Consider the following 57,671-nt stretch of genomic DNA (forward strand, 5'->3'; position numbering starts at 1 on the left):
CCTTTTTCTGCTACAAGGCGGTCATAAATACGTTTTGCAGTATGCTTTTGTTTTGGCACCTGCATGAGTCTGTCTTCTTCAAGACAGGCTCTGATAAAATCTCTGACATCATCTGTGATGACGCCAGACTCCCGAGTATATGCTTTTCGAAGATCGGGGTAGGTATTGCCTTCGCAATACTTCTTGACAGTCTGTCGCGAGATACCAAGTCTGCGGGAAATAGACCGTATGGATTCGCCCTCATTGTAGAGGGTTCGGATTCTGTAATATAAATCCACTTCAACAATCACACCTTTCATCTCCTTGTAAGAATTTTTGATACTTGTAAATCTTACAGGATATTTATTTCAAGGTGGTAAACTAATTCGCTAGCGAATCGGTTGAAAGTGGTCAACTATTATAATAGCATTTACATCCTTAAAATCAGTAAAAATATAACCAGATTTTTATAAAGGTTTTCATAGATAATTAACTAAAAAAAGACCTCACACCGCCATATGAAGCCTTTTTCAAATTAGAAAGTTAAATTGCAGCGCTTTATAGTCTATTTAATATTTCAATAGTTTTATTTTTTAATCTTATTAATCCATCCCTTTCCATTCTGGAGAATTCCCTTGACACGGAGGTTCGTTGTACTCCAAATCTATTAGCAAGCTCTGTTTTTGAAATAGGTAAAGTAATGATAGATGAACCCTGAAATAAACTTTGTGAATACAAATATTCCATAATATTATTCCTTAATGACTTTCGCTTGGCAAGCCTGATTTTACCGCCCAGACTTATCGCACGATCGGAAATAAGAATCAAAAACTGTTTAAGTACATTGGGCCTTTTTATAAAAAGGTCAAACAAAAATAACTTATTAACTTGCAATAAGGTCCCTTTTGTTTCAGAAAAAAAGGACAAGGGATACTTTGGTAAAGTTCCAAACAGGATATTACCGGCAATTATTTCATAGTTTTCAAAAGTATTTATAACTAATTCTGTCCCATATTCATCAATTTGCATGCTAGCAATACTGCCAACCAGCAAAATTTCCAGACTAAGACATTTCTCACCCTCCAAATGTAAAAATTGCCCTTTATCAAAATGCTTAATTATCAAATCAGAATTCTTGCGAGCCATCCTTATTTCATCATCTGTCAATTGACAGCCAATAAAAGTATTTTTTATCAAATCTACATATTTCATCAAAATTCGCCTCAAAATCGTAGCATGTGACACGGTGGGTTATCTAATTATATGCTAAAATTAATTAACTGTAAAGTATCGTTATTAGCAATTAAACCACAAAACAGGAGGTTTCCACAATAAAAATAAGCATCTTAACTGATAAATATAAAGAATAATTAACTGATTCGTTATGTACCTTAGGCCATGTCCTAATTCTGTATCCATTCCTCACCTGGAAACATTGTTAAATGTTATGCCTTTTATAATATTACAAATCGATCAATGAGGCTTTAATCAAAGAAGGGATTTCATACATGAAAAAAATCCATAGAAAAATTGCTAAAGAATATGGTGTTACAGTATCAGAATTAAAAAAGAAAATGTAAAAGGCCATTGATCATGCCTGCAGAGGCTCTGCCGAATTCTTTGAAGAAAAAGAAAAATAATAAAGTATTCCTTGCAAGGAAAAACACCTGCCAGCAAAGAATTAATAAGTTGCATTATTCAAGATTTAAAAATCAAAACAATTAAAATCAATAAATATTACCGGGAGGTTAAGACGATGAAATCAATTAAATACAAGCTTTTACTGATATTTACAGCAATTATTCTTATCTTAAATATAGGCATAGGGACCTTTACAACAACTGCCATTACCAACCAACTTGTCCGGGATGCCCATGACCATTTAATGGATATGGCAAAGCAAGAGGCAAGGTATGTACAGGCAAGAATTGACGGGCAACTGGCATATATCAGTTCTCTTGCCCAAAATCCTATTTTATTAGATGAAAATCTGACGTTTGATGAAAAGGTTGCCTTTTTTGAAGAAGAAGCCAAAAGATCTGGTTATCTTGCTTTCGCCTTTGCTGATAAGGAAGGAAACGCAACCGTTTTCAACTCTAAACATGAAACCACTAATGTGGCTTCCCGCGAGTACTTTCAAACTGCTCTAAGTGGCCAGGCGTCGGTATCAGACTTGATTATCAGCAGTGCTACCGGTGAACTTGTTACCATTTTTTCCGCACCTGTTTATGATCAGGGCGAGCTTGTAGGTGTCATCTATGGAAGAAGGGATGGCAATACACTAAGTGAAATTGTAAGCAGCGTAAGTTATAAGCAAACAGGCTACGCTTATATGATTAACAATCAAGGCGTAACAGTGGGACACAAAAATACAGATTTGGTTTTTGCTCAAGATAATGACATCGAAAATATGAAAACTGATGAATCTTTACGAGAACTGGGAGAGCTTACCCAAAAAATGACTTCTCGTGAAATTGACAGCGGGGAATATACATATCATGGCGTTACTAAAATCGCAGGCTACGCACCAATTCAGGATACTCCCTGGATTATCATATTCGGGGTTGAAAAAAATGATATTTTATCCAGTATTAACTTGCTGGTAAAAACCCTTGCGTTTATATCTATTGCAGCAATCCTCATAGGTGCATTAATAACGTATTTTGTCAGCAGCAGTATATCTATGCCTATTAAAACGGTCACTATTGCAGCACAGGAAATCGCTCAAGGCAAATTTGATGTTATGCTCTCTATAAAGTCCAAAGACGAAGTTGGCCAGCTTGCTGATGCGTTTAACCTTACCATTAAGCAGCTGGTAAATTATCAGGGATATATAGATGAAATATGCGATGCTTTACAAGATATGTCACATGGTGATTTAAAGATTGAGCTTCATAAGGAATATGCCGGCCAATTTAAAAAACTTAAAGATAATATGCAGGCACTACTTGAAAATTTAAATTCTACATTACTGCAAATTAATCAATCTGCAGAACAAGTTAATAGTGGCGCAGAGCAAGTTGCAAACAGTGCACAAGCCCTCTCCCAGGGAGCAACCGAACAAGCCAGCTCTATTGAGGAATTATCCGCTTCACTTGCAGAATTAACTGAACAAATTAGAAAAAGCGCTGAAAATGCAAAATCAGCACATGAGAAATCAGGATTTGCAGAAAAGGAATTACATGGCAGCATTGACCAAATGAAGGATATGATAACCGCAATGAATCAGATCACCTTAAAATCATCTGAAATATCTAAGATCATTAAAATTATTGATGACATTGCGTTCCAAACAAATATTCTCGCATTGAACGCTGCAGTTGAGGCCGCCCGTGCAGGTTCAGCCGGAAAGGGCTTTGCTGTTGTTGCAGATGAAGTCAGAAATCTTGCCGGGAAGTCAGCTGAGGCAGCAAAGAATACAACTGTTTTAATCGGTGAAACAATCAAAGCGGTTGAAAATGGATCCCGAATTTCCAGCAATACAGCAGCTTCTCTAGAGAAAAACGTAGAAGTGACAATGGAGGCAGTTGCATTAATAGACGAGATTGCACAAACTTCTCAAGAACAAGCTATGGCAATAGTTCAAATAAATCAGGGAATTGATCAAATTTCTTCAGTGGTTCAGACAAACGCTGCTACCGCGGAAGAAAGTGCCGCAGCAAGTGAAGAACTATCTGGTCAATCTAATGTTCTAAAGGAGCTTATTTCTAAATTCAGCCTTACTGAAACCAATTATTTGTTATATTCAAAGAATGATAATGTGGACTCTGATGATTCCTTTTTGCTTAATAACAACATTGTAAGCGTTACTGATGGAAAGTATTGAAATAAACATTAATAAGATTTAATTATTGTTATCTCTGAGATAACAAGTACAGAAGATATATTTACAAGAGAGGTGCTATCCATTGCTGGAAGACACCTCTCACTTACTTTTTCTATATCAGTTTGCGTATGGGTATGGTTCATTAAGTTTCCCTGTTAAAATACTATGTAATCATATTTTAAATCTATTAGTACTGGCCATTTGCACTACGTCTTGTATAACATACATTTTTTAACATTAAATAATCCTCATTTGTCATAAATTTTTTTACTAACATATTTGTAATTTCTTGTGATTTAACAATATTTATTTCTTTGCTTAGGCTTATGAATGTATAACCAAATTTGTCTAGATTCTCTCTATTTACTTCTATTAAAGTTTCTTCATCGATATATTTTATAAAATCCTGAGTTTGATTGCCATTTAAATAAACAATAATAGGATTTACAGAAACACCTTTTATATACTTCCTTCGTTCCTCAAGCCAAACAATTGTTTCATTAATCGTTTTATTTGTTTCACCAACATAAAGCAATAAATTAACTTTACTCCATATACCTAATTCATACATTTTATGCAGCAACTTATCTGCTCTAGCAAGATATTTTTTTGGATTTTTACTTTTTCCCATTCTTTCTATTTGATGAACTGAAGCTGATTCCAACCCTAAATCAATGACCTTTAGGCCCGCTTCAACTAATATTTCTAATGATTCTAAGCTAATAGTATCTACTCTCGTTTCAAATCTCCAGTGAAACTTCATATTATACTTTTTATATAAATCCAAAAATTCTTTTGACCATGTTACTGATGGATTAAATATAGATGCTTGAAAATAAAAATTCAAATCGTCTGTTCCATAAATTTCGGAGATAGACTTAGCCTCTAAAATAACTTCTTCTGCAGATTTTATTATACTTACTGGATAATGCTTTTCTAAACAAAATTCACATCCTCGCCCACATCCCCGGCATATTTCAATTACTGGCTGATATTCCTTAAAGTTATTCAAAATATTAAAGTAAAATCTTGAAAACGGTTTTTTAGAGATTTGCACTGATTGATAACGGCTCCAATTATTTGGTTCTAATAACATATCAATAATCTCATCACTACATCCTAAACTAAAAAAATTAACATTTGTAAATATTTCTTTACACCAGTCTAAATTTTGGTCTAGAACCCATCTACCTCCTAAAATTATTTTAATATTGGGGCTTTTAGATTTTATTTCATTTATGAATTCTATCGCCCATGAAATTGCAAAAAAACTTGGAACGGAAATGAACACCGGATATTTTATTTTTTTAATATCAACTTCTGTAGAAGCTATTTCATCGAACATCTCCTGAATTGTTTTACTATCGCCCTGAAACATTTTAACTTTTGTATACCCTTTATCATAAAGTATAGATCCAAGTCCTAATAAACCATAATTTAGATAAATATTTTCAACACTATTTTTTATAAATGGTTTTTTACTCTTTTTCATGCCTGATGCTATCATCAAAATTGTTTCATTATCCAATTTAATGCCCCCGTATAATATCTTATCTTATATCACAATTACTGCTATCTCACGATTCCATATAAACATAGTGAGCACTTACAAGTGGATACAATGCTTCTTACTCATAATGTGTAATTTAATTGTGATTAAGCAGCCAAGTATTGAATTCCTCATAACTTTTTACTTCTGTGCATATTCCCATAATTAAATAAATTTCTTTTGCTCGTTGCATAAGATATTTGTCCGCCGTAACAAAATACTTGCATTTACTTGCATAGCATAAATGTTCTATATCATAAACACTACTTCGAATAGTACGTTCCTTTTTATCGCTATAAAATCCTAGAGTATCTAACATCTCATATAATGAACGTATTCCAGTGCATATAAAATTACGATCATTCAGTTTATAGTCTGAATTTCTAAGTTCGTCAATACTATAAGGACATGCTATAACGCCTTTAAGAATTTCGTTTAGCTCTCCCTCATTTAAGTCTGCTATGTGCAAATTATTTATTTGCTTTTTATGAGAATCCTTTAAATATTGAATATGAAAGGCCTGCTTGTCACCAGAATGCGCTAATTTCAAGTTTTCTGCACCCTCATTAAGTTCCATGTTTTTCTTCGCCCTCTTCAGCGCCTCTATTATATCTTCATAACAAAATAAAATTTCATCATCATAATAAAGCACCTCTTTATTATTCGTAATATGTTGTAAACTCTCAATCCGTTTCGATTCAAACGATTCACTATTCATTCTACAAACCTCATCTAAATGAACTGAGCCATATACAAACCATAGACTTGTATCTTGAACGCACTTACTCAGTAATCTCTGAAAATCTATGTTTTCCTCATATTTTTGATAAATATTAAAGTCTAGATATATGGTACAAATATTCTCATTGGGTCGAATTATTTCTACTGTTTTAAATTCACTTGGAGGGGTTTTGCTGGCAGCAGAAAAAATCTTATCATGAGCGCGAGAAAGTTCCCAAAACTGCAATGCTTGTTTTAATTGTGAAATATTTTCATTTTCAAGGTAAGTACAAGCTATTTTTATACTCATCTCATGTTCGAGCCCACTGTCACAATTTGACCAATTAGAGCATGGTTCAAATATTAGTTCCATGTCATATGCCATTTTTAAAAAATATAGTAATCTAGTATTTTCATAATTAGTTCCAGTACATATTTCTTCTAAACAATCAAATATGTTAAAATATAGCCTAGAACATACATCACATCGCTCCACTGTAAGCCCCCATTCCAACGTCTATTTATCAAAGACGAATTTCCCCTTATTGCTATTTTGCATAGAACTTAATTATATATTCAAATGCTCTACTAATGAGTAATTATATACTATATACCAGGATATGGAAATATCTCTTTATAATTAAAAAGACCCCACACTCTCATGTGAAGTCTTTCCATATTACGAAACTCTCTTCCCAGCTAAAAACCAACCGGAAAAATCATCCCGATTTGAGTAAATTTTGAGTAAAAATCCTTTACCCTACTGGCAACCCCTTATAAAATAAGGAATTAATCCATAGTGTAAGGCATAAGAGCGATATGTCTTGCTCTCTTAATTGCAACTGTAAGCGCTCTCTGATGCTTCGCACAGTTACCAGTGATACGTCTTGGAAGGATTTTTCCTCTTTCAGATACATATCTTTTTAATTTATTAACATCTTTGTAATCAATAACGCCGTTCTTCTCACCGCAGAATACGCATACCTTTTTTCTTCTGCGCATGCCGCCTCTTTTGAACTTAGCGCCATCAGCTTTATCATTCTTATTATATGCCATTGGTACTACCTCCTGTTAGATTTAGTTGAATGGAAGTCCTTCGTCTTCGACTCCATCCGGAATATTCATAAATCCATCGCCGATCGCACTGGTGGGTGCCGGCCTGGAGACTGGCTGATAACCGCCGCCTTCTCCGGACGCTCCGCCCTTGCTGTCAGCGAATTCCTGATCTTCTACAACGATATCAGTTGTATAAACCTTTACGCCTTCTTTATTCGTATAACTTCCAGTCTGGATCCTTCCGGAAATCAGTACTCTCATGCCCTGACGGAAATACTTCTCCGCAAATTCTCCTGCTCTGTCAAATGCAACGCAATTGATAAAATCAGCAGTCTGCTCATTGCCGTCCTGATTTCTGCGGCTTCTGCGGTCAACCGCAAGGGTATACCTTGCAACCGCCATAGCACGCTCTCCCTGGGAATATCTTACTTCTGGATCACGGGTCAATCTGCCCATAAGGATTACTTTGTTCATACGATCACGCTTTCTTTATCTATTATGCCTCTTGTCTTACGCATAAGTATCTGATGACAGGCTCCATAATACGAATGTGTGCTTCCAACTCGTTGGGAGTTGTGGAATTGCCATCAAATTTGATGAAGTAGTAGAATCCTTCTTTCATTTTCTGAATCTCGTAAGCTAATCTCTTCTTACCCCATTCATCAACGTTGGTTACAGCGCCGCCGAAACGAGTAATATAACCCGTAACTTTTTCCATGGCTGCTGCTCTCTCTTCATCCTCGAGCTTTACGTTAAGAACAACGGCTAACTCATATTTGTTCATGCTTCTTTACCTCCTTGTGGTCTCTGGCCCCTGCTTTCAGTTTCAGGAGCAAGGAATCTATATGTCACGGATTAATATTATACAGGAAACATTTGATAAAAGCAAGTCCTTTTCCCATTTTTCCGAACCTTTTCCTTTGTTTTTCGCCATTTTAAGCCTTAGGCTGGCCATCTTGTCCCTTTAATCCCCTGGTGTTCTTTTCCACCAGCTTCCTTGGCACCATGACCTGATGGCCGCAGCCCATACATTTTAAGCGAAAATCCGCGCCGACCCTTAAAATTTCCCACTCCTGGCTTCCGCAGGGATGCTGCTTTTTGAGTTTTACAATATCTCCGACCTGGTAATTCATATCATTCGCCTGCCCTTCTGTCCATGACAAACTTCCCTTGTTTCCCACTTATTTTAAAATAGAATCGATCTTTTCCAATTCTTCCTGGGTAAATTTCAGATTATCAAGGCAGGCCGTACTGTCCTCCAACTGCTTTACGCTGCTGGCTCCGATGAGAACGGAAGTCACAGCCTTTTCCCGAAGCACCCAGGAAAGAGCCATTCGGGCAAGTGTCTGCCCCCGCTCCAGAGCCAGTTCATTTAGCTGCCTGATCTGATCCAGCTTTTCCTCTGATAAGTAGCGGCCGCCCACGGTGGTTCCCTGCCTTGCTGCTCTGGATCCCTGTGGAATGCCCTTTAAATACTTATCAGTCAGAGCTCCCTGGGCCAGAGGGCTGTAGCAGATGCAGCCCACACCGTTTTCAAGGAGGGTGTCAAACAGCCCTTCTTCCGCCCCTCTCTCAAACATGTTATATCTTGGCTGCTCGATCAGGCAGGGGACTCCCATATTTTTTAACATGAGAACCGCTTCCTTTGCCTCATGATCCCCGTAATTAGAGATTCCCACATAAAGGGCCTTCCCCTGTCTCACGATGTCAGCCAAGGCCCCCATGGTTTCCTCTAAAGGAGTCTCCGGGTCCGGCCTGTGGTGATAGAAGATATCCACATATTCCAGCCCCATCCGTTTTAAGCTTTGCTCTAGACTGGCCATTAAGTACTTTCTGGATCCCCAGTTCCCATAAGGCCCGGGCCACATATCAAATCCGGCCTTGGTGGAAATGATCAGCTCATCCCGGTATTTTTCCAGATCACTTTTTAAAATCTTTCCGAAATTCTCCTCTGCTTTCCCCACTGCCGGGGAACCGTAGTTGTTTGCCAGGTCAAAATGAGTGATCCCCATATCCAATGCCCTTAAAAGAATCTCCCTCTGCTCCGGCAAAGGCTTTTCCAGGCCAAAATTCTGCCACAAGCCTAAGGATACCATGGGGAGCAAAACTCCGCTCCTTCCGCAGCGCCTGTATTCCATCTTCTCATATCTGTTTTCTGCCGCCTGATACATACTGTTTCTCTCCTTTTCTTCCTTCTTTCATGAATCGCCGGACAGCAGTTTCTGCAGCCGGCATTTTCCAGACTAAGAAAAACACGTTTTGTGAGTTTTTCTTAGTTGCTGCGGCATTTGCCGAAGGAATATGCAAGAATATTCCTTCGACTCATTGCTCGCTCAAAACATAAAGCGGATTCAAACGAACCCGCTAAAGCTTCTATGTTTCATTTCCTTCCAGTAAAATCACCTAAGTGATCTCGTCAAAGAACACTCCCTTTAAAGGCCGGATCCGTTCCACCAGGGACCTTCTGTCCTCAGGCACGGTTGGAATCCCGTATCCAAAGAGCCAGGAAGTCATTTCGCTGATCCCCAGAGACAAATGGGGCTTGATCCCTTCCCCGTCCTTTACAGGAACAAGAGAGGAACCTTCCTGCCCCAGCCGCCACCGGAACACTCCGTCATTCTGGCGGATGAAATCATCCTTTATCTCAATGAGCAATTCCATCTCGCTGACCGGGCATTCCTCTTTTAAGCGTATCACGGAAACGAACTGCTCCAGGTGAATGATCCTGCCCATGACAGCCGGTTTTAAGGGGCCTGTTTCCTTTACATAATCAGGCAGGCAGACAAGTTCCCGCTGATTTGCCGCCGTCTCTCCGTAATAAGCCCATACCCCGGCCAGTTTTTCTCTTTCATCCTGGGTGAAAAGAAGGATTAAGTCTCCTCTGTCACTTCTGACTTCCCTGCTTAAGTTCTGATAATACTCTTCATCTCTGAGCGCATAGACCTCATACCTTTTTTCCAACTGCCTTCCAACAAATCTGGCAGCTTCCCTGCATTCATCCGACCGCTCCACAAAAGCCCGGCGGCTTAAGTGTAAGCGTCCCTTCTCGTTCAGCCCCATTTCCGGCAAGTCGCAGATATAGGTGAAATCAAAGGGAAAATAAATTGCCGGATCAGCAGGCACCAGAAAGCAAAAGCCCATCCGCTCCATATACATATCGGAAAAACAGCGGCTTAAAAGCCGCCTCATGTGTCCCTGATGGCGGTAATCCGGGTCCGTAGCAACTCCGGCAATATAATCCACCTTCCACAGGCGGTCCTTGACCACTACCTCATAAGGATTGCGGTGGAGCATGGCTACCACATGATCTTCCTTCCAGGCGGTGAGAATCTTATTTTTCCGTACCCTGTCCGAATAATAATACTCTATAAAGCTCTGGGAATCCTCAGAGAAAACCTTCTCCCACAGCGCCCGGCTCTCGCCTTTTTCTTCCTGCTTCAAATACCGTATCATAATTATAAGCCCTTCTGAGCTACTCCGTATTTTCTTGCAAAGTCAATGGGGTAATAAGACATTTTGGCCTTTCGAAGGCCTTCCATTCCCACATCATCCTCCCGGTTGACAAGCACCGGTTTTTCCGGGAATGCGTGAATCAGAAACTGCTGGTTGATAAACTGGTAAAGTCCCTTCACATTTGGGTCAGCCTTTTCAATATGAATGACCGCCATGTTTTCAAGGGCATTGTAGGTGCCGATGGTAAATGCCTTTAAATCGTCGTCAATAAAAACTCCTGCCATCCGCACGTTAAGAAGGGAGCAGTTCTTCAATATATCGTGGATCCCCATCACCTCATAATCAAGCTGACGGACGAATTCTGCAGCTTCCACCTTATTTTCCCACCATTCATCCAGAAATCCCAGCACATGATCCCTGTCTGAACAGCAAAGGGTACGGTATTCATATCTGCCCTCGTATTCCCTTAAAAATGAGTTTAAATGGTTTTTCTTCTTGTGAAGCTTTTTCCCAGCCAGCGTCCTCATGGCTTCCCCATCGTAAAGATAATCCTTTAAGTCCTCTTCTTCCCTGACTTCAAACTTCTCCGGATCCAGCTTTAAGTAATTAATCGCCGCCTCATCCGCAAGGAAAATGCGAAAAGGCTTTTTTAAAACCTGGTTGAAATAATCCACCATTTCCTGAAAATAATGGGGAAGATCCTCCTCTTTGCACATAGGCATGGCGGAAAAAGGCTCTCCATCCTTTTCCATTAAAAACTGCAAGGCCTTCCCGTCGCTTATGGCGTATTTCACATGGTAATAATTTCTCCAGATAAAACTGTCTAAATATACACTGTCACATGTCTTGTTGGGCCGTAAGGCATAAAAAGGAGCTATTTTGCTAATGTCCTCTGCCTCGACCGGCTTAAATTGTAAATTCATAATCGTTCCCTTCTATAATTACTGCTAACTTTTTTTAATAAAATCAGTGCCGCATTGGGGGCAATGGATGCTGATCTTTCCTTTTCCCCTGGGGATCCTGATCTTCTGCCCGCAGCCTGGGCATTTATAAATATGGAATTTCCTGCTTTGCTGAAGTTTAAAACGCCACTTCCGAAATGCTTCCGTGATACGAAACCAGATGCGCTCAAATTTCTGATTTTCTTCGAAACGCTTTCCGATATTCTTAGAAAACATGCGGAAATAGCACAAAATCAGGAGAACCAGCCCTACCGTGTCCAGAAGCCTGCTCCGGCTGAAAAAACCGGCTGCAATAAAAACAAGCGCAACCACATTTAAAAACTGCCCCAACCTGTCCATGCCGTATCTTCCGATCATAAAACGGGCAAAACGTTCCCTAAATCCATTCATCCCATGTGTGCCGTCCCTTCTTCATTTTGCCTTAACTATAATAACCTGCGGGACGAAAGTCAATCTTCCTGGGAAATATTTCATAATCTTTTCAGAATTAGTCCTTTGACTTATCCCTGTACTGCTTAGGCGTCATCCCATACCGTTCCTTAAACAGCCGGTGAAAATAGCTGCTGTTTTCATAGCCGATCTCCGCAATGATCTCTTCCACCGGCTTTGATGTGGAGGCAAGAAAATTTGCCGCCCTGATCATTCGGATGAGCTGCAGGCATTCCGTAAACGTCACTTGAAAATGCCGTTTAAATAAACGGCTGATATAATAAGACGGCTGCATGGACAGAGTCGAAAACTCTTCCAGCGTTGCGGTGGAATAATTGTTCTCTAAGTACTGATATGCGGTCATTGCGATTTTCTCCTCATATTGAGCCAGGTCATGCAATTCTGCCTTATCCCCATTGTGAAGCAGCTCCATAATCAGTATTCCCATGGTAGCCTGATTAATTTCCTGCCTGCCCTTTTTATCTTTGGTCATGGACCAGATCATATTCTCCAACAGGTTCCTTGCTGGCAGCATATCCTGTAAATGAAAGTGAAGGTAATCCGCTACGGAATGTCTCCCTGAGGCCGGCCCGGTGATAAAATGGCGGAGAACGATTCCATCCTCTGCCATCAGCTCCGGATGGAAAAAAAATTCCGGCATTAAGAAGAAATGGACTGCAATATCCTCTCCGACTGCCGGTTCAGCTCCATGAATGGTCCCCTGCCTTATAAGCAAAAGATCGTTGGTTTCCAACTGCAGGCTCCTGCTGCCATTAATCACATGGACCGCAGACCCGCTGTACATATAAACCAGCTCCACATAATTGTGGCTGTGATCCGGAATAGGAACCTTGTGGGGCTGGCAGCACATATTCATCAGCTTTCCCCGTCCCATTGCATTATCCCTGTTAACCCCGCTGTTTTCCGGTCCCTCTCCGCAGTGGCACAGAACGGAAGCTTCCTCATTCAAAATACCGTTTTTCCCTTCCGATGCATTCCTTAAATATTCCAGAAGTTCTTTTTTCATGCTTCCCTCCAAACGGCAGATTTCCCTACCTTTCCCCAACTATTATATCACCATCTCCTCATTATTTGCAAGAAAAGACGGTTTTTATACAAATTTAGACATGCTTATTTATCATAAAGTATCATATAATCAGTTGGGAAATCCATCCCAATACAACCATCTTTACTAACGAGGTGAGACATATGAAAAAATATCCCATCCGCTTAAACAGCATAGACGAAGTGACCGCATTCGTCAAGGCGGTCAACCAGTATGACTGTGACATGGATTTATGCAAAGGAAGCGCTGTTATTGATGCCAAGTCCTTTCTCGGCATTCTGACTATTTGTCCGGATAATGATCTGGAGCTTATCATCCATGACAATGACCATAAAGAGATCCTGGATTCCTTATCCAGCTTTCTCCATGATCAGAAAACGGCATGACCAATACATTCAAAATCAAGAGATGCCCGGTAAACCAATGATTTACCGGGCATCTCTTTTTATTTATAATCCATCAATGAAATCTAAATTCGTTTACCAGATCCTTTAACATCTCTGCCTGGTCGGAAAGCTCTTCGCTGGCGGCAGCCCCTTCTTCCGCAGTGGCCGAATTGGTCTGAACCACGCCTGATATCTGATCAATTCCAACGGAAACCTGCCGGATCGCCTCAGACTGCTGAATCGAAGCCTCTGATACCCTTCCTATCATTTCAGAAACAGAACGTGTGCTGTTTACAGCATTTGTCAGAGACTCAGCCGCTTCATCCGCAAGCCTGGAGCCGTTTGCTACAGCCTGAATGGATCCTTCAATAAGATGGGTGGTGCTTTTAGCCGCCTCTGAGCTTTTGGAAGCTAAATTCCTCACCTCATCGGCAACCACTGCAAAGCCCTTTCCGGCCTCTCCCGCACGGGCAGCCTCCACCGCTGCATTTAAAGCCAGTATGTTGGTCTGGAAAGCAATGTCCTCAATGGTCTTAATGATCTTTCCGATCTCACTGGAGCTTACATTGATCTCCGCCATAGCTGAAACCAGCTCATTCATGTGGTGGTTACTGGTTCCCAGTTCCTTAGAAGCAAGAACCGCCTGTTCCGTGGCTCCGGTGGAATCCTTTGCGTTCTGCTGGATCTTATGGGAAATCTCACTAATGGTAGCCGCCAGTTCTTCCACGGAGCTGGCCTGTTCTGTCGCCCCCTGTGCCAGAGCCTGGGAACTGGCCGAAATGCTTTGGGCGCCGTATGCCACCTGGTCAGAGGTCACGGTGATCCGCTCCATGGTAGTGGTAAGGGTGCTTCTGATCTTCAGCAGGGATTCTTTGATTTTTGCAAAATCACCTTTATAATCGTACTGAAGCTGGAAAACCAGATCTTTTTCCGCAACCTGGTTTAACACTGCGGCAATTTCGTCTATGTAATTCACATAGTTCTTTAACTGGCTCACCGTATTTCCAAGGGACGATGCCACCATGCCGATCTCGTCATTGCCGGATACATCCACCTGAAGGTCAAGCTCTCCCTCTGCGATCCGCTCTGCAATGACAGCCAGCTTTCTAAGGGGCTTGGATATCCCCCTGGCCATTACGAATATTATCAGGATGAGGATAAAAGAGCCAAGGATAAAGATGGTAGTTACAATGCTGACTATCGCCTTTTTGGAGGAAAGCACCTCTGACTGGTGGATGCTTGACAATACAAGCCATCCAGAATCGCCTACCCGGTTGATGGAGCCGAAATACGGCACCTTTTCCATGGTATAATCGTAGTTTCCAACCGCCTGTCCGGCAAATGCATCCTTGATATTCTGGGAAATATCGATCTCCGGAATGGTCTTCTGGATCAGGTCGTTATTGGGGTGATACACGATCTGGCCGCCTTCCGTGGCCAGGATCACGGAGCCGGTCCTGCCGATCTTATAATTGCCTAAGACCGTAACCAACTGGGATAATTGAATATCAACTCCCGCCACACCAAGGGGCTCCCCTGTTTTCTCACTGAACACTCCGCAGACAGCGCTTACAATGATCTGCCCCGTGCTGGCGTCCACATAAGGCTCTGTCAGGATGGGGTGATCCAGCTCCATGGCCCTGTACCAGGGTCTTTTGGAAATATCCCAGCCATCATCCGATGTAAAGTTATCCGACTGGGTCACCTGGCTGACATCAAGATCTGCCACCCATGCCGCAAGGATATTTTCCTGATCCGTTGCCTGCAGCTTATCCAGGGTCTTTTTCACCTCTGGGTAGCCCTCACTGTCTGGCAGCCTTACCTTCCCGGTGGCATTGGTAAGAAAAGTTTCTATCTGGCTGCTGGCAGCAGCGCTCTTTACTTCGGCCAAATAAAAAGTCAGGAATGAATTCACCTGGTTGGCCGCAGCAAGGGAAGCCGAGTCCAACGTCTGTATTGACTGGGCCTGCATGCTCTTTCCCGCCTGTGTTGAGATGAAAACTCCTGACAGAACAAAAATGAATACAACTGGAATGGAGATACCGAATAGCAACTTCGTAAAAATGTGGGTTTTTCTTTTGTGCTTCATAGACATCCGTCCTCCTTTGTTTAGTTACACTAAATATAGCATGGCAGCGGTCGGTTCGCAACCAAAATGAAAATTATTTTCAGAGGCAATTAAGGGCCACAATCCTATAGATGTGGGAAATAAGATTTCATAACCTTTTTTAGGGTTTCTTTATCTTTATCCTGCATACAGGTCAGGGGGAGCCTGTAGCTTTCTTCACACAGATCAAGGGCGGAAAGGGCCGCCTTGACCGGCACTGGATTCACATCCATAAACATGGCGTTCATGATGTCAAGCAGCTCTAACTGCAGGTTCCTGCTCTTTTCTATTTCGCCTTCAAAAAAGTACTGGCATATCATATGCATTTCAAAGGGCATGATATTGGCTAAAACAGAGATCACTCCCTTGCCTCCCAGGGAAAGAATGGGGACCGTCTGATCATCATTTCCCGAGTAAAGATCAAGCTTGTCGCCGCAAAGGGCCGCAACTTTTGCAATATGGGAAATATTCCCTCCCGCCTCCTTAACAGCTTTAATATTGGGATGTTCCGAAAGCTTTGCATAAGTTTCCGGATTAATGTTCACCCCGGTGCGTGTGGGTACATTATAGAGGATGATAGGAATATCCACGCTGTCTGCCACTGCCGTAAAATGCTCCACCAACCCATGCTGGGAGGTCTTGTTATAGTATGGGGTCACCTGCAGCAGAGCGGAGGCCCCTAAGGACTGGGCCTTACGGGACAGGCGCACGGCATGGGACGTACAGTTGCTTCCGGTCCCCATGATCACCGGGACGCGATGGTTTACATAATGCACCACAAATTCGATCAGTTCCAGTTTTTCCTTTTCTTCCAATGTGGCGGATTCCCCTGTGGTCCCGTTGACCACAATGGCATCCGTACCGTTTTCCAACTGAAATTTCAGTAATTTTTCCATTGCCTTAAAATCCAGGTTTCCATGGCTCTCCATGGGCGTAACGATGGCTACCGCGGAGCCTTTAAATATCGCATCTTTCATAGGCACTCATTCCCAAAATTAGAGGTTCATACTAACAAAAGTATGACAAACATCCCTTGTTGGTACCATACACAAATCATTTTTTTTATCATATAAACCATTATAAGGAGTGATGACCGTATGCATAATTTTCTTCTTTTAGGCGGCGATTCAAGGCAGCTTTATTTAAACCAAATGTTGAACAAAAACGGCTTTCAAACAACCCTTCACCATAGCAGCGGGGATTCCTCGTTTTCCATGGAGGAAGCCATAAAAAACAGTGATGTTATCCTTTGCCCAATCCCCTTTACCAGAGACAAAATCAACCTGTTTTCCGTCAATGGCATGAATGACTTAGGGATAGGGAATCTTTTAAGCCTTCTGACATCTGACCACACCCTTTTTGGCGGAAGCATTCCTGCCTATGTAAAGGAATATGCCAAAGAAAACGGCATTGCATGTTTTGACTACATGGACATGGAGGATGTCACCGTAAAAAATACAATCGCCACCGCAGAGGGCACAATCGCAGAGGCGATCCGTTTAAGCCCCGGCTGTCTTCACAAAAGCAGGTGTCTGGTAACCGGCTTTGGCCGATGTGCAAAAACTCTGGCACTGAAACTAAAAGGCCTGGATGCAGACGTGACCATTGCAGGCCGGAATGAAACACAGCTTGTTGTGGCAGCTTCCATGGGATTTCATACCAGATCCTTTGGTGAGCTGTCTTCGGATATGGGGGACTATCAGTTTATCTTTAATACCATACCCGCCCTCATCCTGGAAAAAGATCTGATCAGTTCCATGGATCCGGACGTAACCATCATTGATATCGCATCCGCTCCCGGCGGCGTTGATTTTGATTTCTGCAAACAGCAGAATATCCGCGCCAGACTTTGTCCGGGACTGCCCGGGATCTATGCCCCCCAGTCATCAGCGGAAATTTTATTTGAAGCAATTGTGAAATACCTGTCGTAAAGGAGTGTCTTATGAAGCTGGAAGGAATAAAAGTAGGCCTGGCGATCACCGGGTCCTTTTGTACTTTTGATAAAATGGAAAAGGAAATAAAGGTTCTGGTGGATAAGGGAGCCATTATCTATCCCATCTTCTCCACCAATGTGCAGACAACGGATTCCCGTTTTGGTGATACCGGGGAATATATGAAGCGGATCTCCTCCATGACAGGCAATAAGCCCATACTGAGCCTGGAAGAAGCAGAGCCCATCGGGCCCAAAGGTTATCTGGATGTCCTGCTCATTGCCCCCTGTACCGGCAACACCCTGGCAAAGCTGGCCAACGGCATTACCGATACTCCGGTGCTCATGGCGGCCAAAGCCCATTTAAGAAATTCCAAGCCCCTGGTGATCTCTCTTTCCACCAATGATGCCCTTGGAATCAATTTTAAAAATGTGGGGGAATTATTTAATACAAAGAATATTTATTTCGTCCCCTTTGGCCAGGATGACCCGGTGAAAAAGCCTAATTCCATGATCGCCCATACGGACCGTATTGCCGATACCCTGGAATTTGCTTTAGACGGGAAACAGATTCAGCCTGTCATTTTTTAGTCCTTGAACACAAAAGCCTCAAAAACCTGGGAACGCCGGTTTTTGAGGCCTTTTTGCAGTCATATTATCATCAGGATTCTGCTTTCCCGCCATAGGAAAATAAGTTATAATACAAAAAGAATCATACATTGAAAGGAGCCTGTCTATGAATCAAACGTCAGTAGGGATCACCCTTAACAGCATTAAAAATATTCTTCCCCACACCCACAGCGGCCTGGAATGCCTGCTGCTGCTTAAGGGGAAACTGCAAGTAGAAATCAATGGTGAAACCTACCATATGTCTCCGGATGACATTGTGCTGATCAATTGCAGGGAGATCCACTCCTACTCTGCCCAGTATGATAATCTGGCCATTATGCTGATCATAGAAGAGGCTTTCTTAAAGAGTGAGTGCGAAGAAGTATTAAACAGCACCTTTCAGTGTAATTCCATTCTGCAAACAGATTCGGACAAGCTCTATGAAATCAAGCGTCTTCTCACCCGCATGCTCCTTGTCCATATGAAAAAGGAAGAAGGGTCTGACCTGGAATTCCGGGCTCTTTTGTTCCGATTCCTTGTTACCCTGATGCAGCGCTTTAAAATCGCGGACAATTCCTCTTATGGACAGCAAAAGCGTAACACGGCTTCTCTCAGCCATGTGGTAGATTATATCCACCGCAACTACACTTCTTCCATCACACTGTCGGATACAGCCAAACAGCTATACTTATCCCCCCAATATTTCTCCAAATATTTTAAAAGCAAAATGGGGACAGGCTTTTTGCAGTATTTAAACCAGGTCCGTCTGGAACATGCTGTAGTGAGTTTGCTGGGAACCAGCCAGCCTATTATTAAAATTGCCATGGATCATGGATTTGCCAATGCCAAAGCCTTTTCAGCCGCCTTCCGCAAGCAATACGGGAAGTCTCCGGGAGAATACAGGAAATTATATGCAAGGCCCATGAAAAAGAAGACCAGCAGTCTGGAGGTGATCACCTCGGGTATACAGGATAACCTGCTGGAACTGGTCAAATATATGAAACGCCATGATATGCATCATGATACGGCCCTGTATTCTCCGGATGCAATCAGGCTGGACATGACCCGGGCCACCTCCCTACTCCCTAAAAAACCGAAAAAAATGGTCCAGATCGGCCGCTTAACAGACATTCTTAAGGAAGAACTCATGGAGCAGCTAAGGGAGCTTCAGCGGCTGGATTTTGACTACATCTACTTTGAATCCTTTGACTTAGATGAGATCAGGTTAAAGGATGACTCTTTTTACTCCAATTATATCTACAATCAGTGCATTCATCAAATTGGGGAGCTTAAGCTGACCCCATACGTACAAATTGATGTGTCCCGTCAATTGGAGCGCTGCCAGGGCAACTTAAACGGCTATATAGAACGTCTGTCCTGCTTTGCCGGCATACTGCGCTCCAATACCAGTTGTCAGGCTATGGAGCAATGGAGGATTGAAGTCGCATGCAAGGATCCGGCCCATTTAAAAAGCTTTGCCGGTTTTTATAATTCACTTTGGAAGCGGTTAAAGGGAGAAGAGTTTAAGATTCAAATGGGCATCCTTGTCCCCGACTGGGCCTTAATGCCCGGAGAAGGGCATGAGGCTTTTTTTGAAGCCTTAAAGAACCTTATATCTCCTGCCAGTTTTGCCGGATTTCACGGATATCCCCACCCTTTTCCGGATCAGGACCATTCAAGAACGAGGCAGCAGCTAGAGAATTTTTACGAATGCCGTATTGAGGCCATAGAGGCGTCCTTTCGTATCCACGGGCTGCCTGCCCCTGCCTTGTATATGACCCGCTGGAATACCCTTGCAGGCGCCAGTGTAGCAGAATCCGGAGCCTTCTTCCGTTCCGCCCTGATCTTTGACACGATGATGAAATTATGCGGCAAGGTGGAGGCCATCGGATTTCCGGTCAGCACGTACCATATCCAGGAGTTTGAAGGAATCAGAGATTTTGGGATACTGGGCCTGTTTCTCATTAAAAAGATCAAACGCCCGGTTTACTTTGTGCTGGAAACCTTTAATTATGTAAGCGGCAGTCTGGTATTTTATAATAACAATCTTGTGGTTACCAAAGAAAGGGAGGATGAATTCCATATTGTCATATACAGCCCCTATTACATGAATCCCCTTTATTCTGTGGATCTGTATTTAATCGAACATGAGATTCATCAGATCACCCTGAGCCTCCAGGGACTGGCGCCGGGCACCTACCGGATCAAACGGTTTATATTTGACCAGGGAAGTGCAGGCATCTTTAACCGCTGGTCAGGAGCCGGTCTGCCGGATCTTAATGATCCCGATGTTACAGAATATCTGGAACGGGTCATACATCCGGATTTCTACTTTTTAGAACAGAAAATAGACGGGGAATGCTCTCTTCATACAAGTCTTACATTTAACGGCCTGGTGCTCTATGTAATAAAAAAGCAGTAAAATTATTAAAAAATGACCTCCAATTTTTATCCTGCCTTTATTACGGGCTTAAAAAAGGATGGAAACCCCCTACATTCTATACAAAAAATTATTTATTTTTTATATTTTTTTATATAAAATTTACTCATCAAGGGTGGGGCACCCGAAAAAAGAAAGAGGAGGTCTTTTATGAACAATTATTTAGACATCGCTAACGGCGGTGTGGTATTCCTGCTCTGCGCCATTGTAATTGCGTATGTGCTGGCACAAGCCGTCATCTTCATGCGCAAGGCCTGGGCAAGAGGATTAGAACTGGGTATGGAAAAAAGTGCTATGAAAAAGGTCATGATCAATAGCTGCGTGGTATCTGTTCTGCCAAGTTTGCCCATCCTGATCATCCTGTTGCTGCTGATGCCTTCCCTTGGACGCTATTTTCCATGGCTGCGCCTAAGCGTGGTTGGTTCCGGCGTGTATGAGAACATGGCGGCAGACGTTACTGCAAAGGCTTTTGGCCTTGAAGGCATTTCTGACAACCGGTTTTCCCTTGAGGTTTTCGTCAGCGCCATGTGGGTTATGACCATCGGCATCATCTGGGGCCCCCTGTACACCGCTTTTGGCTCCAAGCTGATTCAAAAGGGAATCAAGGTGTTAAAGGGAAAACAGGAAAAACGTTTCCAGGCAATCTTTGCTTCCATGTTCCTTGCACTGCTTTGTGTATTTTCAGGACCGTATTTATCCGCTCCTTTCCGGTTAGGGACCACAGGCCTTATAGGTCTTGTTCCGCTGCTGGTGGTGATCGCCTCCATGGCAATCAGCTTGCTTCTGGACATTGCAGCTAAAAAAAGCAATATCAAGGCCCTGTCGGAATTTTGCTTCCCTATCAGCCTTGTTTTTGGCATGATCTCTGCAATTATATTCAGTCAGATATTAGGGTAAAGGAGGAGAAAATAAATGAAACAGAACGATTACTACAGTTCCATCCACCGGTTAGGGCGCTGGTCCACCCTGATCGGCATTGCACTTATGTTTATGGTGCCCATTGCTACCACAATTATTTATGATGTGAAACTGAATACCACTGCCATAATAGCTGCTGCGATCCAGCTTTGTATCGTATTTATCCCTACCCAGCTTACTGAAGTTATCTCTTTTTCACCCATCCTGGGAGCCGGCGGAACTTATCTTTCTTTTATTACCGGTAATGTTATGAACATGAAACTTCCTGCTGCTGCCGCAGGCCACCGCCTTATGAATGTGGAGCCTCACAGCGACGAGGGAGAAGTGGTTTCCGTGCTCGCCATCGGCATGTCCTCCATCACAACTACTTCGATCATATTTGCAGGCATGTTCTTATTCACTCCTTTTATTCACTATTTGGAGAACCCCGTATTAAAACCGGGCTTTAGCAGCGTTATGCCGGCACTTCTTGGAACCATGCTGCTGCCCTATCTGCGTAAGAACTTTCCATTGGCAATCACCCCACTCATCATCAGCACCTTATCAGGGGTCATTTTTGCCGCCAAATACGGCCAGGTTCAGGGATATCTGCTTCTTGTTACAATGATTCTTTCAGTGGGAGCATCTATTTTAATTACAAATGCCAAAAGCAAATAAGATGGAAACAAGGAAGGGAGACTGGCTATGAGCGGCAAAGAACGTATTATAGAATTAATTGAACAAAAAAAGGAGTTATTTACGGACCTCTCCGATCAGATATGGGGATTTGCAGAGACCCGTTTTGCCTTAAAAAAATCTGCTGATTTGTTATGCGGTGCAATGGAAAAAGAAGGATTTAAGATCACCAGGAACCTTGCAGGAATGAAGGATGCCTTTATTGCAGAGTATGGCCAGGGAAGCCCTGTGATCGGTATTCTGGCCGAATACGATGCTCTGACTAATATGAGCCAGGAATCCGATGTTGCGTCTCCATGCCCCATCAATGCAGGGGAAAGCGGCCACGGCTGCGGCCATCACTTATTAGGTGCAGGAGCGGCCGCAGGCGCAGTGGGTATTAAGGATTATATGGAGGAAGCCGGATTATCCGGTACCATCCGCCTGTTTGGCTGCCCCGCAGAGGAAAGCGGCTACGGGAAGGCATTTATGGCGAGGGATGGCATTTTTCATGACACAGATGTTGCCCTTACCTGGCATCCCATGGATTCTACAGGCCTTTGGGATTTCAGCTCTCTGGCAGTATTCCAGACATATTTCCGGTTTAAAGGACGTGCAGCCCATGCCGCCGCAGCGCCGGAGCATGGACGCAGCGCCTTGGATGCTGCAGAATTAATGAACATTGGAGTGAACTTTTTAAGAGAACATATCATTGATGAAGGACGGGTCCATTATGCCTTTACCGACGCAGGCGGAACTTCGGCCAATGTGGTACAGCCTACGGCAGAGCTTTACTATTTTGTCCGGGCGCCCAGGACAGACCAGGCAAAGGAAATTTACGACCGCGTGGTCAAGATCGCCCAGGGAGCGGCAATGATGACGGAAACAGAATTGGAAATCGACTTTGACTCCGCCTGTGCCAGCTATCTGGTCAATCAGGAGCTGGGCAGAGTAATGTATAATAATTTAAAGCAGGTGAGCCCAATTGAATACACCCCGGAAGAAATGGCCTATGCAAAACAGTTCTATGACCAGCTTCCGGAACCTACCAAAAACCAGATCGCAAGGAAGATCCAGGCATTTCTCCCAGGTGAGGAAAAATCAGTCATTGAAGAGGAAGCCAAAAGCCCTATAAACCGCCTGGTTGCCCCCCTTACATTCCCCAATAAGCCTATGAGCGGTTCCACGGATGTAGGAGATGTGAGCTGGACCATCCCTACGGTCACCGCAGTTGTTACCACTGCGCCAAACGGAACTCCCGCCCATTCCTGGCAGTGGGTCGCCACCGGTAAATCAAGCATTGCCCATAAGGGAATGATCACTGCCGGAAAGACCATTGCAATGACGGCTCTTGACCTTTTAGAGAATCCTGAAATCGTAAAGAAAGCAAAAGAAGAGCACAAAAGAAACCTTGGCGGCAAGCCCTATGAAAGCGCAATCCCGCCGCAGGTATCTCCCCGTTAAGACCTATCACCAAATAGAGGAGTTTTCCATATGTGCTATGACGGATGGGAGGCGGTTCTGTGTGCAGCACCGTCACCTCTAAGGCAGCCGCTTATGCCATAGGCATAGTACTTCAGAGACCTCGCCGACAATAGCCAACCTTTTAGATCGATGCTTTGATCATAAAAGGCTGGCTATTTTTTACCCGTAGTTCTCTTTAACTGGTCATGTAAAAAATTCAAACAGCTTTGGAGATTATCTATCTCTATATGCCATCTGCCCGCGCAGCAAAAAGATTTTAGCATATACTTTTGCCCACCAGCATCTTTCTTTTGGATCAATCCATTCTCTTATTAATTATTACAAATGCGGTTCATGTAATTTCTAATACTATTTGTATTATTTATTCCATTCGTATCATTTTGGTTAAAACTCATTAAATAATGTGATCTTGATTGATCATAAACTTTAAATCCAAATTCCTTATATAGTTCTTGAACTGAGTCGGATTTGTAAACGATCAGAAATATCGGCTTGTCTTTCTCCTTTGATAGCGATGTAATATGACTTAAATAAAACGATTCAATTCCTTTGTACTTAGCCAGCCCGGTAAGGTGGAGAGAGATCTCACTGATCCTATCTGCCTGTTCATTAAATGTGAAAAAACCCACAACCGTATCGTATAATCGTATTTTTTGAAAACAAGTACATGTTTGCATTTTGTGAAAATTATCAGTGTTTATTATAATTTGTATATCCTCGATCCAACTGCCATTGTATTCGTCTATGTATTTTTTTAAGCAAGTCCTTTTTATATTTATGTATTCTTCTAAGTCATTTGTGTTTACAGCCTGTAAGGAAAAACCTTTATTAATCAAGTCACCCGTTAATACCATATGTCCTCCTGACTGCCAGCACCACCTACCTGTTAATAGGTTTATGGCTATATGAGGAGAGATGGTGAGTATTGGCTATTTTGTTTTATGTGTTGCTATTATCATAATCGTATAAGTACATAAATATTACCATCTTTTGTTATGTGCTATATTTTCCCCAGCCAAACAAATACAAACACTTACTGCGAAAAAAGTTGCAGTACTATTTATAGACGATTCCTTTGATTATAACCAAAGAAACCGCCGGATCAAAATAAGTGATTTCACTCTTCTGCAATTATAATGTTAGTTTCTTTTGAGTATCTGTTCATTACAGTTTCTTCTACTCTCCAATCTGTCACAATGGCAGTAACATCCTTAAGTTCTGCAACTCTGAACAAAGAAGAACGGTCAAATTTTTTATGTTCACACAGAAAAAAAACATCTCTGGACTGTTTGGTCATAGCAATTTTACTTTTTGCTTCAAGTTCACTGGCAGAACTTAATCCAAATTGAAAATCAACACCATTGGCACCCAAGAAAGCTTTATCAAAATGCAATTGCTTAATTTGTTCCGTCGTAGTCGGACCTTCAATGGTTTGAGCATTATCCATATAGATTCCGCCAAGTACTATGATTTGGTAATTACTATGTTCTTTTATGATATTAAGTATATTGAGCGAGTTTGTAACTATAGTAAGATTTTTTGCTGTTAAATGTTCAGCCATTAATGTGGTAATAGTACTGGAATTGATTGCAATAATCTCTCCATCTTTTACCAATTGCGCGGCTCTTTTTCCAATGGCATTCTTAAGCTCGAAATCTTTCGTCCTTTTTTGTGCAAAGTTAAGATCTTCATTTAATTTTTCTACTAAAATTGCACCACCATGTGTTCTCTTTATCAAGCCGGCTTCTTCCATAGCAGTCAGGTCACGCCTGATTGTTGACGGTGAAACATGAAAATATTCCGACAGCATGGTAATGGTGGCACTTTTTTCTCTATCCAAAATATTCAGGATCTGTATCTTTCTTTCTTCCTCAAACATAGTTACCTCCAATATTTATCTTAAACTCTGATATTGCAGCGTTTTACACCATTCATATTATCACAAAACGAGCATTCGTGCAACATCATGCTCGTTTATGGTGATTTTCAACAATTTCATCATCTAAAACTTGGTTATTATGACATTTTTATTAAATTTCCTCACTTTTTCATGCTTATACATTGACCATTATGCTTATTTATGATAATATTCAATTGAAATTCTATCATAAATGAGCATATTGAGAAGGAGGAATTCACATTGCTAGTCAACAGTAAAAAGTTATTACAGCAGGCAAAATTATCAAAATGTGCATTACCAGCAATTAACGTTTTTAATCTCGCAGGAATAAAGGCTGCAATTCAGGCATCTAACGATTGGAAATGCCCATTGATCATCAGTCTCGCAGAAATCCATTTAGAAACCCTGAACATTGAGGAAGCCGCTCATATTATCCGTTATTATGCAGAAAAAGCCAATCAGCCAATTACGCTGCATTTGGATCACGGTTTTACCCCGAGCACTGTGCGAAGTGCAATCGACCATGGGTTTACTTCTGTCATGATTGATGCTTCAAGCAACAGTTTTGAAGAAAACGTCAGGATTACAAAAGAAATTGTAAATTACGCGCATATCAAAGGGGTAACTGTAGAAGCTGAAATTGGTCATGTGGGCGGCGGTGAATCTTATGTTGATCCGGAAAAAGACAGTTCCATGCTGACAGAAGCAGGGGATGCCGTTAACTTTGTGGAACAAACGAATGTTGATTCACTAGCCGTATCCATCGGAACAGCTCACGGAGCATACAAAGGAATTCCCAAATTGGATTTTAAGCGCCTTCAGGAAATTGCTGAAAGTGTTTCTATTCCATTAGTACTCCATGGAGGTTCCGGTTCGGGAGATGAAAATCTGAAAAAAGCAGTGGAGTTAGGAATCTGCAAAGTAAATGTATTTACAGATACATTGAATGCCGCACAAGAAAAAATAGATCCTAATAAAAATATCTATGATAATTATTTTACAACCATAGATGCAATAAAGGATTGTATTTGTCACTACTATGATGTATTTGGCACAAAGAGGGGGAACTTTCATGCTTAAGGATGTATTTATAGCTGATGCCTGTATATTTGATTTACAGGGTACTACAAAAGATGAAGTGTTCATGCAGATGAGCGAAATGCTTAAAAAGCATAACCGGATCAACAATCAGGAGCAATTTGCAGAAGCTTTGATGAAACGTGAGGCAGAGGGACCCACAGGTATGGGAAATGAAGTTGCCATTCCCCACGGAAAAAGTAGCTGTGTACAGGCTCCGACAGTTATCTTTGGCAGACATAAACAGGGTATTTCTTACGAATCCCTTGACAGCCTTCCCATAAAATATTTTTTTATGATAGCGGTACCAGAAACAACCGCAGATGAGCATCTGAAAATACTGTCAATGCTTGCCAGAAAATTAATGCATGATGATTTTATCAGCAGCATCAAAGGGGCGGACTCAGGTTCTGAAATTGAATCGTTACTTTAATTTACACTATTAGATAGGGGGATAAACATTATGGCAAAGAAAATAGTAGCAGTAACCGCCTGTACCACCGGCATAGCCCATACCTATATGGCAGCTGAAAAGCTGGAGCAAACCGCCCAAAAGCTAGGCTATGAAATCAAAGTAGAGACCCAGGGAGCATCCGGACAGGAGAATCCCCTGACTACAGAGGACATCAACTCTGCCGATGTAATTATACTGGCCGTTGACAAGAACATTGACATGAGCCGGTTTGCCGGTAAAGATGTACTGATTGTAGCCGCCAGCAAAGCGATTAAAGATTCAGAGACACTTTTTAACGATGCTTTTAGTAAAATCGGAACTACCAGGGTGAAGTCAAGCGAAGACTCTGATGATTTAATCAATGCCGGAAACTTCAAAGGAGTATATAAGCACATCATGAGCGGTGTCTCCTACATGATACCCGTTGTTGTTGCCGGCGGAATTTTGCTGGCCCTGTCCTTCGCATTTGGCATCTACGCTTTCAAGGAAGAAGGCTCTCTCCCATGGGTACTGTACCAGATCGGAGCCACTTCCGCTCTGTCATTGATGGTTCCTGTATTAGCTGGTTTTATTGGTCATTCTATCGCAAATAAATCCGGTTTTGCACCAGCTATCGTTGGCGGTATTATTGCCAATTCCATCGGCGCAGGCTTCCTGGGCGGAATATTGGCAGGTTTGATCGCAGGCTATCTGGTACTGTTTCTAAATAAAAAAATCAAAGTTCCCAAATCCCTGCAGGGATTAAAAACAATATTAATCATACCCGTACTTTCCACATTAATCGTTGGCCTTCTTCTTTACTATGTGATCGGCAGTCCTATCCAGGCACTTATGAAGGCTATAACCGACTTCCTGTCTTCCATGAGCGGAGCAAGTGTTGTCATTTTGGGAATTCTCTTCGGACTATTTTATTTCGATTTAGGCGGCCCATGTTCAAAGGTAATCTATACCTTCGGAGTCGGAGCTCTTTCAGAACAGGTATATGGCCCCATGGCCGCCGCAATGGTTTGCGGTATGGTTCCTCCTCTTGGCATTGCCTTGTCCACGTTTGTTCATAAAAAAATCTGGACAAAAGCGGAACGTGAGACAGGAAAAGCTGCATTGGTTTTGGGGTTAAGCTTCATTACTGAAGGTGCTATTCCTTTTGCTGCCAGTGATCCATTTACAGTTCTTCCTGCATGCATGGTAGGCAGTGCTGTCGGTTCCATCGTTTCTTTCTTAATGAAGGTTGAAATAAGGGCACCTCACGGCGGTTTCTTCCTTGCACTCATTCCCAATGCCATCAGCAATTTGCCAGGCTTCTTCGTCGCCCTGCTGGCAGGATCTGTGTCAACGGCTGTTGTTTTAGGTATCCTTAAAACAATTCGCACGAAAAAGACCGGAACAACAGCAGAAAAATAATACTTATGGATATTTTATATTCTGATGGCATGCTCATCTGAAATTTATGGCGATACAGGGGAGTATATTACATAAATCAGAGGCAGAATAACGGCATATTTATCACCGAAAGGATATTTCTGGGATTAAGAGCAGGTCATCTCTCTATGAACGCGGCATAAGCAGCTGGGATCAGATCTTAGGCCGGCCGGTCTACTAAATGAAGAGTGCCCGATGCAGCATCTGCGAAAAAAACAAAAGACGGAACGGCTGAAAACTGAATTGGCAAAGGGCCGTTCCAACCTTATTACTCAGGCACATATCTAATCCTCATCAGGCGGGAAGCCATTCTCCAAAGACACAAAAATTTACACTCTCATCTAAAAGGCCAATGAGAATTTCCATCCCAATCGGCCTTTTATACCTCCTACCATATACGATTCCCGAATCCCCGCCGAAATCCCCATCTTAAAACAATCCTCTGAGGTCATCCATATTACTTTTCAGCAATTCCAGCTCCAGCCGGCTCAAAAAAATAAAATTAGGTCAAGAGTGACAGGTACTTTTGCGTTTTCTTATCATAACATAAGACAAATTGTTTTATTGAAAGGTAGTAATATTATGGCTTCTTGCCCTGTAGGACTGTCTCCTTATACCATCCGATCCGGTGATACTCTATGGCTGATCTCGCAACGTTATTATACTTCCACCGGCGCAATTATGGCCGCAAATCCAGGTTTAAATCCAAATAACTTACAAGTGGGGCAGACCATTTGTATTCCGTCAAGAAGAGCCCCCCGCCCTCCGGTCCCCACTCCTCCTTCCGGCGGAACATCAGGAGGCGGTCCGAACCGCTGTCCTGTAGGCCTTCGTTCCCATACCCTTCAGCGAAATGATACCTTATGGCTTCTTTCCCAACGTTATTGTACCACCGTAGAAAGCATTATGGCCCTGAACCCTGGAATAAATCCCAATAATCTAAGGGCCGGACAGACAATCTGGATACCGGCCGGATACCGGCTGCCCAATCTGCCCTTCTGGTTCCGTTCCCAGGATGTCACACCGGATGAAGCTGCCAGCGGTGATCAGATTCCCTTATGCATGGAAGATACCCATTCCTATGTAGTTGAATCCGGAGATACGCTATGGATGCTTTCTCAGCGTTTCCAGACCACCCCAGAAGAAATCATGGTCGTAAACCCAGGAATAAATCCTGTCAACCTGTTAGTAGGGCAGGTGATCTGTATTCCCAGGAGACGAAATAACGTTCCCCAGCCGCCTGTACCGCAGCCCACACCTCAGCCGACTCCTCAACCAACACCACAGCCCATGCCTGAGCCGGAACCACCTCTTTTCCTCTGGGTGAGTAAGGAAGAGCAGAATTTAAACAACTACCTTCGTCTTTTGTGGTCACAACATGCTTATTGGGCCAGAATTGCAATGCAGAGCATGATACTGGATTCTCCGGATGCACAATCAGTTGCTAATCGTCTGATGCAGAATCCAAAAGACTTAGAAATAGCTTTACAGTCTTTCTACGGAGATGACGTTGCTGCAAGTTTCGCAGAGCTGCTCAACCAGCACATTGCTATTGCCAATGAATTCCTGACGGCTGCAAAAGCGGATAATGAGGCCGCAGCGGCTGATGCCGAAAAGCGATGGTACGAAAATGCCGATCAAATTGCAGCTTTTATAGGGAACATTAATCCAAATTGGTCATCTGAAGAATGGAAAAAACTGCTTCGCGACCATCTTGCGCTTCTAAAAGAAGACATATGCAATATGTTATCCGGTAATTTCGATGACAGCATCGGTACATTTACCGATATTGAGAGTGGGGCACTTGAAATGGCCGATATTATGACCCTGGGGATTGTAAGGCTGTTTCCTCAATATTTCAGATAAGCTAAATCAGGACCATTGGCTTATCCGGCAGTTCACCACCTCTATATCTGTTGCCAAAACGTTCCTCTCAAGCCCTTTGCAGCATTCAAAAGGAGCAAGCATGATATGCTTAAAAAGCTTGCATTGCTTTGGTTTTAGATGAGATAAATTGTCCTAGGGAGAAATAAGATACTTATACCTGAAAAGTCCGTAGTTATTTTGGCTTTTCAACTGATTGAAAATTTATTGGGAACCAGGTAGCGGCAGGCAGTTCCTGTTCCAGGTTCCTTTATGTAATTATTTTTTGCAGCCACTAAGTTCCATAAAGCTGTCTGGAATTTAAAGATTAGGCTGGAAAATATTTGCGTATTGGAACCTGGACCTGAAACCAGACTTTTAAAGTATTATGCTGTCAGCTAATTTCAAACAAGGATATCTCAAGGCATCCTTTCCACTTGATCGTGTCATAAGGGGTGTCGGGGAATACCACCATAGTGATCATAGTAAGCCCTCCGTCCGCAAATACTTCCAGAACAGATACATCAAAGATCACTTCAAGGTCCCAGCCTCCTTCCTTCAGGCGCTTTGCGGAAGCCACGGAATATTCCGGCGTCATAAACTGTTCGTCAAACTCCCGGTATCCGGCAATGGTCCGGTTCACAATTACAGTATCTTCTGTCACTTCAATTTCCAGTCTCTGCCCTTCGCTGTTTGACAAATAGAGTCTTCCCTCTCCTTCCCCTTTGATTTTCAAACCAAAGGTTTCTGTCATCAGATGGGCACCACTGCTGACCGGATAGGCCATATGCCGGAACTTATCAAGGCCTTCCGCATGTCCTGCCAGCCGGTATCCTTCCTTTGTTTCACAAATAGACAGCCTTCTTGCCAGAGTCGCCTGCCCGCAGAATTCATTGGTGGGTACCTTGGAGGCATAAGCCCAGTTCATGGCCCAGCTCATAAACAGCGGAGTATCATAATTCTGGAATGTAACGCCTGCATAATTGTCAAAACCATCATCCAGCCAAAGTACCTCTTCTGCAGGATGAGTACAGATAAACCTGTCCCCGTTAAAATCTCCTATAAAATACTGGGTCCTGCAGCGCTCTTGATCCGTCTTGGTCATGCTTACTGCCAAAATCCAGAACACTTTATTATCATACTTGATCCGAAACAGATCCGGACATTCCCATACGCCTTTTACATGATTGCCTTCAGGGCCGAACTCTCCTGTTTTTTCCCATTTTTTCAGATCAAGGGAACTGTAAAAATAAACCCTGTCCTGAGCAGCCAGCACCAGGCTCCAACAGCGATGAACAGGATTCCAGAACGCCTTAGGATCCCTGAAATCAGGAATACCTGGGTTTTCAATTACAGGATTCAAATAAGACTTTTCAAAGTGCGTTCCCCCATCCACGCTGTAAGCAATGCTTTGCTGCTCCAATCCTGTCTCCTTGTCGTGGCTGGTATAAACGGAGATTACCGGAGGATTTTCCTTGGTACCGTAACCGGAAGTGTTATATTTATCATAAACGCTGCTGCCTGAGAAAATATAACCCAATTCATCAGGATACAGCGCCATAGGGAGATGCTCCCAATGCAGCAGATCCTTAGTCACTGCGTGTCCCCAGTGCATAGGCCCCCATATGGTATCACTGGGATATTTCTGGTAGCAAAAATGGTAAGTCCCGTTTATATACACCATACCGTTGGGATCGTTCATCCAGTTATCGGTTGGAGTAAAATGAATTCTGGGACGAAAATCTCTTATTCCTTTTGTGCTCATGGCGTTCCTTCCCTTTCCAGTTTATTATCTATCTGCTACTGAAGATGGTAAATCTGCGCAGTTAAATCCCCTTGTATGGAGATTTTGTCATAGGGAACATCCGGATACACTGTCATAGATGCCGTTTCCAGCCCCTTGTCTGCAAATACTTCCAGATAAGATACATCAAACAATAGTTCCATATCAATATCTCCGCCCAAAAGGCGCTTTGCTTCTCCCAGGGAATGAAGCTTATTACAATAATTCTCCGAAAAATCACCGGCTCCTGCCCGGGACCGGTCTATTCTGATACTCTCTTTTTTGATCTCGATTACCAGCTCCTGCTTCCTTTCATTTGAAAATATTATTTTACCGGATTGCCCCTGCACTTTCAATCCGAAGCATTCACTGATCAAGGAATCCCCGTCAGCAACAGGGTAAGAAACAGCACGCAGGCGATCCAATCCAAAAGGCTTTGCCGCGAGCCGCAAGCCCCTTTCCGTCTTTACCAGGGAAAGTTCTCTGGCCACAGTCATCAATCCCGCAAATTCTCCGGTAGGTGCCTGATTGGCATATTCCGGGCTGACTCCCCAGCCCAAATAGATCGGCTTGCCATAATTATGAAAAGTAACCCCTGCATAATTGTCAAATCCAAAATCCAGCCAAAGAGGTTCCTTTTCCTGCTCAACGGCTCGGAATGTGTCTCCGTCAAACTCCCCGATAAAATACTGGATATTGGCGCAGCTTTTTCCCGGAAGCGCCATCATGCTCACCAGCATCACCCATTTTTCTCCTTCTTCCGTTTGAAGAGGAAACAGGTCCGTACATTCCCATGTACTTCCCACCAAATCCTCTTCTCTTCCGAACTCGCCTGTCTTTTCCCAGCTTTTCAAATCCTGGGATGCATAAATATAAGCACAGTCTTTGGCCGCCAGAATCATGCTCCAGCAGTTCTTCTTCCTGTTCCAGAATACCTTGGGATCTCTGAAATCCGTCAGACCTGGATTCTCAATGACAGGATTGCCGTAATATTTTTCAAAATGGTATCCTCCATCCAGACTGTAAGCAATGCTTTGGCACTCATGCCTGTCTTCTGCACGGTGACTGGTATACATGGCTACCACAGGAATGATTCCATCCTTTCCAAAGCCTGATGTATTTTCTTTATCATAAGCCATACTTCCCGAGAAAATATATCCCAGCTCATCGGGATGCAGGGCGGTTGGATGATGCTCCCAATGGAGCAGATCCCTGCTGACAGCATGTCCCCAATGCATCGGCCCCCAGACGGGCTGTTCCGGATGATACTGATAATAAAGATGCCATAGACCATCCATGTATACCATTCCATTGGGATCATTGCTCCAGTTTTTCAGCGGTGTAAAATGTACCTTTGGCCTGAAATTACGTACACCCCTTGTACTCATTATCTTATCCTCCTAGCAATATAGCAGAGCTGCCGTACAGCCTATTCTGTGTGGCAGCCCTGTTAATTTTTTATTATTTTACAGCGTTCTTTGCTCTGTCTACAGCAGCCTGGTAAATATCAACGATATCCTTTACTCCGGCTGATTCCAGTTCGTTCTTATAGCTTGACCAGCTTGTATCATCTACGCCTTCTGTAATCCATTTTGCAATGTAACGGTCTACAATGTTGGAAACTGTGGGCTGAACCTGTGCAAGCCTTGCGATCTCGTCGGTTGTCATCATTACTTTTGGAATTGTCTCATATTCCTTCAGAATATCTTCTTTGCCGTTGACTACCTGATATTCATAAAGCTTAACCGCATCAAAGGTATATTTAACAACTGAGTCATAATAGTCATCTAATACAGCCATTGGTGTACGGGTAATTGTGGTATTGGCACGCTGCTGGCCAAAGTCAGTCCATGGATCCTGGGTAATGATATGGCCTTTGTCATCCAAAGGTGTTTCCATGATGCCCTGGTCATTTTTCACGTAATTGTATCCCATAGCCCCCCAGTTGGTCTGGATGGAAATCTCCGGGTTTCCATAGATATAGTCATAGAATCTTGCCACCAGGTGAGGGAATTTACAGTCCGTTGTAATCGCACCGATAGATGAATCCTGCATTTCTGACTGGTTCAGCGCAAAGCCGACCTTTCCTGCTTCTCCCTCTAATCTTGGAAGAGGAACGTATTCATCATGCACATCCAGATTTACGATTTCCTGATCTGCCCAAACACCAAATGAACCGATTCTTGCTACATCCTCCTTAATCAGAGAGCTTTTAAATGCAGCACTTTCTGCATTTTCAAAAGAACCGTTCCATAACAATCCTTCTTTGTAAAGCATATTAAAGAACTCTGCTGTTTTCTTAATAGATTCATCCATTGCAGTAAAGGTCACTTTACCATCAATAATTCTCAAATGGTCAGCATATGGATTACCGCCGCAGTAAGAATCTGCATTTCCGAAGGCACCGGTAAATCTGTAGAATAAGTTATAAGAACCGAAACCATCCTGATTGTGCTGACCAAACCAGCTTGCCATTGGAATCTCATCGGCTTTGCCGTTTCCATTTAAATCGCCGCCGTCACGGAATGCTTTCAGACAGTCTACCCATTCATCCACGGTTGCAGGCACTTCTTTTCCCACCTTGTCCAGCCAGGTCTTGTTGATCAAAAATGGTCCAGGGGTGAGGATCAGACCCTTCATCTGTTCGATCCAGGGGAAGCCGTACATATGTCCGTCAGGGCTCTGTACTTCCATCATGTAGGACGGATTTTCATCCAGTATTTTCTTTAAGTTAGGCATGTAATCCTTTACAATGGTTTCTGTTGGAAGGAAGATATTCTGATCGGCATATTGGGCAACCGTAATACCAGACTGGGAACCCTCAAAATTCCAGAACACATCAGGAAGTTCATTGCTGGCAGTCAGCATTAAGTTGATTTTTTCTCCTGCATTTTCAGGTGGGATGGTGGTCCACTCAAAGGATATACCTGTATCCTCTGCCCATTTCTTTACCATATCAATATCTTCCGGCTTTGTTACACGCTGGGCATCACCAACGTTCAATACTTTGATCTTACCGTACTTTTCTTCAAACTTTGCAGGGTCCTTAATAATAGGAAGAGATCCATCCAATTGGATAATACCTGCTTCCACTGCTTCCTGCTCCTCTGCCGTCAGTTCTACTGCTCCCTTTCCCCCATCGGCTGTATTGCTGCTGCTTTTGGAGCCGCCGCATCCGGAAAGCAAAGATGCTGCAATTGACACAGAAAGAATGCCTGCTACTAATTTTCTTTTCATATTGATTCCTCCTCTTAAAATAATATTTATTTTGCTTTTATACCCTGCCCTACTATCCTTTTACCGCACCAATGGTAACACCCTTTGCAAAGTACTTCTGCAGGAATGGGTACACGGCCAGTAAGGGAAATGCCGAAACAACAACGATACAATACTTTAACTGCTCTGCAAGCTTTTGCTTTGCCACCAGTTCTGCCGCAGAAGCCCCTACATTTCCAGCCTGATTCATCAACACCAGATTCCTTAACACGACCTGCAAAGGCATCTTATTTTCATCTCCCAGGAACATCAGCGCATTGAAGAACTGATTCCACATGGCCGTTGCATAGAACAGTGTGATAACTGCGATGATGGTCTTGGAAAGAGGAAGGGCGATCTTGAAAAAGAATCCGAAATCGCTGCATCCATCCAGCTTCGCCGCCTCCAAAAGCTCCATTGGGATTCCGCTTTCAAAGAAAGAACGGCATACGATCAGGTTGTAAGCTGATACAGCCACCGGAAGTACCATTGCCCAAATGGTATTGTAGATCTTCAACTGAGAAATGGTCAGATATAAAGGAATAATCCCTCCGCTGAAAAACATGGTAAATGTAAACAGGAACATCAACACCCGGTTTCCTACCAGGTCCTTTCTGGAAAGGGCGTATCCGGCTGGAATGGTAGCAACGAGAGATACTGCGGTACCTGCCACCGTGTATTTAATGGTGTTCCAATATCCACTCCAGATGGGTGCGTAGCTCAATGTTTTCCTGTAGCCATCCAAATACAGGGATTCAGGAAATAAGAGCAATTTTCCGGAATTTACTATTACCGGATCAGTAAAGGAAGCCAGGACCACGTAATACAGGGGATAGACAATCGCAATACATACTACCAGCATCACTGCCACATTTACTGCTACAAATATTCTGTCACCCGCTGATAACTTCATCTTATTCTTTTTTGTATTCATCCTTTTTCCCCCTTCCCCTTAGAAGATGCTGATATCACTGGTTTTCTTGGAAACAAAGTTGGCAATCAACAGGATAACGAAATTCACCAGGGCATTAAACAATCCGACCGCAGTGGCGAAACTGTACTGTGCACTTTTCAAACCCACCTTGTACACGTAAGTAGAAATCAATTCGCTCACCACCGTATTGGTGCCATTCTGCATCAGGAACGCCTTCTCATAACCTACGTTCATAATATTTCCTACCGTCAGGATCAGCATCAAAATGATCGTCGGCAGAATCAGGGGAATATCTATATACAATATCCTCTGAAATTTAGAAGCCCCATCAATAATTGCCGCCTCATAGTAGTCAGGACTGATCCCTATCAATGCTGCAATGAATATGATGGCATTAAATCCCATGGTCTGCCAGATGTTTGATCCGATGAACAATGTCCGGAACCATTCGGCGGAGCTGGTAAACAGGATCTCCTGCCCCCCAGCACCTCTGATCAGGTTATTAACCAGACCATTTGCTGAGAACAGAACGGTAATGATGCTTACTACAACTACGTTAGACATAAAGTAAGGTGCATAAGAGATTGTCTGAATTGCCTTTCTTGCTCCACTTTGAGTGATCTGATTCAGCAAAAGTGCAAAGACGATGGGTATTGGAAATGCAATCACCAGGCTTAACAAACTGATGATAACTGTATTCTTGATTGCGGTCATGGCAATGCTGGTGCTGAAAAACGTCTGGAAGTGTTTTAGCAGCGGCATCGCCCAGGGACTGTTGAGAATTCCCACTCTTGGCTTGAAGTCCTTAAAGGCGATGATCAGACCATACATGGGATAGTAAGCAAACACAGCCAGCCAGATCAACGCAGGGATCAAAAGTACATATAGCTGCCAACAAGCCAACGCTCTCCGCAGGTTCCCTTTTAAATCCCTCTTGCTCTTCAGCATGACATTTGTTTCTTTACGGCTTTTACTCATAATTAATTTCTCCTCCTTTCCTTTTACGGAACTATCAATGGATAGCGGTTTCTTTTTCCCTAAGCAGTCTGTACATATCCCTTATACCGGATAGTTTTTTGTAATATTTTTTATGTGAAACCCGTTCCACATTTTGTATTATAGTTCAATATGTACATAATATCAATATGTCTATAAAATAAAAAATAATTTTATGTATTAATTACAATGTTCATTTGGGCTTTTTGTGCATTTTTACATGGTGAGGCGATGTATTTGGGCTTTTCAACTCTTTTTTTAATTCTTTTTGCTCTACCTCCATGCTGTACAGTCTTGTCCCATATTCGTGCTTCATGTTTATGTTCCATATATTTGTTCCATGTTCTAGACTTGCAGTCCCGTTCAAATGCATTCATATCCACTTATACTTGTTCATATCCATTCATACTCGTTTATATCCATTCATACTCATTCATATCTATTTATACCTGTTCATATCCGTTTCACATCTAATACTCATTTTGAGTCCAATATTATAATTCTCAATCCTAAGAATAAACTTATCTTTAATGGGTTGTGAAAGCTTTATTTTCACAGCCAAATACATGAACCCAAAGCTTTTTACCACTATTTTGTCCGTTGTTATTAAAACAGATCTGACAAAGCTTCATTTATCTGATAACGCATAATTAAGGACCTGTTGAAAAACAGGATTTTCTACAGGTCCAATATTTGATACTATCAATTATCGTAAACGCCAAGTAACGGTTACCATTCATCTGTAGATTTTATCATTTCCAGGCAATCAGTTTTGGAGTAGATAGAAAAATAACAAGGCAAAAGCCGCCCCATGAAGAAGTAACCTGACTTCTTCATGGGGCGGCCTCATTATATAAAATTATATTAAACCGGTATACTGTATTCTGTAGAGCATGCCGCCATACTTTCTATTTTATTTTCCCAATCTGCTTAAACAGTTCCGCCTTCCTGAAAGCTCACATTCACAATCTGATCCAGTTCTATGTGCTTAGCACCCTCAATCTCCTGCATAATGGTATTTACACACCGCTTCGCTATTTCAGGAAGATTCTGACATATGGTTGTAATGGTAGGATGTATCATTCTGGTAAGAGGTATTCCATCATACCCTATGATTTTAAGTCTGCCAGGCACATCTATCTGATATTCATCGGCTACCTTCAGACAAGTAATGGCCGCAATGTCATCTGCAAAAATTCCATCTGCATATTCAATAAATCTGACACACTCCCGTCTCACCCATTCGCTGTATTCAAAAATCATACGGTCTCTGGGAGTATATACCTCCAGAACATTCAGTCCCTCCTCTTCGATTCTTTCCCGAAACATTTTGTGCCTTTCTAAAAAGCACCAATTGTCATATGGCATGGGCATGAACTGCACCATCTTCTGGCAGCCTCCTTTTAATAAGGCTTCTGCTGCCATCTGGCCTCCCTGGCGATGGTCCGAATGAATATTGGCCACATCTGGTCCCCAGCTTCTATCCATGCATACAATAGGGCGCCGTATATTGCTTATATCCGTATCAATAGCCATATCTACACAACTGATCAGCCCATCCATAACGTTTCTTTGCAGCATCTCCAGATACTCTTCCTGCTTCAGGAACTTCTTATCAACGCCGCAGATCATACACTTATAGCCATGTTTATACAATTCGATCTCTATGTATTTCGTCAAACCTGCAAAAAAAGGATGCTCCAAGTCCGGTACCATGACCCCTACAAAACCGGAGCGCTTACGATACAGATTCTGAGCCAATTCATTGGGCACATACTCCAGTTCCTTTACTGCATCAAGGATCTTTTTCTTAGTCTCTTCTGCTATATAACCAGTTCCATTTAAAGCCCTGGAAACCGTTCCTATCCCAACTCCAGCCTTCAACGCAACATCTCGTATACTGGCCATATTTTATTTGCTCCTTTCATTTTGCATCTTAGGTTTTAACAAATTATTTTTATCTTATCTTATCCTGGAGCAAAATGCAAGATGACAATTAAAATGTAGTTGTGAAAGTTCATCGGTACTGTACACTAGATTACACTACCATCTTTTTAGTTAATTCAAAGCCAGCACCGGCAAAGTAGAGCCTCCGTAAGGCATTACAATTACTCTGGCCTCTTCCCCCAACTCTTCTGCTGCCGCCTCATAAGCCTCCTGAATATGATCAAATGGCTCCATAAAAATATTCTTAACTAATTCTTTTTCAATTCCTGACACCAGAAAAATTTTAGCACGTTTCAAAGTTCTGGCAAAAGATGCGGCTTTATGGCCTCCTATCTGGAAATCTTTTTGTATCCGTTCCAGAATTTCGTCCACACTTTTTGCCTCCAGCATCCATTGTTCAAACACAGCACCTCCAAGTCCTTCCGGACATGCCCCGGCTAAAATGATGATTCCGCCGGGCCGTACTGCCTGTTCCGCATTGGCCAGGGCCTTCTGAGTCTGATAAAGGTTTAAGTCCTTAGGCGCTCCTCCCTGGGAAACAATGACAATATCTGCCAGTTCAGTGATTTCCTTACGGAAAAAACCGTCCAGAAATTGACAGCCCTTTCTGTGAGCCTGCTTTAAATTGCCGGCCACTGCATAAACGATGTTTTTATGCTCATCCAGAACTACATTGAAGAGAAAATCCACGCCGCAGATGCCGGCAGCTTCTTCTAAATCCTTCCGCACCGGATTTTCTTCCAGGGATCCCGCCCTTGACATCGGGTCTGTCATTTTGCTGTGGTTCATTCGGATCGCATCCATCGTGGACACTCCCGGCATGATTGCCTTTGCTCCGCCTGAATAACCTGCAAAAAAATGGTACTCGATATTTCCCAGACATATTCTTAAATCAGCGAAAGCCACCTTATCTGCAATATCAACCGGTGTCCCCTCCCTGGTATAACCCATATGGACAAATTCACACTCTGATGAATCCATACATCTGCAAGTCTCATATATTTCATCTCCCGCCAGATGCCGCATCTCCTCCCCGGTCTGCCTCCTGTGGGTTCCAACTGCAAATACAATTGTGATACAGGAACGGCTGATTCCTGCCTTTTCCAGTCTTTTTACCACATGGGGAAGAACCCGCCAGGAGGGCATGGGCCTGGTGACATCGCTGGTAACAATGACAACGTCTTTCTTTCCTGCTGCAAGCTCCTCCAGAAGCGGAGTTTCTACCGGATTGTCCAGGGCCTGCTCTATGATCTCCCCCTCTGATAACACACATTCTTTTTTTTCGGGAACAAGAATATCAGCTATCACCTCCTTAGGGAGCTTTACACGCTCCATTCCTGAACCATAGCCCAGTTCAATCTCTTCCATCGGCCGATGCCGCAATTGATACACATCATTCACCTTAACCACCGGCCTGTATTGGGACATACGTTTTATTCCTCCGGTTTTTAACCATTGGCTGTATGCCATTATAAAAGCCGCGGCTCCTTTCTGTTCGTCCTGTACAATTGGTTCTCTTAAATAATATTCTGCACTTCCGTCTCTTTCCATCCGGTTTTCGGGGCCAAGCCCTGCACCGGCACAGATGCCATCCAAATGCAGTCTGCCATTTTTGAAGGTTATTTTATTTGCTTCCAAAGACATCATGATCCCGGCGGCCTTCATAAAATATGCTTCACCGAATATTCCCATCTCATATCCTTTAAAAAGAGAGTAGGCAACCATAGCAGATGCTGAAGTCTCCAGATAATTTCCGTATTTATTTCCAAGGGCTGTCAGTTGAAAGAACAGGCTGCTTTCCTGATCCTGATATGCAAGCATCCCATCCACAGCTTCCTTCCACAGCCCTGCCAGATACTGCCATTCCTCCTCTTCCCTGGGTAAAATTTCACAGCAGTCTGCCAGTGCCATCAGATACCATCCCTCTGCGCGGGACCAGAAATTGGCGGAACGTCCAGTCGCCGGATCTGCCCAAAATTGCTTTTTTTCTTCATCGTAAGCATGAATATAGAGATGGGCCGATTCATCATACAAGAATCTGCGGGCATTCCCAAACTGCTTTATTACATCTTGGCAGCTCTGTCTATTTCCCAGTTCTTTTTCATAAGAAAGATAAAAAGGGGCAGACATATAAAGACCATCCAGCCAGATTTGACCTGGATATATCTTTTTATGCCAAAAGCTGCCGCTTCGGGTTCTCGGCTGATTTTTCAACTGCCCCATCAGATGCTTTGCCGCGATTCGGTAACGTTCCTGACCAGTCTCCCTATAGAGATAAAGCAGAGCCCGCCCTGAAGGCAGCTTATCCAGGCTGTACTCTTCCCTGTCGTACCACAGAATCGTGCCATCTTTGCATACATAGCGGTCTAAAAAGGTTTCCATCGTTTCCCGGTAACAAGGATCGCCTGTGGCCTCATGCATATCTGCCATAGCCCGGAGGACACAGCCATCCTCATAGTTCCAAAACTTCCGGTCCAGCTTTTCAAATGATTTTCTATACTGCTCTATATAAATCTCAGCATTCATTGCTTTCCTCTTTCATTCTCTTAAGAAACAAAGGCTTAATTCCCCCTGCTTCCAGAATGGACATGGCATAATCTCCTATTTTTTCGCACTGATATACTTCATCTGCTGTCAGGTTTTTTATTTCTCCAGTTCTCATATTCACCTGCAGTTTCTCTCCAGCCTTTACCTTCCCGGAAATACCTTTGCATACAAGAAGGGGAAGCCCCAGATTAATGGCGTTACGGTAAAATATCCGTGCAAATGATTCGGCTACAACAGCGCCTGCTCCCATATGAATCAATGCAATCGCGGCATGCTCCCGGCTGGAACCGCAGCCAAAATTTGTTCCTGCAACTATGATTCCTTCTTTTGGAAAATCTCTGGCAATATTTTCATCCACACCTTCCAGACAATGGCTGCCGATCTCATCAGGATCAGTCAGGGCTAAATACCGGCCGGGATAGATCTGATCCGTATCAATATTTTTTCCCAATATCATTGCCGGACCACTAAAATTTTCTTTCATATTTTCATTCCCCCCTCCCGGAACTAATCTCCGGTTTCTCCTTCTCTTCTTTTAAGCTTCTGATGGCTGGAACCGTCAGATAACCTGTCATCGCAGATATTGCCACTGTTGCCGGTGAAGCAAGATATATTCCTGAATCCCTGCTGCCCATCCTGCCCGGGAAATTACGGTTAGATGTAGTGACACACACTTCACCTGCTGCCAGCACCCCCTGATGAGCACTGAGACACGGACCGCAGCCAGGCGCCGATATTGTTGCACCTGCCTCCAGAAGAATTTCCAAATATCCTTTGGCAATGCTCTCCTGAAGTACTTCTCTTGAAGCCGGAATTACGATCATACGCACGTGGGATGCTATCTTTTTTCCTTTCAGAATCTGCGCTGCCGTTTCTATATCTGTCAGTCTTCCGCCTGTACATGTCCCGACAAATGCCTGGTCAATCCGTACCTGTCCCGCCTGCCTTACAGGCCCCACATGATCAACGCTGGACGGCATGGACACCTGTGGCTCCAGATCGCTGATATCGAAGATATGAATTTCCTCATATTCAAAATTTTCATCTGTGTACTCGATCTCAAATGAATGGTCTGTCCTGCTTCTTACATACTCAAGAACTGCCTGGTTGGGCTGTATGTATGCTGTTTTTGCTCCCATTTCCACCGTCATGTTGCAAAGTACCATCCGCCCGGCCACATCCAGTTGCTCCACATAATCTCCGGTGAATTCTATTGCCTTATATACGGCTCCGTCTGCTTTCATTTTTCCAATTATATGAAGGATCACATCCTTGGGAAGCACGTGATCAGCAGGGATCCCTTCCAGATGAATCTTAATGATCTCAGGCACCCTAAACCATAGCTTTCCTGTGATCAGAACCGTGGCCATATCCGTTGCTCCAATTCCCGTTCCAAGGCAGCCAAAGGCCCCATGGGTGGTAGTGTGAGAATCGGTTGCAACCAGAATCATTCCCGGGTATACAAGACCTGCCTCCGGCATCACCTGATGGCAAACCCCGGCATTAACATCAAAATGATGGGTTAGCTCCTGTTCCTCCTTAAACTGACGCATTTCCTTATGATTCTGGGCTGCCATAATCGTAGGCGACGGCGCATAGTGGTCAAAAACAAACGCTGCCTTCTCTTTATCCCAGACCTTTTTCCCACCCATTTCCTTAAAAGAATAGACCGTCTGAAGATACAGGTCATTAATCTCTGCAAAATCAATATCAGCCGTTATGATTTCCCCGCACTCAACGGACTCCCGGCCGCTGTGCTTTGCTAAAATCTTTTCAATCGCATGCATATATTTTTCTCCTGTTTTATATAATCCTAAATTTTCCCCAAATATGGTAATTAGGTTCAAAGCCGATTCCAGGCCTGTCCGGAACCTGGAGCCTTCCTTCATGATTTACTTTCAGCGGATCGCAAAAAGCTTCCTGCCACACACTGTCATATTCAGGGGGTAATACTTGATGTAAGACACATTACTTACCGCCGAACCCAAAGATACGTTAATCGTCTGGTCCCCATGGGGTGCGATCTCAAGGCAGTGAGCCTGCGCCATAGCCACTATTTTCAGAAATTCGGTGATGCCTCCCAATAAAAACAGGGCAGGGGAATACTTGTTTTTTCCGCCAGTCTTCTCATTCCATCATAAACGGATTCATTCCCAGCACCGGCCCGGAAAATCCAAAGCCTGTGATCCCCTGGTCTGTCTCTATCTTTATAACTGCCAGGCCGCAATGAGTATGGATATGCTTTCCGTTAGCTATGGGCCGGCTTTTCTCCCATCGGAAGTACTCCTGTTTTAAACCCGTTATCTTCATCTCAAACTTCCCTTTGCTATAAAAAGGAGTGCTGCAAAATGCATATCCCCCATTCTGCAGCGCTCCCTTGACGCTTCCTTAGCCTCACTACTCAGCAGTTGCTGCCTCTATTTCCCTGTTGATTCCATCGATCAGCATATCCGCACAGGCGGCCGCATCTTCTTCCCCGTAGCTTAATGACTGAATTGCCAGGGTATAAACACCATCAGGAGTCTTCAGTGAAGCACGTTCTGTAAAAATGTCCAGCATAAACGTTGACCATTCCATCAACTTCTTATTCATGTCAGCAACCAGGCTTCCCTCTGTGCTCACATATTTGACCGCATTTTTATTACAGGGAATACCACGGCTGTCACCCAGAATCGCTGCCCCCTCTTCATCTCCAAAAAGGAACTGAATCAGAGCAGCAGCCTCTGCCGGATGCTGTGAGGAGGAAGTAATGGCGATTACCTGGGAAGCCTTTAAGGGGCCGCCATGAAACTCTCCCATATTAATCATATCGCCTACTACAATTTCTCCATCCGTTACTGCTTCCACATACTTGTCAATGTTGGTGTCCCAGCACATTGCTCCGCCGTAGTGACCGTTAATCCAGCTCTCACCTGTTTCCAGAAGTTCAGAAGTTCCCTCTCCTGCCAGTCTCTCTGAATCAGGAATTACATGCTTGTCTTCCAGACTCTTAATAAACTCCAGACCCTCCTGAATCTCTTCCTTCGAATATTGAAGCTCATTGTCCTTAATCCAGTCTTTTCCATATTTACACTGGAGATAATAAATCATTAAATGCACTTTTACATAGTCCGCACAGGCAAAAGGATAATAGGATCCGTCCTCATATGCCTCAAATTTTTCTCCAGCTTCATAAAGCTCATCCAATGTTGTCGGAATTTTGGCTCCCACCTTATCATAAGTAGTCTTATTCCAGATAAATCCACGTCCGGTATTGGCTATGGGAAGAGCCTGGAGCGATCCGTTTACTGTATAGAATTCCTTATCGTAATCTTCGTAGCTAGACAGGTCTATAATATTGGAAACCTTGTTTAAATCAAAAAATGTGTCTCCCTTGGGAGAATAGGCAAAAACCCAGTCCATATTCAACTGTATTACATCTGCCGCCGCACCGGCATTAAGAGCCAGAGATATCTTCTCTTCATGGCCGCTGAAAGCCTCATACTCCGCTTCTACCTTAATATTTGGATATTTGGCTTTAAAGGCCTCAATCGCTTTAAGAGTTTTCTCATGGCGTGAGTCACCGCCCCACCAGTTAAAGCGCAGGGTAATGGGATCCTTAGTGTTGATCTCCGTTGCCCCTTCAGTCTCTGCCGGAGATTCAGCGCCATTCCCTTCCTTAGCCGCCTCAGTCTTAACCTCAGGAGCCGCCGTTTCCTTTGGCTTTGCAGGCATACAGCCTGCCAATGACCCTACCATAGCACCAGCCAGAATCAGACTAACCAGTTTTTTTCCTCGTTTCTTCATGTGTAACCTCCCTATTTTTAATTTTATTGTTACCCCTTAACTCCTCCTGCCGCAATACCCTCCACAAAAGAATCCTGTGCTATAAAAAAGACCATAAGAGATGGAATGATTGCTAACAGCGACATCGCCAGGATCCGGTTCCAGTCGAATCCTGACTCGGTATCCATAGACATTCTCAAAAATATGGATACCGGATATTTACGGACGGAATTGATATAGATCAATGGTCCCATAAAGTCGTTGGATGCCCACATAAATTGAAACAAGGCGCAGGAAACGACGGATGGCTTTATCATGGGAACTATAACATACCAAAGCCTTTCTACTACATTACAGCCATCAATCTCAGCCGCCTCCTCCAGCTCCCTTGGAATCCCCCTGAGGAACTGAATCAGCATATATACGAAGAAAGTATCCCCTGCCAGCATGGATGGAATCACAATAGGCAGGTATGAGTTCAGCCAGCCCACCTCGTTAAACAGTATGTACTGCGGTACATTTAAAACCACCTGCGGCAGAAACAGGGTTGAAAGCAGCAGTGCAAAGAGCAGCTTTTTTCCTACAAACTGAAATCTTGCAAACCCATAGGATGTAATGACCGCTGATACCACTGTAATTACAACCTTGGGGATTACAAACTTATAGGTATTCCCCATAAAATGAAGCAGATTCATACCTTCGTAGCCCTTAAATCCATTCCTGTATCCATCAAGAGTCGGCGCCAAAGCTAAAATTCCTGCACTGGAAAACAGTTCTGAGTTCGTCTTGAATGAAGCTCCTATCATCCAGCACAGCGGGTATATCATCACAATCCCTAAGCTGATCAGAAGGAGATACCGTAAAAACAGGTTAAAACTTGCTTTTTCTTTTCTGTTCATATGTTACCTCCCATCTTCATCTGCATAGTAAACCCAATACTTCTGGCTTATAAATGCCACCGCGGTAAATGCCATAATAACCAGGAACAAAAGCCAGGCAATCGAACTGGCAAGCCCCATTTCATTTCTCTTAAAGGCTTCATTATAAACAAGCAGTGACACCAGAGATGTTGAACGCAGCGGCCCGCCCTGAGTTACAATGAAAGGACCGTTAAACTCCTGGAATTTATGGCATAGCTGTGTCACAAAATTATAAAAAATAACCGGCGTAATGAGCGGCACCGTAATTCTGAAAAATTGTTTCAATTTACCTGCACCATCAATGGCAGCCGCCTCATACAAATCTACCTGCACCCCTTTTAATGCTGCCAGGAATATGATCATAGGAGAACCAAACTGCCATACTCTAAGCAGCACAATGACAAAAAATGCGCCATCCGGATTTCCCAGCCAGTTAAAGGCCGGTATTCCAATTTTTCCCAGAATGATATTCACCAGTCCCTCTGTCTTGAAAAGGAATTTCCACAAAACAGCAATTGATACAGATCCGCCTAAGATAGAAGGAATATAATAAATTGTCCTGAAAAAGTTTAACCCACATATCTTATTATTCAGGATATACGCAATAAACAGCGCAAATATTAACTCCAGCGGTACGGTCAGGAACGCATACTTAAAGGTCTGCACAAATGCCTTAATTATCAGCTTGTCACTCAATATGTAACGGTAATTATCAAGTCCCACAAAGGAGGCTGTCTTAAAGAGATTATATGAGTGGAAGCTGTATATAAAGGATGCCATAAATGGATACAGTTTAAAAATAACCAAACCCACCAGCCAGGGCATTACAAAGATAAGGCCTACATTGCGTTTCCAAAACCCTTTCTTCTTTTTCTTCATTCTTTTCTCCCACACATTTATTTCCATCCATTCGGAAGGTAATTTTCTGTATTTTTAATCATTTCATCAACAAGTTTTTCTATCTCTTTTTGATCCTGACATTTATATTTTACTAAAGGATCGTTCATAAATGCCTTTACCACCAATTCCCGATCGTAAGTTCCTGCAGCCTCCAATATAGACCTGTGATTCTGTACATGCGGCAATACCAGTTCACGCAGCTTTTCAGGAATAGGTCCTGCAGATACCGCCCGGATGCTGTCTCTGGAAAATACGGCATTGGTCTCCACCACCGATTCCCGGGGCAGATTAGGAATCTGTAAGCTGCTGTTAGGAATATTTACATTGCTTACCATACGCCCCAGACCAACCAGCGCTTTAATCTGCTGCACGCCTTCTTCTCCGGAAGGAACGATCTCCATCTGTTCTTCTCCCGCTATAATCCGCTTTCTCCTGGCCAGGCGTTCCTCCATCTGCTGAATCCTGAAGTCCACTGTAGTAAGACCGAACTTCCATTCCTTTACGGTATCCGGATTATTCAAATAGGTATTTCCCGGCATAAATTCTGATAAGTGCCTGTCCCCTGCTGCTGCAATTAATCCATAACGGTTAAATAAATCAAATTTTACCCTATGTCTGCAATTGAAGGTCGATTTCTCCCATGGTCGGTCCGGATCATCGAAACCTTCTTCAAAATTATTGTCAATGTACTCCTTATATATAGGAAAAAGATCCACTCCTTCATATGATGCCGTATCAAACCAGGTAAAATGGTTGATTCCTAAAACATTGACATGGATATCTTCCCGGTTGATTTTTTCAATCCCCAATGCCTTCCCCGCAATTTGCGCCAGTATCTTCTGTGTTCCAAATACTTCATGACAGCAGCCAAAGGCTTTTATCTCCGGAAATGTCCGGTACAGGCTTGCCACACAGAGACTCATAGGATTGGTATAGCTAATCACCCAGGCTTTCGGGCAGAAGTTCTTTATTGCTTCTGCTATTCCCTCGTACATTGGCAGAGTTCGCAGTGCACGGATCATCCCCCCCGGACCTGCCGTATCTCCTACAGACTGATAAATCCCCAGCCGTTCCGGCAGATGCACATCGGAACGCATCTCTTCAAATGTACCTGGCAAAATTGAAATCACGACAAAATCTACACCCTCCAGGGCTTCCTTCAAGCTGCCGGCAACCTGATAGTCCCACTGTCCTTTTGTCTCTTTCCTTTCCTTCAGTTGATTACCAATAATCTGATTCTCCTTGGCAGCCTTTTCATCAATATCATAAAGCCGGACCGTACCGCCAAGCGCCGGCTCCAGAACCAGATCTGCCATCAGCTTCCATGCCCACGCCTTGGATCCCCCGCCAATATAAGCCATCTTAATGTCTGAAACATGATGATGATTCCACTTCATCCCTATACCCTCCTCATGTATGAAAGGAAATTATTGCATTCCCTATTCCAGTAAAATCGTTTTCCGTATATCGTATATCGTATATCGTATACGATTTAATATAGTTCTACCACACTCAGGATTGTTTTTCAATAGTTTTTGTGTATTTATTTTATTTTTTTTGTTTTTTATCTATTTTATATGTGCACTTTTTCATGGTCTCTTCAACTATATTTTGACTCTTTTCACTTTGTATGATAAAATAATTTCATTCTAAGTAAAGCAGGTGAAACAAATGAAAAAGTTAGATTCGTTGGAAATAATGCCCACGCGCATCCGAATCGCTTCCATTCTCCGCAAGGCGATTCTGTCAGGCGATTTTAAAGAGGGGGAAGAACTGTCACTGACTGACACAGCCAGCCATCTTGGTGTCAGCAGAACGCCTGTCCGTGAAGCTTTTCAAATTTTAGCTTCAGAAAATTTAATAACTCTCCGAATGAACAAAGGTGCAATTGTAAATGGAATAACTACTAAGACAATACGTGAACACTTTGAAATGAGAATGCTTTTGGAGGGAGAAGCAGCCGTAAGAGCCACTTTGAGACATTTTGACGTATCAGACTTAATCAGCTCCCAAGCTCATATAGAAAGCCTGGGGGAAGATTTTTCTGATGAAGAATACCAGTCCTATAATCAGAATCTCCATACCTCTATCTGGAAGGCGGCAGACAACATTAAGATGTATTCCATCCTTTCCTCTCTTTGGAATGGAAGCTCCTTCGGCAAAACAGTCTCTGCCAAAGAACATCAGCTCATCTCTATAGATGAACATGGAAAGATTCTGGGATATATGCGCGATTGCAATCCCTACCTGGTTCGCAAGGAAATGGAGCATCATATTGAACGAAGTATGGAAAATATTATTGATAGTTTTTCATCTAGGGAGTAAAAATGAATAAGAGCTGAGGTAATCTGACTTTCAAGACTGCCTCAGCTCTTATTTGTGTTATTTTACCTCTATGACGGATATGACGGAAATCGGACAGATTTACTCTGCAGCCTTTGAAAGACTTTCTTTATCAGGTGTTACCTCACAATAAGCCTCTGCCATATGGTGGACCTTAGGGCATGTTTCGGCGCAAAGTGGTGTGTGCTCCGTCAAGTAGACATAGACATACCGAACATAATAATACCTTTATTCTCTGTTTGCTTACTCGGTCTCCACTTCGGCATTTCTACCAGTCCTCACTAATATATTATTTTCAGTTTCTGCTAATCTAGCATACCTTGTTACTTTAATTCTGATGACCATAGTGCCTAAATTCCTTTGGAAATATAATACACATATTCTCCTTCTTATTTATCTTCATTTAGCAAAAATTTTTTAGTGCCCCTCTTTACTATAATGACCTGTAAACATTATAACATAAACCCGCTTTTATCCTATAAGACTAATACTGCACTCATGCCGAGAATATCTATAAATACTATCCGATAACACATCCTCTTTCGGTACTACACTTTGATTTATCTGGCTAACCATTTTCTGTAGCTTTCCATAACCCAAATTCCCATTATCAGGAACCAATATGGCCTCATTCTGGATAGCAATATAATAATATCTGGATTTTGAGAATCGGCAATTATATGCAGATATGATTTCTACCAGAATCTCCTGCAGCGGCATAACATGGGTAAAATGCATATAGTATAAGTTTAAATAATCTCTCAGCATTCTATTTCTATAATATTGAGCGGAGAGCACACATAACATGTAATCATCTATCGTCTATCCTTTTATTCTTTTTGTTTTCATTCAATAATCACCATCTTTAACTACCCGCATATCCGAAACGTGATCATTTCATCCAGCCCGATTTCACTGATGCTGCATTCTACTCCGCCACGCACATAGGTTTCAATATGATAAAACAGCAGGCTGTCCTTCAGATATTGAAGCAGCTTTTCTGACCTTCTCTTGTACCCGTAAGCCCGCAGCATGGTTCTCAGTTTCATACGGATAAAATCCTGATTGCCCAAGAACAGCAACTGCAGGCGCATCTTCTTAAAGAACAGATCCAGATCAAAGTATTCTGTGATAAAAGCATCTTCGGCAATCTTTTTTCCGAATGCATCAAAATCTTTCTGAATGGATGGAAACTCCGAATCAATCGTCGGCTTATCTGATAAATAATCAAGCCAATAGTGCACATCCAGATACAGCCTTCTCTTGTCATTTCGATAATCACACTCAAGAAAAAACCGGTCTTTCTGAAACAACTCTTCCAGAAGTCTTCCTATTCCCTGTGCACCAAGATCCATGCTGTTAATGATGCAGGCCAGGTCGAAGCTACTGTACAAAAACTCTCTCATATCTGATCACCCTTGGTTCCATTACAAGTCCTGCAAAGTACCTGGAGGTTATCCGCAGTACTCTTTCCTCCCTGATTCATCGGAATAATATGATCAACCTGGAAATAGATTCTGCTGCAATCCTTTTTACCGCAACACGCACAGGTATAATTTCCAGCTATATCCTTTGCACGTTCAAATGTCTGATCCCTAAGCTCTTTTTCCAGTTCCGGGTCAATCTTTCCAATCTCATAAAGCGGAAGATCTTCCAGCTTTCTTTTTCCAAACTCCACATTATTCTCTTCATCATAAATATGCGGATCAGACAGCTTTGTCAGTTCGATTTCTACCTGACGCAGGAAGTATAGTTTTCTGCCGAAGAAAAGCTTCAGCATGTTATCGTCTTGGTCATTCCAGATACCATCTAAGTATTCCGCCTGTTTTCTGCATCCCATATCCTCATCCCATATATGCTTTGCAATCACACTAGCATCCAGGCGGCTTCTGTCGATATCATCAAAGGTATAGAACTTTGGAGCTGCATCATACTGGGCATAGTACCTTAAAATCCGTCCCAGATCCGTTTTTTCCAGCGGAGGAACCATTTCTCCGAGGAAAACTGTATTCCTGCACTGTTCTACCATTTCATCAATCACATCCACAGCTGGATACTCTTCTGTCACTTCGAAATCAGCAAAAAGCGCCGGCAACGCAGCCATCATCTTTTCATATGATTCCTTCGTACTGTCATAGACCATGACCTGATAAGAAGAATCCACACCGCCCTCTTCTATATAGGAGAACGCATACATACCGACCGGGATTCTTCGTACAAATGGGACTTTCTCCAATGCTGTCGTATCCACTGAATCATCCAACATTGAAGCAAATTCCTCAATCTTGGAAATTGCGATCATCCGCAGTTCCCGTTTCACATGGTCAGATTCATTCTCTGTGAATTCATTGTCTCCAATGAAAATGGATTCTGGATTTACCCATGCAATATGCTCATTCCAGTTATCAATAAAAGATACAATATATGCAGTCGCTGTTCCTCCAGCAGCTTCTCCACGCAGAGCACGTCCGATCATCTGTGTCATCATAATGGTTGAAACGGTTGGCCTTGCAAGGAATACAGTTTTGGTCTGAGGAAGGTCAATTCCCTCGGTCAGAATATTCACATTGATCAGAACCTGAACAGAACCATTCCGATAGGCCTCTATCTTTCTCTCATTATCCTCTCTGCTGATTCTTACACCGGTAATGGAATCTTTAATATCAGAAACAATATACTCTGCCTTAATACCTGCCTTTTTAAAAAGCGCGCAGAGTGTAATCGCATGTGTTACATTGACTGCAAACATAATGGTCTGTCCATACTCGGCAGACTTTTCTTTATATGTATCCACAATCAGCCGGTTTCTGGCCGCACTGTCTGCAATCTGGCCAGCGATATCATCCGGAAGCACATCCAAATGCTGAATGCTTTCCCATTCATTTACGCCAAGCTGATCCCCATACATTTCATCCGTAAAGCGGCTGATGAAAATCGGTTTTGAAAGAATCCTTCTACTGATCAGTTCTTTCAATCCAATCTGATATGTGATTCCGATATCACCATGCACTGCCTGTCCGTTTCGGATGCCGTCCTGATAGATTTTCGCCAGCAGACCCTGTTCTTCTTCTGCGGTACGGAATGGTGTTGCCGTCAGACCAAAGAGTTTTACATGAGTAACCTTTGACCTAACATAGTCTATCACTTTTCTGTAGGTTTTAGCCGTAGAGTGATGTGCTTCATCAATTACAAGAAAGATTTCCTTTTCTCCTTTCAGCCACAAATCCAGAGCTTTCAGGTTCCGACCAATGCTGTCCTTACCGACAATCAATAGCTGATCAGATGGTTCTATATCTATAGTTCTGTCATGGGACGATGCTCCGGAAATAATCCGGTATGTGTACGATGAAATATGCGGAATCGTCTCTGCATAGGCATACTTCTGAAAAGACTCCGCTGCCTGCTCCAGAAGCATCTGTCTGTGTGCTAGCCATAGTATTTTCGTATGCTGATCCAGTGCATTCCTAAGAAGCCATGTGGATACTGTATATGTTTTTCCGCCTCCTGTCGGAAGCACAAGAAGTGTGCTGTAATCCGGATTCTGATTAATCAAATTCAAATTCTCTAATGCCTTTCTCTGATGTTCATAAAGTGTTCTTGTATTATTTCCTGTTTTAGGTAAAACTTTTCCAAATGATTTTACCTCTATCTCATGATTCTGCATTTCATCTTCCCCACCTTCTCAATTTATATCGTTTCTCTATGCCTGCCTCCCTGATATTTCGAGCATTTTCTCTGCCATAAGCTCAATCTATTTGGCATATCCCAACTTTACCATAATGACCTGTAAATATTATAGCATACTTTCCACGCCATAATAATGCTCCTATCTGCTCTTTTATAAAAACGCTTTAAAAAAAACCATCGGCACCCCCAATTTACACATGCACCGGAATTCACTTTTTCAATTCAGCCTTTTTATTAAATAATCTATTATTTTTTTATTATTATTCTAAACTTCACTTGAATCATTATCATTTTAATTCAAGCCAGAAATCAACATATATACTTTAAATAGTAGGGTATTCTTTACTTTATACTAATAAATTATATATATATCATCATTAATCAAAAATATCTTTCCAATATAACCAAAATCAACAATTTTTGTTGATTTTTTCTAACAATTATCGTATAATTTATTTAAAATTCACTCAGGTGATATAACAATATGGAGGTATAATATGTCTAAATTAGATTTATTTTTAATGGCAATCAACAAAAAGCGAATAGTTGAAGTAAGTGTAAATACAAATGAAAAAGGAATCATTTATCGCAAATGTGTGCCATTTGATTATGGACCTAGTAGAAAATATAAAGATGGTCTTGAGAGATATCACTTCTATGATCTAAATAGCCCAGATGGTATACATAATTTATCAATATTACCGAATCAATTACTTGAAATTAAATTAGCAGATGAAATATTCGAACCGGGAAATTACGTAACCTGGAAGCCAAATTGGATAATAAAAAGGGATTGGGGAAGCTATTCATAATTTAAACCAAAAAGTTATTCGTTATTAATTAAATGCAGGCTTATTTACACCACGAATACCTATAGAAGGCTTTAACCGTCAACTCCAGAAGGTTATTAAAAGTAAGGCCGTATTACCCACAGATGACAGCCTGTAAAAAACGCTATGCCTTGCACGATGAATATCACAAAAATGGATAGGTCACCGGCAGGACTGGAGGCAGATTTATTCCAAGCTTGAGATATTCTTTGGAGAACGGTTATCCTAAAAATAAAAAAGCAAAGTATCAAGACTACCAAAAGAGAGTTTTACTTGACAATCCAAAAATAGATTTATAATAAGGGCATGGGCAAGAACCACTGGAAAATGGCCTTGCCCATAAATAACTATTGAAATTTTATATCAGTTTTGGGGAGTATCCCAAAGATTGTGTAACATCCCCATTCTTTATTCTTTTATTTTCTTTTCAATGGTCTGACTTAAACAGATATTTAATTGTTGGTAAGCTTTTCAATTAATTCTCATACAAACTTTCTCTTCTTTTTAAAAAATATGCCCCTCATACCTCTTCCGATAATAATCCATAGTTCGATACTCAATAATATCCTTCATTTGCTCAGAAAATCCCGACTGTTTAACCGCTACGTACAACCGATTATTCAACGCCAGTATCGCGCCTTCTTTCTTTACAAAAAGTCCATTTCCCGATTGCATCAGAAAATGGACAGGATTCTTCAGCGCCTCACTAACACACCGCTTCTTATCCCAGGTCTTAAAATCACTGGTCCCCTTGTCCTTTTCCAGGTCCCTCCAATTATTAGCCGTATTATAAAACATCATATAACTCCGATAAATATCATCCTCATCAATTGCCAGCCTAATATTCCCATCATTATAAAATGCCAAAAGAACCGGCATCTTATACGACTTAGTCATCTGCGTAGTTTCCAGCAACTCCAAAAATTCATTTCCAATCCCCTGATAAATAACCTTTTCCTCTTCACCAAGTTCATTTATCCCATCCAAATATCTCAAATAATGCTTAAACGGACTACTTTTCAATTCATTGCAGATCTGAAAAACCTCATCCTCCATATAAGTAAATAACTCCATCCTACTGGGAACCTTACCGTCCAGAAATTCTTTAACACGGAAATATTCGTCACGTACCCGATCTTCTTTTTTCGCCCTCTTTTTCGTCATTTCATGAAACAAATCAATCAGGCGCATATCAAAATCCACGAGACAATCATCAGGAAACTCAAAATCCGCCTGCTGCATTCTCCCTGCCTCTGTGCTAGAATATGGTCTTCCACTAAGTAAAAACGGAGCTGAACCTGCGCTCTCATAATTACCTATAAAATCAAGGACATTTAAAAATTCTTTTCCCCTGCTTTTCCGAAGCCCCCTGCCCAACTGCTGTAAAAATATGACTGGAGATTCCGTAGGGCGCAAAAACATCACCATATCAATATCACAGATATCCAGCCCCTCATTAAACATATCAACAGAAAAAATCACTTTTATTTCACTGCGTTCCAATTTTTGGAGCGCCTCACTTCTGTCTTCAGCATATTCTCCATCTGAGTTGCTATAAACTGCTGCAGCGGGTATATTTCGCAGACAAAATGCTCTTGCCATCTCCTCTGCATGTTTTCTGGAACAGCAGAATCCCAGTGCCTTATCCGACTTGTATTTTATATAATGCTTATATATCAAGTCATATCTCTTTGTTACCAATAATTCCTTCGTCAATTCTTCCTCATCATATTTCCCCTTCACTTTTCGGATACCGGAATAATCCACCGTCTCATCATAAACGCCGTAATAGTGAAACGGCACAAGCATCCCCTTATTAATGGCATCCTGCAGGCTTATCTGATATGGCACATTATAATCGCACAGTTCATAAATACTTCTTCCGTCCATTCTCTCCGGCGTAGCAGTCAGCCCAAGCATAAATTTCGGTTTGAAATATGCCATAATCCTCCTGTACTGCTCCGTAACTGCATGATGAAACTCATCAATTACAATATAATCAAAATAATCCTTAGAAAAATACTTTTCATTCAAATATGTCTGCCTTCCCAAAGTAGCCACTGACGCAAAAATAACAGTTTTCCCCACTGTCTTCTCTTTTCCTGTAAAAAATCCGTAATCCTCAGAATGTCTTACATTCTGGAAGATTTTGGCTGCTTGCTGCAGAATTTCTTCCCTGTGGGCAACAAACAATACTTTTTCATATTCAACGGAATCAAATGCAGCAAGGTAAGTTTTTCCAACTCCCGTTGCAGCATAGACCAGCCCTTTGTCCGCCCCTTCTCTCCGGCTGTTCTTCAGGGCATACAGCGCTTCTATCTGTACTCCCCTCGGCTGAAACAGCATCTGAACCTCCGTATCGTGGCTGTCCTTATCATATTTATCCAAATCCTTCTGTAAGGCCGGCTTCTTCCATTCTCTCGAATACTGTTTTAACACCTCGTCATTAATAATAATGGAATGGTTATAAAATAAATCCTCAAAGTTCTGATAAAAACTATTGAAATTATCCTTATCGCGGCAAATATCAAAATGATAATTCCATTCAATTCCGGACGTAAGTGCACTCCGTGATATATTTGAGGACCCTATATATATTTCCCCAAACTCCTTTTTATGGAATATGTAAGCCTTCGGATGGAATGAACGCTCTTTCTCACTATAAAACCGGATATCCACCTGTTCACCCAAAGAATCCTTTATCAGATACAACGCCCCCGGCTGTGTAATACCGAGATAATTCCCTGTCAATATACGTACCTTAGCTCCCCGTTCCAGTGCTCTCTGCAAATCCTTTAATAGCATTCTTACCCCGGATTCCATGAGAAAAGATACAATGAAATCAATCCGATCCGCATTCATCATGCTATATTTAAGCTGATACAGCAAAAACTTGTTTTTCTCCCTGCCTCCTGTAATTGCTTCACAACGTTCAACCTCTATCTTTAATCCTTCAGGAGTTTTTATATATTCTTCCGCAAAATTAAATTCAGCCATTTTTCATCTTCTCTTCCCGAACGTACATCCGAAGTCTTCCACATGTCCTCTATCACGAACATATCCACTTTATCCAACAGACTTTTTATTTTATCCTCTGTCATATCTGTGAAATATCGGCCATTCCGTTCCGTTTCCTCTGTTCCATACTTAAAAGACGTATAGAGAATGCCTTTTGAGACAAGCGCCTTTGCCATTTTTGCAAACACAAACACAAGTTCTTCTCTTGTCAAATGTAAAATCGAAGAGCAAGCCCAGATTGCATCATATACCTCTGCTGCCTCCAGCTCCTGAAATAACATCTGTTTTACTTCAATCTGTGCATATTCCGAGGCCATCTTAACAAATTCTGCAGAACCATCAATTGCATCCACCTGAAATCCCTTATCCAAAAAATATTTTGTATCACGACCAGAGCCACATCCAAAATCCAATACTCTTGCGCCTGGTTCTATATGATCCAGAAACTTATCCTGTAGTTCCGT

General features: G+C 42.5%; 51 protein-coding genes (1 of these 51 running past the window's edge). 14 read left to right on the forward strand and 37 right to left on the reverse strand.

Features of this window, described 5'->3' with window-relative positions; all coding sequences use genetic code 11:
- Window positions 1-290, reverse strand: a 290-nt coding sequence (locus tag ACYVD3_RS15090; protein ID WP_460643311.1) for a helix-turn-helix domain-containing protein, incomplete at its 3' end; no start/stop codon positions are given.
- A gap of 247 nt (window positions 291-537) precedes the next feature.
- A complete protein-coding gene (locus ACYVD3_RS15095; protein ID WP_460643312.1) occupies window positions 538-1,191 on the reverse strand; it encodes a Crp/Fnr family transcriptional regulator in 654 nt (217 codons plus the stop codon).
- 544 nt (window positions 1,192-1,735) lie between these two features.
- Here ACYVD3_RS15095 and ACYVD3_RS15100 point away from each other — a divergent pair.
- Window positions 1,736-3,805 carry a methyl-accepting chemotaxis protein gene (locus ACYVD3_RS15100; protein ID WP_460643313.1) on the forward strand — a complete coding sequence of 690 codons (2,070 nt, stop codon included), beginning with the start codon at window positions 1,736-1,738 and terminating at the stop codon, window positions 3,803-3,805.
- Between the two features lie 187 nt (window positions 3,806-3,992).
- Here the strand turns inward: ACYVD3_RS15100 and ACYVD3_RS15105 are convergent, their stop codons facing one another.
- The 11 genes from ACYVD3_RS15105 to ACYVD3_RS15155 form a co-directional block, all read right to left on the reverse strand.
- The gene (locus ACYVD3_RS15105; protein ID WP_460643314.1) at window positions 3,993-5,333 is read right to left on the reverse strand and encodes a B12-binding domain-containing radical SAM protein; all 1,341 of its coding nucleotides are present in this window, start codon (window positions 5,331-5,333) and stop codon (window positions 3,993-3,995) included.
- Window positions 5,334-5,451: 118 nt separating this feature from the next.
- On the reverse strand, window positions 5,452-6,570 hold the full coding sequence (locus ACYVD3_RS15110; RefSeq protein WP_460643315.1) for a hypothetical protein: 1,119 nt from the start codon (window positions 6,568-6,570) through the stop codon (window positions 5,452-5,454).
- Window positions 6,571-6,863: 293 nt separating this feature from the next.
- Window positions 6,864-7,130: a 30S ribosomal protein S18 gene (gene rpsR / locus ACYVD3_RS15115; protein ID WP_460643316.1), complete on the reverse strand. Its 267-nt coding sequence runs from the start codon at window positions 7,128-7,130 to the stop codon at window positions 6,864-6,866.
- Window positions 7,131-7,151: 21 nt separating this feature from the next.
- A complete protein-coding gene (locus ACYVD3_RS15120; protein ID WP_460643317.1) occupies window positions 7,152-7,604 on the reverse strand; it encodes a single-stranded DNA-binding protein in 453 nt (150 codons plus the stop codon).
- A gap of 22 nt (window positions 7,605-7,626) precedes the next feature.
- The gene (rpsF, locus tag ACYVD3_RS15125) at window positions 7,627-7,914 is read right to left on the reverse strand and encodes a 30S ribosomal protein S6 (protein WP_460643318.1); all 288 of its coding nucleotides are present in this window, start codon (window positions 7,912-7,914) and stop codon (window positions 7,627-7,629) included.
- 151 nt (window positions 7,915-8,065) lie between these two features.
- Window positions 8,066-8,263 carry a DUF951 domain-containing protein gene (locus tag ACYVD3_RS15130; RefSeq protein ID WP_460643319.1) on the reverse strand — a complete coding sequence of 66 codons (198 nt, stop codon included), beginning with the start codon at window positions 8,261-8,263 and terminating at the stop codon, window positions 8,066-8,068.
- 48 nt (window positions 8,264-8,311) lie between these two features.
- Window positions 8,312-9,301: an aldo/keto reductase gene (locus ACYVD3_RS15135; RefSeq protein ID WP_460643320.1), complete on the reverse strand. Its 990-nt coding sequence runs from the start codon at window positions 9,299-9,301 to the stop codon at window positions 8,312-8,314.
- 232 nt (window positions 9,302-9,533) lie between these two features.
- The gene (locus ACYVD3_RS15140) at window positions 9,534-10,583 is read right to left on the reverse strand and encodes a GNAT family N-acetyltransferase (RefSeq protein WP_460643321.1); all 1,050 of its coding nucleotides are present in this window, start codon (window positions 10,581-10,583) and stop codon (window positions 9,534-9,536) included.
- Between the two features lie 2 nt (window positions 10,584-10,585).
- Complete coding sequence (locus tag ACYVD3_RS15145) at window positions 10,586-11,506, reverse strand: DUF2156 domain-containing protein (protein WP_460643322.1); 921 nt, start codon at window positions 11,504-11,506, stop codon at window positions 10,586-10,588.
- Window positions 11,507-11,530: 24 nt separating this feature from the next.
- Complete coding sequence (locus tag ACYVD3_RS15150; protein WP_460643323.1) at window positions 11,531-11,935, reverse strand: hypothetical protein; 405 nt, start codon at window positions 11,933-11,935, stop codon at window positions 11,531-11,533.
- Between the two features lie 97 nt (window positions 11,936-12,032).
- Window positions 12,033-13,001, reverse strand: a complete 969-nt coding sequence (locus ACYVD3_RS15155; protein ID WP_460643324.1) for a helix-turn-helix domain-containing protein — start codon at window positions 12,999-13,001, stop codon at window positions 12,033-12,035.
- Window positions 13,002-13,183: 182 nt separating this feature from the next.
- Here ACYVD3_RS15155 and ACYVD3_RS15160 point away from each other — a divergent pair, with 182 nt between their 5' ends.
- Window positions 13,184-13,426 carry an HPr family phosphocarrier protein gene (locus ACYVD3_RS15160; RefSeq protein WP_460643325.1) on the forward strand — a complete coding sequence of 81 codons (243 nt, stop codon included), beginning with the start codon at window positions 13,184-13,186 and terminating at the stop codon, window positions 13,424-13,426.
- Window positions 13,427-13,499: 73 nt separating this feature from the next.
- Here ACYVD3_RS15160 and ACYVD3_RS15165 read toward each other — a convergent pair whose 3' ends face one another.
- Together ACYVD3_RS15165 and dapA are read right to left on the reverse strand one after the other, a co-directional pair.
- The gene (locus ACYVD3_RS15165) at window positions 13,500-15,515 is read right to left on the reverse strand and encodes a methyl-accepting chemotaxis protein (protein ID WP_460643326.1); all 2,016 of its coding nucleotides are present in this window, start codon (window positions 15,513-15,515) and stop codon (window positions 13,500-13,502) included.
- A 104-nt stretch (window positions 15,516-15,619) separates the two neighbouring features.
- Window positions 15,620-16,510, reverse strand: a complete 891-nt coding sequence (gene dapA, locus ACYVD3_RS15170) for a 4-hydroxy-tetrahydrodipicolinate synthase (protein WP_460643327.1) — start codon at window positions 16,508-16,510, stop codon at window positions 15,620-15,622.
- Window positions 16,511-16,630: 120 nt separating this feature from the next.
- Between dapA and dpsA the strand changes: the two genes are divergently transcribed.
- The 6 genes from dpsA (at window position 16,631) to ACYVD3_RS15200 (ending at window position 23,548) form a co-directional block, all read left to right on the forward strand.
- Window positions 16,631-17,464, forward strand: a complete 834-nt coding sequence (dpsA, locus tag ACYVD3_RS15175) for a dipicolinate synthase subunit DpsA (protein WP_460643328.1) — start codon at window positions 16,631-16,633, stop codon at window positions 17,462-17,464.
- A gap of 11 nt (window positions 17,465-17,475) precedes the next feature.
- Window positions 17,476-18,054 carry a dipicolinate synthase subunit B gene (locus ACYVD3_RS15180; protein ID WP_460643329.1) on the forward strand — a complete coding sequence of 193 codons (579 nt, stop codon included), beginning with the start codon at window positions 17,476-17,478 and terminating at the stop codon, window positions 18,052-18,054.
- A gap of 145 nt (window positions 18,055-18,199) precedes the next feature.
- Window positions 18,200-20,494, forward strand: coding sequence for a helix-turn-helix domain-containing protein (locus ACYVD3_RS15185; protein ID WP_460643330.1), 2,295 nt, complete (start codon window positions 18,200-18,202; stop codon window positions 20,492-20,494).
- A gap of 168 nt (window positions 20,495-20,662) precedes the next feature.
- The gene (locus ACYVD3_RS15190; RefSeq protein ID WP_460643331.1) at window positions 20,663-21,409 is read left to right on the forward strand and encodes a DUF5058 family protein; all 747 of its coding nucleotides are present in this window, start codon (window positions 20,663-20,665) and stop codon (window positions 21,407-21,409) included.
- 15 nt (window positions 21,410-21,424) lie between these two features.
- A complete protein-coding gene (locus ACYVD3_RS15195) occupies window positions 21,425-22,087 on the forward strand; it encodes a hypothetical protein (protein ID WP_460643332.1) in 663 nt (220 codons plus the stop codon).
- 27 nt (window positions 22,088-22,114) lie between these two features.
- Window positions 22,115-23,548 (forward strand): amidohydrolase, encoded by a 1,434-nt coding sequence (locus tag ACYVD3_RS15200; protein WP_460643333.1) that lies wholly within the window; start codon window positions 22,115-22,117, stop codon window positions 23,546-23,548.
- Between the two features lie 332 nt (window positions 23,549-23,880).
- Here ACYVD3_RS15200 and ACYVD3_RS15205 read toward each other — a convergent pair whose 3' ends face one another.
- Window positions 23,881-24,423 carry a hypothetical protein gene (locus ACYVD3_RS15205; protein ID WP_460643334.1) on the reverse strand — a complete coding sequence of 181 codons (543 nt, stop codon included), beginning with the start codon at window positions 24,421-24,423 and terminating at the stop codon, window positions 23,881-23,883.
- 263 nt (window positions 24,424-24,686) lie between these two features.
- Window positions 24,687-25,448 (reverse strand): DeoR/GlpR family DNA-binding transcription regulator, encoded by a 762-nt coding sequence (locus ACYVD3_RS15210; protein ID WP_460643335.1) that lies wholly within the window; start codon window positions 25,446-25,448, stop codon window positions 24,687-24,689.
- 261 nt (window positions 25,449-25,709) lie between these two features.
- Between ACYVD3_RS15210 and ACYVD3_RS15215 the strand changes: the two genes are divergently transcribed.
- From ACYVD3_RS15215 to ACYVD3_RS15230, 4 genes are all read left to right on the forward strand, one after another.
- Window positions 25,710-26,549 carry a class II fructose-bisphosphate aldolase gene (locus tag ACYVD3_RS15215; protein ID WP_460643336.1) on the forward strand — a complete coding sequence of 280 codons (840 nt, stop codon included), beginning with the start codon at window positions 25,710-25,712 and terminating at the stop codon, window positions 26,547-26,549.
- Window positions 26,542-26,979: a PTS sugar transporter subunit IIA gene (locus tag ACYVD3_RS15220; RefSeq protein WP_460643337.1), complete on the forward strand. Its 438-nt coding sequence runs from the start codon at window positions 26,542-26,544 to the stop codon at window positions 26,977-26,979. The genes ACYVD3_RS15215 and ACYVD3_RS15220 overlap by 8 nt, the downstream gene beginning before the upstream one ends.
- A 30-nt stretch (window positions 26,980-27,009) precedes the next feature.
- A complete protein-coding gene (locus ACYVD3_RS15225; RefSeq protein ID WP_460643338.1) occupies window positions 27,010-28,401 on the forward strand; it encodes a PTS fructose transporter subunit IIC in 1,392 nt (463 codons plus the stop codon).
- Window positions 28,402-29,001: 600 nt separating this feature from the next.
- On the forward strand, window positions 29,002-30,285 hold the full coding sequence (locus ACYVD3_RS15230) for a LysM peptidoglycan-binding domain-containing protein (RefSeq protein ID WP_460643339.1): 1,284 nt from the start codon (window positions 29,002-29,004) through the stop codon (window positions 30,283-30,285).
- A gap of 391 nt (window positions 30,286-30,676) precedes the next feature.
- On the opposite strand, the gene ACYVD3_RS15235 is transcribed toward ACYVD3_RS15230, so the two are convergent.
- From ACYVD3_RS15235 to ACYVD3_RS15305, 15 genes are all read right to left on the reverse strand, one after another.
- Entirely contained in the window at window positions 30,677-32,047 is a 1,371-nt protein-coding gene (locus ACYVD3_RS15235; RefSeq protein WP_460643340.1) for a glycoside hydrolase family 32 protein, read from the reverse strand.
- Between the two features lie 35 nt (window positions 32,048-32,082).
- The gene (locus ACYVD3_RS15240) at window positions 32,083-33,453 is read right to left on the reverse strand and encodes a GH32 C-terminal domain-containing protein (protein ID WP_460643341.1); all 1,371 of its coding nucleotides are present in this window, start codon (window positions 33,451-33,453) and stop codon (window positions 32,083-32,085) included.
- A 73-nt stretch (window positions 33,454-33,526) separates the two neighbouring features.
- Window positions 33,527-35,302 carry an extracellular solute-binding protein gene (locus ACYVD3_RS15245; protein ID WP_460643342.1) on the reverse strand — a complete coding sequence of 592 codons (1,776 nt, stop codon included), beginning with the start codon at window positions 35,300-35,302 and terminating at the stop codon, window positions 33,527-33,529.
- Between the two features lie 52 nt (window positions 35,303-35,354).
- On the reverse strand, window positions 35,355-36,254 hold the full coding sequence (locus ACYVD3_RS15250; RefSeq protein WP_460643343.1) for a carbohydrate ABC transporter permease: 900 nt from the start codon (window positions 36,252-36,254) through the stop codon (window positions 35,355-35,357).
- A gap of 18 nt (window positions 36,255-36,272) precedes the next feature.
- Complete coding sequence (locus ACYVD3_RS15255) at window positions 36,273-37,232, reverse strand: ABC transporter permease (RefSeq protein ID WP_460643344.1); 960 nt, start codon at window positions 37,230-37,232, stop codon at window positions 36,273-36,275.
- Window positions 37,233-38,180: 948 nt separating this feature from the next.
- A complete protein-coding gene (locus ACYVD3_RS15260) occupies window positions 38,181-39,158 on the reverse strand; it encodes a LacI family DNA-binding transcriptional regulator (RefSeq protein ID WP_460643345.1) in 978 nt (325 codons plus the stop codon).
- 150 nt (window positions 39,159-39,308) lie between these two features.
- Complete coding sequence (gene larAH6 / locus ACYVD3_RS15265) at window positions 39,309-41,723, reverse strand: nickel-dependent malate racemase, LarAH6 family (RefSeq protein WP_460643346.1); 2,415 nt, start codon at window positions 41,721-41,723, stop codon at window positions 39,309-39,311.
- Complete coding sequence (locus ACYVD3_RS15270; protein WP_460643347.1) at window positions 41,713-42,228, reverse strand: LeuD/DmdB family oxidoreductase small subunit; 516 nt, start codon at window positions 42,226-42,228, stop codon at window positions 41,713-41,715. The genes larAH6 and ACYVD3_RS15270 overlap by 11 nt, the downstream gene beginning before the upstream one ends.
- 4 nt (window positions 42,229-42,232) lie before the next feature.
- On the reverse strand, window positions 42,233-43,531 hold the full coding sequence (locus ACYVD3_RS15275; protein WP_460643348.1) for a 3-isopropylmalate dehydratase large subunit: 1,299 nt from the start codon (window positions 43,529-43,531) through the stop codon (window positions 42,233-42,235).
- Window positions 43,532-43,642: 111 nt separating this feature from the next.
- Window positions 43,643-43,792: a hypothetical protein gene (locus ACYVD3_RS15280; protein WP_460643349.1), complete on the reverse strand. Its 150-nt coding sequence runs from the start codon at window positions 43,790-43,792 to the stop codon at window positions 43,643-43,645.
- A 79-nt stretch (window positions 43,793-43,871) separates the two neighbouring features.
- Window positions 43,872-44,054 (reverse strand): hypothetical protein, encoded by a 183-nt coding sequence (locus tag ACYVD3_RS15285; RefSeq protein WP_460643350.1) that lies wholly within the window; start codon window positions 44,052-44,054, stop codon window positions 43,872-43,874.
- A gap of 87 nt (window positions 44,055-44,141) precedes the next feature.
- Window positions 44,142-45,530 carry an ABC transporter substrate-binding protein gene (locus tag ACYVD3_RS15290; protein ID WP_460643351.1) on the reverse strand — a complete coding sequence of 463 codons (1,389 nt, stop codon included), beginning with the start codon at window positions 45,528-45,530 and terminating at the stop codon, window positions 44,142-44,144.
- 29 nt (window positions 45,531-45,559) lie between these two features.
- Window positions 45,560-46,408 (reverse strand): carbohydrate ABC transporter permease, encoded by an 849-nt coding sequence (locus ACYVD3_RS15295; protein ID WP_460643352.1) that lies wholly within the window; start codon window positions 46,406-46,408, stop codon window positions 45,560-45,562.
- 3 nt (window positions 46,409-46,411) lie between these two features.
- Window positions 46,412-47,308 carry a carbohydrate ABC transporter permease gene (locus tag ACYVD3_RS15300; protein WP_460643353.1) on the reverse strand — a complete coding sequence of 299 codons (897 nt, stop codon included), beginning with the start codon at window positions 47,306-47,308 and terminating at the stop codon, window positions 46,412-46,414.
- Window positions 47,309-47,325: 17 nt separating this feature from the next.
- Window positions 47,326-48,726, reverse strand: a complete 1,401-nt coding sequence (locus tag ACYVD3_RS15305) for an alpha-glucosidase/alpha-galactosidase (protein WP_460643354.1) — start codon at window positions 48,724-48,726, stop codon at window positions 47,326-47,328.
- 274 nt (window positions 48,727-49,000) lie between these two features.
- Between ACYVD3_RS15305 and ACYVD3_RS15310 the strand changes: the two genes are divergently transcribed.
- The gene (locus ACYVD3_RS15310) at window positions 49,001-49,654 is read left to right on the forward strand and encodes a GntR family transcriptional regulator (protein ID WP_460643355.1); all 654 of its coding nucleotides are present in this window, start codon (window positions 49,001-49,003) and stop codon (window positions 49,652-49,654) included.
- Window positions 49,655-50,143: 489 nt separating this feature from the next.
- Here the strand turns inward: ACYVD3_RS15310 and ACYVD3_RS15315 are convergent, their stop codons facing one another.
- From ACYVD3_RS15315 to ACYVD3_RS15325, 3 genes are all read right to left on the reverse strand, one after another.
- The gene (locus ACYVD3_RS15315) at window positions 50,144-50,479 is read right to left on the reverse strand and encodes a DUF5688 family protein (protein ID WP_460643356.1); all 336 of its coding nucleotides are present in this window, start codon (window positions 50,477-50,479) and stop codon (window positions 50,144-50,146) included.
- Between the two features lie 62 nt (window positions 50,480-50,541).
- Complete coding sequence (locus tag ACYVD3_RS15320) at window positions 50,542-51,078, reverse strand: hypothetical protein (RefSeq protein WP_460643357.1); 537 nt, start codon at window positions 51,076-51,078, stop codon at window positions 50,542-50,544.
- A complete protein-coding gene (locus ACYVD3_RS15325) occupies window positions 51,075-53,336 on the reverse strand; it encodes a DEAD/DEAH box helicase family protein (RefSeq protein ID WP_460643358.1) in 2,262 nt (753 codons plus the stop codon). Before ACYVD3_RS15325 ends, ACYVD3_RS15320 begins: the two co-directional genes overlap by 4 nt.
- 520 nt (window positions 53,337-53,856) lie before the next feature.
- Here ACYVD3_RS15325 and ACYVD3_RS15330 point away from each other — a divergent pair.
- Complete coding sequence (locus tag ACYVD3_RS15330) at window positions 53,857-54,171, forward strand: hypothetical protein (protein WP_460643359.1); 315 nt, start codon at window positions 53,857-53,859, stop codon at window positions 54,169-54,171.
- 522 nt (window positions 54,172-54,693) lie between these two features.
- Here the strand turns inward: ACYVD3_RS15330 and ACYVD3_RS15335 are convergent.
- Window positions 54,694-57,186 carry a DEAD/DEAH box helicase family protein gene (locus ACYVD3_RS15335; RefSeq protein ID WP_460643360.1) on the reverse strand — a complete coding sequence of 831 codons (2,493 nt, stop codon included), beginning with the start codon at window positions 57,184-57,186 and terminating at the stop codon, window positions 54,694-54,696.
- Window positions 57,153-57,671: the 3' portion of a class I SAM-dependent methyltransferase gene (locus ACYVD3_RS15340; RefSeq protein ID WP_460643361.1), read on the reverse strand. Its footprint extends 72 nt past the window's final position; 519 of the gene's 591 nt are visible here — the last part of the coding sequence; its start codon lies off the right edge, out of view; its stop codon occupies window positions 57,153-57,155. The genes ACYVD3_RS15335 and ACYVD3_RS15340 overlap by 34 nt, the downstream gene beginning before the upstream one ends.

Source organism: Lacrimispora brassicae (genome assembly GCF_054772055.1).

Bases quoted from the DNA above. Each gene is read 5' to 3' on its own strand.
- ACYVD3_RS15160 (WP_460643325.1), top strand. From the start codon at position 13,184: ATGAAAAAATATCCCATCCGCTTAAACAGCATAGACGAAGTGACCGCA.
- ACYVD3_RS15255 (WP_460643344.1), bottom strand. From the start codon at position 37,232: ATGAGTAAAAGCCGTAAAGAAACAAATGTCATGCTGAAGAGCAAGAGG.
- ACYVD3_RS15245 (WP_460643342.1), bottom strand. From the start codon at position 35,302: ATGAAAAGAAAATTAGTAGCAGGCATTCTTTCTGTGTCAATTGCAGCA.
- ACYVD3_RS15285 (WP_460643350.1), bottom strand. From the start codon at position 44,054: ATGAAGATAACGGGTTTAAAACAGGAGTACTTCCGATGGGAGAAAAGC.
- ACYVD3_RS15220 (WP_460643337.1), top strand. From the start codon at position 26,542: ATGCTTAAGGATGTATTTATAGCTGATGCCTGTATATTTGATTTACAG.
- ACYVD3_RS15280 (WP_460643349.1), bottom strand. From the start codon at position 43,792: ATGGCGCAGGCTCACTGCCTTGAGATCGCACCCCATGGGGACCAGACG.
- ACYVD3_RS15130 (WP_460643319.1), bottom strand. From the start codon at position 8,263: ATGAATTACCAGGTCGGAGATATTGTAAAACTCAAAAAGCAGCATCCC.
- larAH6 (WP_460643346.1), bottom strand. From the start codon at position 41,723: ATGAATGCTGAGATTTATATAGAGCAGTATAGAAAATCATTTGAAAAG.
- ACYVD3_RS15150 (WP_460643323.1), bottom strand. From the start codon at position 11,935: ATGAATGGATTTAGGGAACGTTTTGCCCGTTTTATGATCGGAAGATAC.
- ACYVD3_RS15305 (WP_460643354.1), bottom strand. From the start codon at position 48,726: ATGAAGTGGAATCATCATCATGTTTCAGACATTAAGATGGCTTATATT.
- ACYVD3_RS15180 (WP_460643329.1), top strand. From the start codon at position 17,476: ATGAAGCTGGAAGGAATAAAAGTAGGCCTGGCGATCACCGGGTCCTTT.
- ACYVD3_RS15325 (WP_460643358.1), bottom strand. From the start codon at position 53,336: ATGCAGAATCATGAGATAGAGGTAAAATCATTTGGAAAAGTTTTACCT.
- ACYVD3_RS15145 (WP_460643322.1), bottom strand. From the start codon at position 11,506: ATGAATTTACAATTTAAGCCGGTCGAGGCAGAGGACATTAGCAAAATA.
- ACYVD3_RS15335 (WP_460643360.1), bottom strand. From the start codon at position 57,186: ATGGCTGAATTTAATTTTGCGGAAGAATATATAAAAACTCCTGAAGGA.
- ACYVD3_RS15165 (WP_460643326.1), bottom strand. From the start codon at position 15,515: ATGAAGCACAAAAGAAAAACCCACATTTTTACGAAGTTGCTATTCGGT.
- ACYVD3_RS15210 (WP_460643335.1), bottom strand. From the start codon at position 25,448: ATGTTTGAGGAAGAAAGAAAGATACAGATCCTGAATATTTTGGATAGA.
- ACYVD3_RS15315 (WP_460643356.1), bottom strand. From the start codon at position 50,479: ATGTTATGTGTGCTCTCCGCTCAATATTATAGAAATAGAATGCTGAGA.
- rpsF (WP_460643318.1), bottom strand. From the start codon at position 7,914: ATGAACAAATATGAGTTAGCCGTTGTTCTTAACGTAAAGCTCGAGGAT.
- ACYVD3_RS15300 (WP_460643353.1), bottom strand. From the start codon at position 47,308: ATGAAGAAAAAGAAGAAAGGGTTTTGGAAACGCAATGTAGGCCTTATC.
- ACYVD3_RS15185 (WP_460643330.1), top strand. From the start codon at position 18,200: ATGAATCAAACGTCAGTAGGGATCACCCTTAACAGCATTAAAAATATT.
- ACYVD3_RS15275 (WP_460643348.1), bottom strand. From the start codon at position 43,531: ATGCATGCGATTGAAAAGATTTTAGCAAAGCACAGCGGCCGGGAGTCC.
- ACYVD3_RS15235 (WP_460643340.1), bottom strand. From the start codon at position 32,047: ATGAGCACAAAAGGAATAAGAGATTTTCGTCCCAGAATTCATTTTACT.
- ACYVD3_RS15190 (WP_460643331.1), top strand. From the start codon at position 20,663: ATGAACAATTATTTAGACATCGCTAACGGCGGTGTGGTATTCCTGCTC.
- ACYVD3_RS15240 (WP_460643341.1), bottom strand. From the start codon at position 33,453: ATGAGTACAAGGGGTGTACGTAATTTCAGGCCAAAGGTACATTTTACA.
- ACYVD3_RS15270 (WP_460643347.1), bottom strand. From the start codon at position 42,228: ATGAAAGAAAATTTTAGTGGTCCGGCAATGATATTGGGAAAAAATATT.
- ACYVD3_RS15290 (WP_460643351.1), bottom strand. From the start codon at position 45,530: ATGAAGAAACGAGGAAAAAAACTGGTTAGTCTGATTCTGGCTGGTGCT.
- ACYVD3_RS15230 (WP_460643339.1), top strand. From the start codon at position 29,002: ATGGCTTCTTGCCCTGTAGGACTGTCTCCTTATACCATCCGATCCGGT.
- ACYVD3_RS15200 (WP_460643333.1), top strand. From the start codon at position 22,115: ATGAGCGGCAAAGAACGTATTATAGAATTAATTGAACAAAAAAAGGAG.
- ACYVD3_RS15195 (WP_460643332.1), top strand. From the start codon at position 21,425: ATGAAACAGAACGATTACTACAGTTCCATCCACCGGTTAGGGCGCTGG.
- ACYVD3_RS15100 (WP_460643313.1), top strand. From the start codon at position 1,736: ATGAAATCAATTAAATACAAGCTTTTACTGATATTTACAGCAATTATT.
- ACYVD3_RS15330 (WP_460643359.1), top strand. From the start codon at position 53,857: ATGTCTAAATTAGATTTATTTTTAATGGCAATCAACAAAAAGCGAATA.
- ACYVD3_RS15225 (WP_460643338.1), top strand. From the start codon at position 27,010: ATGGCAAAGAAAATAGTAGCAGTAACCGCCTGTACCACCGGCATAGCC.
- dpsA (WP_460643328.1), top strand. From the start codon at position 16,631: ATGCATAATTTTCTTCTTTTAGGCGGCGATTCAAGGCAGCTTTATTTA.
- ACYVD3_RS15155 (WP_460643324.1), bottom strand. From the start codon at position 13,001: ATGAAAAAAGAACTTCTGGAATATTTAAGGAATGCATCGGAAGGGAAA.
- ACYVD3_RS15205 (WP_460643334.1), bottom strand. From the start codon at position 24,423: ATGGTATTAACGGGTGACTTGATTAATAAAGGTTTTTCCTTACAGGCT.
- ACYVD3_RS15120 (WP_460643317.1), bottom strand. From the start codon at position 7,604: ATGAACAAAGTAATCCTTATGGGCAGATTGACCCGTGATCCAGAAGTA.
- ACYVD3_RS15295 (WP_460643352.1), bottom strand. From the start codon at position 46,408: ATGAACAGAAAAGAAAAAGCAAGTTTTAACCTGTTTTTACGGTATCTC.
- ACYVD3_RS15095 (WP_460643312.1), bottom strand. From the start codon at position 1,191: ATGAAATATGTAGATTTGATAAAAAATACTTTTATTGGCTGTCAATTG.
- rpsR (WP_460643316.1), bottom strand. From the start codon at position 7,130: ATGGCATATAATAAGAATGATAAAGCTGATGGCGCTAAGTTCAAAAGA.
- dapA (WP_460643327.1), bottom strand. From the start codon at position 16,510: ATGAAAGATGCGATATTTAAAGGCTCCGCGGTAGCCATCGTTACGCCC.
- ACYVD3_RS15135 (WP_460643320.1), bottom strand. From the start codon at position 9,301: ATGTATCAGGCGGCAGAAAACAGATATGAGAAGATGGAATACAGGCGC.
- ACYVD3_RS15140 (WP_460643321.1), bottom strand. From the start codon at position 10,583: ATGATACGGTATTTGAAGCAGGAAGAAAAAGGCGAGAGCCGGGCGCTG.
- ACYVD3_RS15260 (WP_460643345.1), bottom strand. From the start codon at position 39,158: ATGGCCAGTATACGAGATGTTGCGTTGAAGGCTGGAGTTGGGATAGGA.
- ACYVD3_RS15310 (WP_460643355.1), top strand. From the start codon at position 49,001: ATGAAAAAGTTAGATTCGTTGGAAATAATGCCCACGCGCATCCGAATC.
- ACYVD3_RS15320 (WP_460643357.1), bottom strand. From the start codon at position 51,078: ATGAGAGAGTTTTTGTACAGTAGCTTCGACCTGGCCTGCATCATTAAC.
- ACYVD3_RS15250 (WP_460643343.1), bottom strand. From the start codon at position 36,254: ATGAATACAAAAAAGAATAAGATGAAGTTATCAGCGGGTGACAGAATA.